Raw genomic sequence first — 56206 nt, 5'->3', positions numbered from 1 at the left:
GGGGCGGGTGGACCGGAAGGCGCGGTGCCGTCCGCCCACGCGATCCAGTCCCAGGTGTCCCGGCTGCGTTCGGCCCTGGGCGACACGGCGGCGATCGAACGGACGGGAGCCGGCTATCGGATCGCCGTCGCCGCCGAGGACGTGGACGCCGGCCGGTTCGAACGGCTGGCGCGGGAGGGCCGTTCGGCACTGGGGGAGGGTGATGCCGGCACGGCCCTGCCGCTGCTGCGTCAGGCGCTCCAGCTGTGGCGGGGCCCGGCGCTCGCCGACGTCGCCGACAGCGCGTCGGCCCGCGCGGCCGCCGTACGGCTGGAGGAACTGCGGCTGGCGGCACTGGAGGACCGGCTCGAAGCCCAGCTGTGCCTCGGCGAACACCGCGCGGCCGTACCTGAGTTGCGTGAACTCCTCGACCGCCATCCACTGCGCGAGCGCCTCGCCGGGCTGCTGATGCGGGCGCTGCACGCGGACGGCGCCCAGGCCGAGGCCCTGGTCGTCTTCGAGAAGGTCAGGCGGCACCTCGCCGACGAGCTGGGCGCAGATCCGTCCGCGGAGCTCGCCGCACTCCACGGCGAGCTGCTGCGCGCCGACGCGTCCCCCGCTCCCGCCGCCCCGCCGGCCCCGCTCACCCCATTCGTCGGCCGTGCCGAGGAGGTGACCGAGGTCCGGCAACTCCTGCGTGAGGGCCGGCTGGTGACCCTGACCGGTCCAGGCGGCGTCGGCAAGACGCGGCTGTCCGCACAGGTGGCGGAGAAGACCGACGACGAGGTGTGTTTCGTGGAACTGGCCGCGCTGCGCGACGCCGCCGTCCTGCCGCAGGCCCTCCTGGGCGCCCTTGGCCTGCGGGAGAGCGCGCTGCACACGGCGGCCGGGACCCAGGGCCCGCTGGACCGCCTGGTCACGGCCCTGTCCGGCCGGCGGCTGCTGCTCGTCCTGGACAACTGCGAGCACCTGGTGGAGGAGATCGCCGTACTGGCGGCCCGTCTGCTGGCGATGTGCCCGCGCCTGCGCGTGCTGGCGACGAGCCGCGAACCGCTGGGTGTCATCGGCGAACACCTCCATCCCGTACGGCCGCTCGACGACGCCGCCGCGGCGGAACTCTTCACCGACCGGGCCCGGGCCGCGCGCCGGGCGTTCGTCCCCGACCCCGGGACCTTACGGCGCGTCTGCACCGCTCTCGACAACCTGCCGCTGGCCATCGAGCTGGCGGCGGCCCGGCTGCGCACCCTGACGCTGGCGGAGCTCTCGGCCCGGCTGCACGACCGGCTCGGTGTGACCGAGCGCGGCAGCCGCAGTCCCGAGACCCGGCACCGCACACTGCGCTCGGTGGTCGGCTGGAGCTGGGACCTGCTGCCGGAGCCGGAGCAGCGGGCCGCCCGGCGCTTCTCGGTGTTCGCCGGCGGGGCGAGTGTCGCCTCCGCGCTGCGGGTCTGCGACACGGACGAGGAGACCCTGCAGTCCCTCGCCGACAAGTCCCTGCTGGAGTGGACGGGCGGCCGCTGCCGCATGCTGGAGACGATCCGTGCCTACGGCGCCGAGCGACTGGACGCCGCGGGTGAGACGGAGCCGGTACGGCGCGTCCACGCCGGCACACTGCTGGACCTGCTGCGCGCCGCAGACCCCGGGCTGCGGCGCCGTGAGCAACTGGAGCTGCTGCCGGCGCTCGCGGCGGAGCAGCCCGACCTGCAGGCGGCCGTGCACTGGGCGGTCGGGGCGCGCGAGACCGGAACGGCCCTGGAACTGATCGCCGCGGCCTCGACGTACCTGTGGATACGCGGCGCTTCCGGCACGCTGGCCCCACCGGCACGCACCCTTCTCGATGCCGTCGGCGACACGCCCCCGGACGGCCTGGGCGAGGAGTACGCGATCTCGGTGCTGATCGCCGCGGCCGGCGCGGCCGGACGGGAAGTGTGGCGTCGGCACCGGGCATCGGCGGGCAAGGCGCTGACCGCGGTGTGGTCGGACGGCCGGTCGGGTCGTCACCCGGCGGCCCTGCTGCTGTGGATGACGCACAACGCGACGAGCGAGGGGGACCCGCAGGGTGCGTTCGCTCTCGTCTCGGCCCAGCGTGACAGCCGTGAACCGTGGGCCAGGGCCGTCGCGCGGTATGTGACCGGGTTCGGCGCGCTCGGCGACGGCGACCTCGCCGAGGCCGAACGGGCCTTCCAGGCGGCGGCCAGGGAGTTCCGTGCGCAGGGCGACCGCTGGGGCGCCGCGCTGACGCTGGACGCGCTCGCCGGCGCCGCGCGCACACGGGGTGACCGGCGCACGGCGGTCGCCCTCACCGACGAGGCACTCACCCTGGCCGAAGAGCTGGACGCGCTGGAGGACTGCGCCGACCTTCTGGCCAACCGGGGGGACCTGCGCGCCGACGTCGACCCGGCGGCGGCAAGGGCGGACTACACGCGGTCAGCCGAGTTCGCCCGCCGCGCCGGCAGCACCGCGGCCCTGGCGGCGCCGTTGCGCGGCCTCGGCGACATCGCCCTGGCGGAGCGGGACCGGGCCACGGCGGAGAGCCGCTACACCCAGGCACTGGAGCACCTCGACCCGCATGGGGTGAAAGGGGCCGCCAACCGCGTCCGTACGCTGGCCGGCCTGGGCAGGACGGCCGAGGTACGCGGAGACCACTCCGGAGCCCGGGCACGGTACGCGCAGGCCGCGCAGGCCGCGGTGTCCACGGTCGTCGGGGCGGCCACGCTGCCCGACGCACTGCGCCTCCTGGGCCTCCCCGAGGCGCTCGTCGAGGCGGTGAGCGCTGAGTGGCCGCCCCTGGCGCCGGACCTGCGCCGAACCCCGCGGTAGGGCACCGCTCGCAGGCGCGTGTCGTCGACCGGCCCCACCTCGTGGCCCGAGAGGTGATGTTCACGCGACCGCGATCCGCACCCCCCGTCTCCTCCTCGGTAGCGGGCCGTCCCCCCGGGCCGTACGCTCACCGACGACGACATCGGTCTGATCAGTACGGTCGGGTCGTTCGCTCCAGGCGGACGACGACGAGGGCGATGTCGTCGTTGGCGCCGCTGGCGAGGCCCAGGCGGGCGAGGAGGGCGTCGGCGAGGTGTTCCGCGCCGAACTCGGTGCAGGTGGCGAGCGTGGAGGTGAGGCGGGTCAGGCCGACGTCGATGTCCTCACCGCGGCGTTCGATCAGGCCGTCGGTGTAGAGGATGAGGGTGTCGCCGGGGGCGTAGGTCGCGTTGGCCTGGGGGCGGGGGACGTGTTCGGGGCGGGCGCCCAGCGGTGGGTCGGTGGCCTGGTCGAGCAGCTCGCAGGAGCGGTCCGGGTGCAGCAGGACGGGCGGGGGGTGGCCCGCGCTGCTGTAGATGAGGAGTTGGCTGTGGCAGTCGACGAGGACCTGGACGGCGGTGGTGGCCAGGGCTCCCTCCACCGAGCGGGCGTACAGCCCCAGCACCTCCAGTGCCTGGGCAGGACCGTGGACGGCGCGGGTGGCGGCGCTCAGTGCGCTGCGGAGCCTGCCCATGACGGTGGCGGCCGGCAGCCCGTGGCCGACCACGTCGCCGACCGCCACGGTGAAGCGGTCCGCGGGCAGGTCGACCGCGTCGTACCAGTCGCCGCACACGTTCAGCGATCCGGTCGCGGGCAGGTAGCGCACGGCGATATTCGGGTGCCGGGCCAGGTCCGGGGAGTGGAGCATGGTTTCCTGCAGAGCGACGGCGATGTGCCGTTCACGGGCGTGAGCCTGGCGCAGTTCCTCGTTCAGCTGCTGCAGTTGCCGCGCCCGGGCGTACAGCTCGGCTTCCATGGCCGCTTCGCGGCCGGGGCGGACCGACGGCAGGTGCGCGGTGCGGCGGGCGCGGACCACGTCGGTCATGTCCTCGGACCGGTGGATGATCCAGGCGACCTTTCCGTCGGGGCCGAGGACGGGCACGTTGATCGCCGTCCACCACCGTTCCTTGAACGCCTCGGGGTTGCCGGCGATCGGGATGTCGTACTTCTGCAACGCCATGTGGTCCGTCTGGCCGGAGGACAGGACACGGTGCAGTGAGGCTTTCAGCGTCGTCACCCCGGCGGCCCCCGGATCGGCGGGGTTGTCCGGAAAGGAATCGAAGAGGTACTGCCCGACCAGCTCGGCCCTACTCCGTCCGGTCACCTCGCAGAAGGCCGGGTTGGCATCGGCGATCACCAGGTCCGTGCCGAGCACCAGGCACGGGCTCGGAAGGGCGGCGAACACCCCGGTGTAGTCGATCTTCGGTGTCACACGCATTCCCAGCCAGTCGCTCGCTTTCAATCTACGAAAGGTCCAGCTCCCGCGCCTGCCGAGCTCGCCCGCGGGCAGCGGGGCGCCCCTGCTCCGCGGCGGCGTCGTCGGGCCGTGGGTGACGGCGTCGCGGCAGGAGGCACACGCATGGCCGGGCGGACGGGCTGTTGTGGGCCGGACTGCCGCGCAGCGCACCGAGGGCGGATCGACAGGGACATCGCCCGGCGTCTGGGCCAGGCGCCGGGCCACGGACGCCGTCGGCGGCGGACACGGCCGTGCGTGTCTGCTGGGTCGGCCGTTAGCCTGCGGTCATGACAGAGATCCAGGCCTCAAGCCCCCGTGAAGCCTTCGAGCTGCTGTTGGCCGGCAACCAACGGTTCACCGAGGGTGCCCCGGAGCACCCGAACCAGGACGCCACCCGCCGCACCGAGGTCGCTCCGTCTCAGCGCCCGTTCGCGGTCCTGTTCGGATGCTCCGACTCCCGCCTGGCCGCTGAGATCATCTTCGACCGCGGTCTGGGCGATCTCTTCGTGGTGCGCACCGCCGGCCACGTCATGGGACCGGAAGTGATCGGCAGCATCGAGTTCGGCGTCGACGTGCTGGACTGCCCCCTGGTCGTGGTCCTCGGCCACGACTCGTGCGGGGCGGTCGGCGCGGCGTGCGCCGCCCTGGAGGACGGCATGGCGCCGGCCGGCTACATCCGGGACGTCGTCGAGCGTGTCACTCCCAGCGTGCTGGCGGCGCGGGCCGCCGGACGCGTGAGCGCGGAAGAGATCCTCGCGGAGCACATAGGGCACACCGTCGACCTGCTGCTGGACCGCTCCCGCCTCCTGGCCGAGCGGGTCGCCGCTGGGCAGGCCGCTGTGGTGGGCCTGTGCTACAGCCTGGCCGACGGGACCGCACGTCTCGTCGCGGCCCGTGGCCTGGACATGCCCGTCGGCTCCGCTCGGTAAGGACCAAAGGCAGGGTCCCGCGGCTCGGGCACGAGGTCATGGGCAGCCTGGCCTACCCGGCCGCGCACCACCGAGCCGCTGCCCGCCCGCACGCCCTCGCGCGGGTTCCTGCCTTCGCTCGCTCTCGAACGAGCTGTTCGCCGTGCAGGCCGCCTACGCCTACCTCCGCGCCGGCGGCCTCCAGGACAAGGTCGGCAGCCAGGAGGCGATCGCGCTGGTCATCGACGCCGTCGAGGGACGCCGCGACGTGCGCGAGGTCGCCGATGCCCTGAAGAACGGGGGGTTGATCAGCCAGACGGCCCAAAGGAGCGGCCCTCAGGCAGCTGATCCAAAGCTCCCGCAGGTGGAGACCATCATGATCACCACGGCCGCTGTGCTGTGGGGGCGAGCGGACCGGCTTCAGCAACAGTGGTTCGACCGCCCGCTGCCCGCGCGCCGGCCGACTCGGCACTCCGGCCGAAACGGTCGGTCTCCGCGCCCGAACCGCCCACCGCGCTTGAGGGGGAGCTGCTCGAAGGGGCTGTCTTCCACGGGCGGCCGGGCGGCCGGGTGGCCGACGCTGGCACGGATGCCGCCGCTGCTCACGCACGTGCTGTCGACTCCGACCGGAACGGGTGCGGAAGGGGTGATCCCCCCAAGCGGTGGGCCGGGCTGCTCCCCGTGCTGCTGGTGGTCCTCCTCGACGAGGGGGAGTACGTGGCCTTCACCGATTCGGGCTGCTACCTGGGCATCATGTCCGGCGCTGCTGGCGCTTGTCCCAGCCGACGCGCGGGCGTGAGGGGCACCCGGGTCTGGTGGCACAAGAGAACAACGTGGTCCAGCTCGCCGGGCCGGTCGCCCTCTCCGCCCGTACGCCCCTGCGCTGGCCGGGGTAGCCAGCGGAAGCCCGCTTGCCAGGACGGCACCCACCAAACCGGTGATTGCCGCAGGACGCTCGGCCCTTCGGTGACCACCGTGCGATTACGCCTTGGTTCGACGCCGGCCCTCCGCCGACGGAGTAGTCCGTGATCCCCTCGTTCGCGCGCTGCGGCGGTCCCGTGCGTTCCAGCACGCCGTGTGCCAGTGCAGCCGATCCTCCTGGTGCGTGGGCCATGCCACCAGATGCGGGACGCCCGGGGAGATCACCTGGTCGCAGCCGGGGCAGCGGTACGTCTTCTTGGCCTCGGCGCCCGCCACTTTCCGCACGGTCCAGTTCCCGTCCTGCCAGCCGATCCCCGACTCCTCGGCGCCAGGCTCGGGGCCCGGCTCGGCGGCCCGTCTGCCGCGGAGCCAGCTCATCATCCGCAAGTACTGCGGGTACAGCGATGTACAGGCCAGCCACGTCAGCGATCCACCGACCAGGACGGCCACGATGGTCTGCGGCCACCCCCAGCGCACCACCCAACGTTCCATCCGCGCCGTCAGATGACCGGCCGTGGCGGGGTCGATGGGCAGCGTGCCGGCCCGTGCCCACGCCGCGGTGAAGGCGGCGAGGACCACCCCAAGAAGAGTCCCGAGAGTCACCCTCAGCGCTTTGACCCCGCGGGAGACGTGGGTGGCAACGCTGCCCGGCGCCGCGCCCATGACCTTGGCCGTCTCTGCCTGGGTCAGCCCCAGCGCCTTGTTGCACCATACTGACCTGCGCTGCTGGGGCGGCAGGGCAGTGAGCGCCGCGTCGAGGTCCAGGCGCAGGTCGGCTGCGGCGCACGGGTCGGCGGCCCCAGTGGCCGTCTCCAGCTGTACGTCCGCGTCCAGAGACGCATACCCCTGTCCGCCGCGGTAGCGCCGCGCCGCGTGCCGGACCTCGTACTTGATGACCTTGAAGACGTACGGGCGCAGCCGCTCGATCGGCTCGGTACAGGCCAGCACGCTCGTGAGGGCGTTGTGCACGACGTCTTCGGGATCCGCCCACGAGGGCGGAACTCCCAAGTCGCGCAGTCGCTTGCGGGCGTGGCCGACCATCTGGCCGCGCCGCTCGGCAGCCAGGGCCGCGAGTGCCTCGGCACGCTGGGCCCTTCGCTGTTCATCCACGCCGCCCCCGCTTCCCCCTGCGTCCGCGGGGCGTGCGGTCACCCGACTCGCGCCCTGCGCGCACGAGCTCGGCCTTCCCTGCGGCCCGGATGCGGAACGCGATGCTCTGCAGCACGCTGCTCAGCCCCGGCGCGCACACGATCACCAAGAACACGACGACGGCGCCAACATCCGTACCCTCCACGAAACTCCCTCCAGTCTGCGGCCCGAGCGCCTCACCGTGAAGCAGCGGCCGTACACCTTCCCGACAGTCAACGGGCCGCCGGATTCTTGACACGACAGGCGAGACTTTTCGGGGGCGGAGCCGGCTCGGCCTCGGGAGCCGCCGAAGACCGCCCTGCCATGTCCGGCTGCTCGCGCATCGGAAGCGGGCCTACGAGGACGCCCTGCACAAGGCCCGGACCTCGTACGACGAGCTGTGGAAACTGCAGTTCACCGAAGGCGACGGCTTCGAGCACTGGCCAGCCGTCGACGACGTATCCGGGCATGTCGCCCAGTGGGAGACGCTGTACCGCGGGACGTTCGAGATACTGCCGCTGACGTTCGAGGCCGCCCGGGAAGGGCTGTGGCGCGAGGCTCAGCGTCGGCTGCCCGCCAAGTCGACCGGCAAGGAAGGCAGCCGGGACTCGGCGATCTGGGTGACCGTTCTCGACGAAGCGAAGCGGGACCCGAGCGGGAGGACCTGCTTCGTGACCAGGAACAGCAAGAATTTCGGGCCCGACGGGAGACTCCACCCCGAACTCGCCGCCGAAGTCACCGAAGCGGGTGTCACCCTGGAGTACCTCAGCGACCTCAAGAAGGTTCTTGCCCGGTTCGCCGAACGCCGTCCCGTCCCTCACGACGATGCCCGCCTGCAGGCACGTCTCTCGGCGCGGTCCACCACAGCCTGGCTTCACCAGTTCATCGTGGCCGAAGTGGCCTCCGGGCCGTTCGAGGCATGCGTCGTCGACTTGAAGGACGAGGCCCTCTTCCTGGAATGGACCCACTTCGACGGCTGGCTCAGCACGCCCGTGGTGGAGATCATCGGCTGGAGCGACGAAGCCGACTACGTCGCCGCGGACGTCTCCCGGCTGGCGGCTACGGTGAAGGTGCTCGCGACCGGCTTCGCACGCACTCTCGGGTTCGGATTCACTCCGACGGCCAAACTGGTCGCGTTCACCGTGGACGTCCGCGTGATCTTTGGCGAGGACTCGCTCACAGCGTTGTCAGTGAGCGGCTTGCATCCCGTCGAGGATGAACACAAGCCCGCTGCGGCTTCCGCCGCACGCAGGGCCAGCACCGCTATTCAGGAAGACCTATGGTGAATCGGAAGCAGGCGCAGGCCGATTGAGCGAGTCGGTCGCTCCGCTGCCGCGTGCCGTGAGCGGTCCCGAGTGGCCCATCAGTCGTTCGAGTCACCCTCGGCGGTGGTCGCCGGGACGCCGACGGCGGGGAGGACCGTGTCCGCGAGGACACCGGTTCGGTCCTCACCCGCCGAGCAGTGGAACAGCACCGGACCAGTCGCGTTCGCGACATCCCGGATCGCAGCACCGAGCGCCGCGCGGTTCGCCGGGTCGGTGACGAAGCCCTGGTACAGGCTCCGCATACGTTCCTCAGCCTTTCCGTCATCCAGCTGATCCTTGGAGCCGATGACCTGGCGCAGGAAGAAGTACAGACCGGAAATCGTGAGGCGGGCCGGCCGTTCGGGGGCGGTTGTCGTGGCGCGCGCGACGGCCGGGGGAGCGGCGGCAAGGCGGCGGCCCGGTTCGCGCGGTGCGTCGGGCCGACTTTGCTGTCGGCCCGTCGGTGTCCGTGCAAGGGCATGCTGGGACCACCCACGCCACGGGGAACGATTCCCCGCCATGGTGACGAGCGTTCGGTGCGCTCTCTCAGGCGCTCAACTGACCTGCGACGGCCGATTTTTCATCGAAGCGTGGGCATGGGTGCGCCGCCAGCTGGTGGCCGAAGGTGGCCTCCGTGAAGCCGCGGCTTCTCAGCGGCGTGTTTGGATGTGTTGGTGATCGTTAACGCACACGAAACATCCGAGCCGCGGACGTACGTGGACCGCATTCTGGAGCACTGGTACAGGGACGAGGACACGGAGGCGCTCGTCCAGGGGACGCAGCGGCTGACCAGGGGAGAGGCTCGGCGGCGGCTGTTCAGGTTGGGGCATGCGCTGCGCGGGCAGGGGCTCACGCCCGGCGACGGAGTGGGGCTGTTCCTGGCCAACCGCGTGGACTCCGTCCTGGTGCAGCTCGCCGTCCATCTCATCGGCTGCCGCGTCGTGTTCCTGCCGCCCGAGCCAGGGCCCGGCGAGCTCGCCGCGCTGGTCGAGCAGTCCCGGGCGCGCGCCGTGGTCACCGACCCGCTCTTCGCGCAACGGGCCGCCGACGCGGCCGGCCGCAGCGTTCACGCCCCCGCGCTCCTCAGCCTCGGACCCTGTGAGCAGCCGTGCACGGACCTGCTGGCCCTGGCGGCCGAGTGCCCGGCCGTGCGCCCCGACGGCGTGCCCGCCCCGGGAGCGGACGAGGCCGTCACCGTCCTCTACACCGGTGGAACTCTGGGCCGACCCAAGCTCGCCGCGCACAGCCACCGGCTTTACGACGCGCTGGTGGGCCTGGCGGAAAACGCCCCGCAGAACTCCCGCCCCGCGATCTTCCCGACCATGAACCAGGGCACGGACAGGGTGCTCGCCTCCACGCTGCTCACGCACGGCAGCGGCCACCTCACCTCGATCCAGGCTCTGGTGACAGGGTCCGTCCTCGTCGTGCTGCCCGAGTTCGAAGCGGGCGCGGCGCTGACGGTACTGCGCGAAGAGCGGATCACCGCCACCATGTTCGTACCGCCCATGCTGTACGCGGTTCTCGACCACCCGGAGTGCGAGCCCGACGCGCTGCCCGCGCTGCGGCGGATCGTCGTCGGCGGCGCGGCCACGTCGCCCAGCCGGCTGCAGCAGGCGGTCAAGGTGTTCGGGCCCGTGCTCAGCCAGGGCTACGGGCAGTCGGAGGCGCTCGGTATCACCGCGTTCAGCGCGGAGGATCTCGCCTCGGAGGGAGCCCGCTGCCCCGAGCTGTGGCGCAGCTGCGGGCGCGCGATCTCCGACGTCGAGATCGAGATCCGTGGTGAAGACAGCGCGGCGGCACTGCCCGTCGGGCAGGTCGGCGAGGTGTGCGTCCGCGGCGAGACGGTGATGCTCGGCTACTACGAGGACCCGGAGCGCACCGCGGCGGCGCTGCACGACGGCTGGCTGCGCACCGGGGACATGGGCTATCTCGACGCCGAGGGGTACCTCTATCTCGTCGACAGGGCCAAGGACATCATCGTCACCGGTAGCACCAGCGACAACGTCTACTCCAGGGTCCTGGAGGACTTCCTGCTCACGCTCCCCGGTGTGCGCAACGCGGCGGCGCTGGGTGTGCCGGACGAGGAGTACGGGGAGGCCGTCCAGATCTTCCTGGCCACGGCCGAGGGCGCTGACATCGACCCGGAGGCGGTCGGCGCGGCGGTGACCGCCGAGTTGGGGGAGTTGTACACGCCCCGGAAGACGGTGCTGCTGGACCACCTGCCGACGACCAAGGTGGGCAAGGTGGACAAGAAGGCGCTGCGCGCCGCGTGGACGAGCGGGGCCTTGGACACGCCGTAGGCTCCGTTGTGGTGTGGAGGCACCCCGGCGGGTGCAGGGTCAACTGATGCCGACGTCGAGCCCGGGAGCAGCCGGATGAGTACGCCGCGCTCCTGCACGCCTCCGAACAGGGTCCGGATACCCGGCAGTTGCGCCCGGTCCGCTCAGCTCAGATCCCGGACAGGGCCGCGCCCAGTGCCAGCGCGAACAGCATCGGAAGGAGTACGCACCCGAGCCCGGCGCCGGCGGCCAGCACGCGCGGTGTGCGGAGGGAGCGGCGGTGCGGGAGCACCCAGGAGAGGGCGAGCAGGCCGACCGACCAGTAGAACGCTCCTCCGAAGGCGCCGATGCCGTCCTCGGACCGAAACCATCGGTACTCCAGTACGAGGAACGGCAGGCCGACCAGCGACGCCACGAGGGGCGCCCTCCACCACGTCCGGTGGAGGCGCGGCTGCACGTTGTTCGGCCGTATGTCGTCGGGAAGCATGCGCCCATCCAATCACCGCACCCGGCCCGCGACATCGGATCACATACTCATCTGCGCACGCGCGCGTACTCAAGGAGCGACTCGACACCGCCTACGCGAACTCGCGAGCCGCTCTTCCGGCCGGTCAGGTCCGAGACCGGGGGGCGCGTTGTCCACGGAAAGCGCGCCGCCGCCCGCATCATCGAACTCCGGTAAGGGGACGGAAGGTTCGCGGACGTTCCTTTCACCGCTTCCCTCGCACCGGGGGTCTGGCGGCCCACCCCGCCCGCGTTCCAGCCCTTCATCGCCGATCTCCGCCCCCTCTTGCTCGCCTCCCCGCAGCAGTTCCGCCCAGGCGGACCGCCCGCCATCTCCTCGGCCGCTTATGCCGAGGATGTCCAGGAGCTGAAGGCGATGGGCGCGAAGACCGGCTCGGGCCGGAGTGTGCAGCAGACCGAGACCGCCCTCTTCTTCAGCGGCAACCTCGTCGAACACGTCCAGACGGCTGTACGAGACCACGCCGCCCGGCACCGGCTCGGCATCGCCGAGACGGCCCGGCTGTTCGCCGCGGTCAACGCGTCGGCGACCGACGCCGTCGTCACGGCATGGGACGCCAAGCTCCAATACGGTTCCTGGCGGCCGGTCACCGCCATCCGCCTCGCCGACACCGACGGCAATACCGGGACGACGGCGGACCCGGCCTGGGAACCGCTGCTCCTCACCCCACCACACCCGGACTACATGGCCGTCGTCGACGCCCGTGTGTGGGGCGGCGTCCACTCCCGCTTGGCGGACGCAGCCGGCTGCCGGGCCGGCACCCACGTGGCCGCCTGGGCGCTGGACCACTACTTCCAGCCGGTCGTCAAGGATCCTCTCATCTGACAGCTCGTTCGGGGATCGTCGGCAGAACCTTCTCGGCGATGTCGAGGAGGACGCCGTCGTCCGGGAGGGCTCCGGACGTGCTCCAGACGGTGATGTCGTAGTGGCCGCCCCGGTCCTTCCTGTCGAGGGCCACGGACAGCGTCCTGGCCAGGGGACCTTCTTCGACCGGTCCGCCGGAGCCGCCACTGCCGAGATCGATCTTGAGCTTCATGGTGTGGTCCGAGGAGAAGACCGCGGGCCGACCGAGAACGGTGAGCGTCTTGACGTCTCTCTCACCGCCCATCTTCATCAGCTTCACGTACTGAGCAGTCGACAGCTTGTTGTAGGTGGCCGAGACATTCACCGTGTACGTGTCGAAACTGACCTCGGCCTGCGGCTGGGCGATCTTCCCGTCGGTCAGGGGAGCGGTCTCGGAGGTACCGGAAGCCGTGGTCGCGGTCTCTTCAGGCGTTCCGAGAAGCCGGGCCAGGTCGGGCCGGTTGAGCGCCCTGCACAACTCGTCACCGGTCACGGCCCGGGGCGTCCTTTCGTAGGCCTTCGACAGCTTCTCGTGCTCCGCACCGGAGCAGGAGGCGGGCTGCGGTGTGCTGTCGTCGGAAGGCAGCACGTGCGGGGCCAGCCACAGCGCGGCCCCGAGTGCCCCGAACACGGCCACGGCCGCGACGGCCTGGCCCCACGCACTGGGCTCCTTCTCCGCGGTGGCCGCACCAGCACGCGGCCCGGCTCCGGCCTGCGCCGGGACCTGTGCCTGGGCCTGCGCCGGTGCCTGCGCTTGGGCCTGTGCCTGGGGCTGTGCCTGGGCGGCAGCATTGGCCGCCGCCGGGTTCACCGGGGCCACCGGACCGGGGTTGCGGCGTGCGCGCAGCGCACCGACCACCGCGTAGACGCGTACCGCGGTGAACACGAGGAACACCACGCCGAAACCGGCCGCGCCCAGGTCGTGGTCGCGGCCGGCGAGATACACGAGGCGTACGCCGAGAACGGACCCGATCGCGATGAACAGGGGCTCGCGCACCCAGAACGGCAGGAGACGGAGGAGGAAACCGAACATCCGGCGATCTCACCAGGACACGAGCGCGATCGCCGTGGTGGAAGCCACAGTTCCGGCAGCGAGCGGCGCCCTGCCGAAGCCGATGCCCCGGCAGGCCGGGCCCGGGGGCGATTCTCCCGTTCGGCCGCGCTGCCTCGCGCGTACCGCCGTACCGCCGTACCGCTGTGTCGTGGACACGGACGCGTGTCGAGGTCCGGCGTCCTCGGCGGCCTCGGGCCCAGCCAAGGAGAAGGACGGACGGAACACGCCCATGCCCCTCATACGCGGATCCGCAGACGACCCCGCCACTCCCCACTCGAACGCGGGGGATGGCCGGCGAACTGGCCGACGCCCGGCTGCTCACCTACGACGGGTACGGGCACACCGCCGTGCTCCATCCCAGCGGCTGCGTCAAGGCCCACGAGAGCCGCTACCTCGTCGACGGCACCCTCCCGCCGGCCGGCACGACGTGCCGACCGGACGCGCCACCCTTACCCGTCCCGGCGCCCAGACCCATCGGCGGCAGCGCCACTGGCGGCGGGACGGCCGGCACGAAGGCAGCGGGGTCGGTCCTTGTGCGCCCCGGTGTGGCCGCTCCGGCGCCGTGAACACCCGCTCCCGTGTGCCGCCGACCGCCATGCCCACGGCGGGCGGCGCCACGGCCCATGCCCTCGGCCGGGTTCGGCGCCGGCGCGGAACGGGTGCCGTTGCCGTCGATGTGGGCGGTGCCGGGGCGACCGCCGCTGGACCGGTCGCTCATCGGCGGTAGGCGGTGGCGGCGATGGCGGGCAGCAGGGCGACGGACAGGACGCCGCCGGCGAGCGCGAGAGCGGGATAGCTGGTGGCGGCGACGATGATGCCGGAGGCCATGCCACCGGTGGCACCGGCGATCGCGATGGAGACGTCGACCATGCCCTGGGTCCTCGCGCGGGTGGCCAGCGGCACGGTGTCCGTGATGATCGCTGTGCCGGACACGAGGCCGAGGTTCCAGCCCAGCCCCAGGAGGGCCAGCGCGAGCGCGAGGAGAGCGACGGAGTCACCAGGTGCTGCGGCGGCGAGGACGCCGGCGACCAGCAGGGCGATACCGGAAGCAGCGGCGATCTTCATGCGGCCGAAACGGTCGGCGAACCAGCCGGTCAGTGGGGAGGGCAGGTACATGGCGCCGATGTGCAGGGCGATGACGAGTCCGGACGCGGCGGTGCCGTGGCCATGGTCGTGCATGTGGACCGGCGTCATGGTCATGATCGCGACCATGACGAGCTGGGTGAGGACCATGACCAGCGCGCCGAGGACGACACCTCCGCGGCCCTCGCTCGCGTCGACGACCGTGGTGGCTGCGGCCGGGTGCGCAGGGGCGTCGGCTTCCTCGGCCCGGGCGACGGCGCGGGCCACGAGCAGCGGGTCGGGACGCAGCCAGAGGGCGAGGACCAGCGCGGCCAGCGCATAGGCGGCGCCGGACAGCATGAAGGGTCCGGCGAGGTCCGGTATGCCGAAGCGTTCCGCGAAGCGGCCGGTCGGTGCGGCGAGGTTGGGGCCCGTGACACCGCCGAGGGTGGTGGCCACGAGGACGGTGGAGACGGCCCGGGCCCGGTGACCGGGCTGAGCGAGATCGGCTCCGGCGTAGCGGGCCTGGAGGTTGGTGGCGGTGCCCGCGCCGTAGACGAACAAGGCGATGAACAGCAGCACCGGGTTGTCCAGCACGGCGGCGGTGATGACGCCGGCCGAGCCGATGGCGCCGGTGAGGTATCCGGTGGCGAGACCGGGACGACGGCCTCGGGCCTGGGAGATACGGCCGACGGCGACGGCGGTCAGCGCGGAGCCGGCGGTGAACAGGGCGCTGGGCAACCCGGCGAGGCTGGTCGAACCGAGCATGTCCTGGGCGAGGAGGGCGCCGACGGTGACGCCGGCGGCGAGCCCCGCGCCGCTGAGCATCTGGGAGGCGACCAGGACGCGCAGGATGCGGCGCTGTGCCTGTGCCGGGTCGGATATGTGGGCCGTCGTGCCGACGGGCGTGGTGCTGCTGGTCATGTCACTTCCGAGGCGGTGGTGGCGGAGGGGGCTGTGACGCCGATGCGGGGGTCGTTCGCGCCGGACGGCGCCGCGAGGACGGCCAGCGCTGCGCGCTCCCCGGCGGCGAGGGCACCTTCGATGTGCCCGGCGTACTGCGTCGCCGTTTCGGTCGACGCGCAGTGCAGGCGGTCATGGAGCGTCGGGCGCTGAGAGAGGGTGACCGAAGAGGACGTGGTCGGCAAGGCGCTGGGCGGTGGAGGGGGTTGCCAGCACGGCGATGGGCGCCGGTGCGGTCCTGGAGGATGGCGTCCCCGGCGAGATGCTGTGCGAGGGTTTCGACGCCGCTGCGTGCGGCCAGGTTGCGCCCGCGCTCCTGTCCGCCCCAGGACCAGGTGGCGCCCGGGTCGAGGCCCCGGCCCAGGTCCGAGGTGGCGGCCGACAGCAGGCGTCCGCCGATGCGGTCGCGGGCCTCCACGCCGACGGTGTCGCGGCCGGCGGGCGTGCAGAGCCGTGGTGGTGGCCAGCCTGGCGGCGCCGGCGCCGACCACCACCACGTCGTGGCTGTCCCGGTGGGGCATGTGCGGTTCCCTTCCCTTCGGGCCGACTTGAAGCGCGCGGGTTCGCGCCTTGATGGGGTTGAACATTGGTTTGACGGCGGACTCTGAGCCGTCGGTCGCCCGGCAGGGGGCGTCGGGGACCCTCTGGCGGATGAAGGACGGCTTGGACAGAATGCAGCAGTGTCCGTGCTTCAGTTCGCTTCGTCCATCGCGTGGCCGCTCGTCGCACTGTGCGCCCTCGGCCTGATCGGCTTTGCCATCCGAAACCTCAGCCCGGACACGGTGCGCACGGCGTTCCTCACCAGAGATCTGAACCTGAAGGTGCCGGGCGGCTTGGAGGTCGGCTGGTCGGTTTCGCCGGAAGCCTTGCGGGCGGCGACGGCGACGGACGAGTCCCTGGCGCTTGCGCAGAGCGGGCAACCCCTCGTCCCGACAAGCGAGGTCCGCCGAGAAGCTGTTGAGCAGATCGTGGCGGGGGCTTTGCGAGCCGGCTGGGGTTGGGGGCGTGGCGCGCTCGGAGCGGCTGCCGCTCCGCCAGAGGTGCGAGTGGACTGGGCAAGTGATGCGCCCCTGGTCACGGTCGACTTCGCATTTCCTGAGTCGTACGACGGCGAGGATCCACAGGTGACTGCGTCTCGGACCGCTCTTGCCCGAGCGCTCGCCGGCAGGGAGATCAGCATCACCGTGACTCCGCCGAGCAGCAACGGATGACCCACCCCAGCCGGGCGTCGGCCGCGGACCTGCGCTGCTGCGCCCGTACGGCACCGTGGAGGCCTGCGGTCGCCACGTCACACCCGGCGGCAGTCGACTGACCGTCAGGGAGGACGGCAAGCACCTCCAGGTCACGGTGGACCACCTAGGCTGCCCGGCCCAGCTCGCCGAGGAGAAGACCGCCCTCTTCAGGCGCCTCGGTCTGGCCACCGAGGGGCACTGCCCGCACGCCGGGTGCCGCCACCGCGTCGCCGACGCCGGGGCGGTGCTGCGCTCACGATCAGCGCCGATCCCCTTGCCTACCTGGCACTAGGACGAATCTAGGACGGCCGGCGGACCCGTGTCCATAACGTCACCACAGCCGGACTCACCGAAGGCCACGGGGCGGGCGATGCGTGCGGAATCACCAGGAAACAAGAGATCGGCTCTCTCGCAGCCACGAAGGCGATGTCCTGGAACCGTCGTCATCAGGGCAGCGCGATCGAGGCCGAAAACGGGCTCCCTGGCGCGCGCTCGTCGCGAGGATCTCGCCGTTTCGCGCGTGGCTGACCAGAACCGGCTGCTCGTGACCCCCTTCGGGACCCTCCGCCAAACGCCAGACACGATCATTCCGTCCACGGTCACACCGAGGCCCGGCCCCGACCGCGGCCAGGCCGTTCAAGGCAGGAGACAGCACCCATGCTCAAGCTCCCCAAGACCCGACGCGCTATCGCCCTCACCGCCGCCACCCTCGCACTCGGTGGCGGTGCCGCCATCGGCGTCGGCGGCACAGCGCAGGCCGCCCCCACCAGTTGCACCACCATCAACATCGGCAACCCCGGCAACATCAACGTCGGTGGTGTGTACGCGGGCCAGGTGGAGCAACAGTACGACGGCTGCGGCTATGTCCGAGCCCACTTCCAGTACTCCCACAACTACTGGCTCGGCCACAGCGGCACTGCCTGGTCGGCGTACCCGTGTGTGCAGACGCTGAACTACGTGGGGCAGGCGTGCGCCAGCGGCGACACGGTCGACGGCCCGCAGGACGTGTATTCCGGGTGGGTGCCCATCCACTCGGCGAACCCTGACACTTGGCAGGCGATCGTCACCATTCCCAACGGCTGTTCCGAGGCCGGCGGTTCCTGGCACGCCTACGCCAATGGCGCCAACTGGGGCGAGTACTCGTCGTGCTGACCCGTACGACCAGTGGGGCCGAAGGGCTGACCGTGAGGGTTTGCCCAACCTCACCGGCGTGCGTCGCCGTCTGACTGACCGATCACCGTGACGGCCTGCCCCGGACCGCTCCTGGGCAGGCCGTCACGCACGGGAGAGCGACGCCACCTGGGCAGCTTCGCGGTGCGCTCGGGGTACGTGGCGACGACGTGGCGCAGGGCGGTCGCCTCGGTGATGCCGAAGAGCCTCATGAGCTTGAGCGGGTCGCCGGTGGCGAAGGCTTCGCCGAGGAGCCGGTCCTGTCGGAGCCTGTCGCGGGTCTGCCCCTTGGACCGGCAGGAATGCCGCCACCCCTTGCGCCCCCCGCTCGCCGAGCTGGTGCGGCTGCCGGCCGTGGAGCTGCGGCCGCCGCCGGACGGCGAGTCGCGCGGCTGGTGCGGGCCCTGGAGGACCGCCTTGCACGCCTGCCTTGGGTGGTGTCCGCGGGACCTCGTCGGCCACTCGCCGGGATGGCCGTGCACCGCTTGCCGCGCCCGAGTGAATGTGAAGCACTGGGACATGGATTCCTTTCCATCGGCATATGCATAAGGCATATCGGTGCTCAACGCGCTGCCCGGTCGCGGCCTCGACTGCCGCGGCGAAGCACGCCTCGCCGTGGGCAGGGCTCGCGGAACTTCCCAGGCACGAAGGAGCCGAGCATGACCCCTCCCGCGACGCGCCGGGACAACTGCAACGCGGCTGACCCGGAACTGACGGGCATCCGAACCCTCGGCCACGCCAACCGCTTCGCGACATGGGACTCCGAGTTCCGCTACGACGGGCGGATCCGCGTCCCGGTGGGCGTGAAGATCAAGCAGATCAAGTACTCCTGCTATGGCAACGGCAGTGCCGACACGGCCGTCGGTGAGGTCAAGCGTGGTCGTGGCGGCATCGACCAGGAATACGAGGTCATCGACCTCACGTTCCTCGACGACTCCGATGTCATCACCTTCACGCTCCGCGGTGACCTCGACGTCGATGCCGACCCCCGCCCCGCGTACAGCCGTACGTACCAGATCCGGGTCGACGTCACCCTCGACGACGGAACCGTCCGCACGGCCAACCCGCGGGTGGAGGTCCTTGCCGGGGCGTGGGACAGGAGCAACCCCGAAAAGGTGGGCCGTCCGTTCGTGCGCCTGCCCTACGACACCGGCTGGGGCGGAACCCCCAACAGCCAGGCCGGGTTCGGCTACGTCTGCGACGACGGCCTTATCCCCGGGGACAAGTTCATCATCGACCTGGTCAACCTCCGCGAGGGCGTGGCGGACGTCGACAGCAACCACAGTGACTCCGTCTACTACCAGCTGGTGCATGAGGACGGCACACCGTCCGCGTACACGCCCACTCCCCAGGTGCAGAAGGCCACAGGCCACCCGGGCGGCGGTGTCGAGCACAAGGTGACCCTGCCGCCCATCGATCTGCGGAGGCTGGGCGACAGGCCCGGCTACTACCGCTTCCTGGTCTGGCCCCAGTCCTCCAACGCCGACGGCGGGGTCAGCGGCATCTGCTGGAACCCCAAAGTGATCGAGGACGCCTTCCAGGTCGGCAGCGTCTACTACCGCTACACCGCACCCCAGAGCGCAGCGCTCTCGGTGTTTCCGGGAGAGCCTCCGGATGTGAGGCTGACCCACGCCGGTGACATCGGCTACCCGGGCGTGCGGCTGGTCGCCGACGGAGACGGAACGGTCCCCGCGCAGACGGTGCGGGTCAGCTTGCCGCAGGGCAAGGGACTGCAGTTCGCCGCCGAGGGCAACCCCGGCTACCTGCTGACGGTTCAGGGGGCCCGTGGAAGCCGGAGATTCTTTCCAGGGGCCGTGTCCGCGGACGGGCAGCGCATCACCTTCAGGAACGTCGACCTGGGCCTGCTCGGGAAGGGATCCGAGTCCCGGGCCTGGGTCGCGGCGAAGGCGTCCCGCAACGCCCCGCCGGGGGACACGCATCTGAATTTCCAGGTAGGGGACCGGACGATGTCCTCCACCACCATCAACGTCGTGGGCTGAAAGCCAGGGCGCGCCCGGTTCGCAGCGGTTCCCCCACGTCGACACGGCAGCGCCCCGGTCGCTCCGGCCCCCGCTGACCGCGTCCCACACAGCCGATTCCGGCCAGACGTCCAGCAGTCGAGAGCCGCTCGGGTGTCTTCGGCAAGGGGAAAGGGCGAGGGGAAAGGCAGACTCCGCCGGTGTAGGTGGGTTCGGCCCAGGCCGGTGGGAGCGCCGCCCGGCGCGCTCCGTCGGGGGGGGGCGACGCCAGGCGGCGGGGGAGCGGGGTCAGGGAAGGAGGACGGCCTTGCCGTGGTTGCGGCGGGCCTCCAGGTCGGTGTGTGCCTGTGCCGCCTCCGCCAGGGGATACGTGCGCCAGATCGGTACGGTCAGCTTGCCCTTGGCGGCCAGCTGCACCAGCTCCGGCAGGGCTTCCTCGGACTCGTCCGCGCTGCCGGCGCTGAAGCGCACACCGTGCCGCGCGGCGGACATGTCGGCGATGGTGATGACCCGGGCGCTGTCACCGGTCAGGGCCACGGAGTCGGCGAGCACGCCCGCGCCGGCGGCGTCGAAGACGAAGTCGGCCCCGTGGGGCGCCGCGGTCTTCACCCGCTCCAGCCAGCCGTCGCCGTAGCGGACCGCGGTGGCTCCGAGTGCGGAAACGCGCTCGATGTCGTGCTCGCCGACCGTTCCGATGACGGTGACGCCCCGGGCGACCGCCAGCTGCACCGCGAGGAAGCCCACGCTGCCGGCGGCCCCGTGGACGAGCAGCGTCTGACCCGACTGCACACCCAGTTGACCGAGGACACGGAACGCGGTCCGGCCGACCGTGACGAGCGAGGCCGCGACCTTCCACGACAGGACTCCGGGCTTGGCCACCGGCCGGTCGAGCAGGGCGTACTCGCTGTAGCCGCCGCCGACGGTCGGACCGAGGACCTCGTCGCCCACGGCCGCGTCGGCTCCCTCGCCGACGGCGTCGACGACCCCGGCCGCGTCCAGGCCCGGGGTCACGGGGAAGTCGGCAGGGGCGACACCGGCCATCAGGCCGGACCGGATCTTCATGTCGAGGGGGTTCACGGAGGCGGCCCGCACCCGGATCCGGACCTGGCCCGGACCCGGCTCCGGCGGGGCGACCTCGGACAGTCGCAGCACTTCGGGCGTGCCGTACTCGGCGAAGGTGATCGCTTTGGACATGGGGGACTCCAAGGTGGAAGTGGGGGACGAGGAAGGCCGCCGCGCGTTCGTCCGACTCACTGTGCGGCTGCCTCGGCGGCCTCGCCGCTCAGGGGGTGAGGGTGGGGTAGTCGGTGTAGCCGCGGTGGTCGCCGCCGTAGAAGGTGGCCGGGTCCGGGGTGTTGAAGGGACCGCCGGCGGCGAGGCGGCGCGGCAGGTCGGGGTTGGCCAGGAACAGCGCCCCGTAGGCCACCATGTCCACACTGCCGTCCTCGACCAGCTTCAGGGCGTCCGGGCCGGTGGCGTCCGGGTAGGTGAACGGGTTGAGGACGAACGTGCCGGGCCAAGCCCTGCGCAGCGCCGCGGTCAGGTCGCGGTCCGGCCCCTCCAGCAGGTGCAGGTAGGCGAGCTCAAGACCGGCGAGTCGGTCCAGCAGGGTGGTGTAGACCTCGCCCGGGTCGTCCTCGGACATGTCGTTGTACGGGTTTCCGGGCGAGATCCGCAGACCGACCCGGTGGCCGCCGATCGCCTCGGCCACGGCCGTGACGACCTCGACGGCGAACCGGATCCGGCCCTCGGTGCCGGCCCCCCAGGCGTCGGTGCGCCGGTTGGTGTGGGGCGCGAGGAACTGGTGGATCAGATAGCCGTTGGCGCCGTGGATCTCCACGCCGTCGAACCCGGCCTCGACCGCGTTGCGGGCCGCGGTGGCGAAGTCGGCGATCGTCTCCCGGATCTCCGCCTCGCTCAGCTCCCTCGGCGTCACGAAGTCCTTCGGCCCCTCGTGGGTGTAGACCTGGCCCTTGGCGGCCACCGCGGACGGCGCCACCGGTACGAGACCGTCGGGCAGCAGGCTCGGGTGGCCGACACGGCCGGTGTGCATCAGCTGGGCGAAGATCACGCCGCCCTCGCGGTGCACGGCGTCCGTCACCGTCCGCCACGCCCGCACCTGCCCGTGCGTGTGCAGACCAGGGGTGTCGGGGTAGCCCTGGCCGACGGCCGAGGGCTGGATGCCCTCCGTGACGATCAGCCCGGCGCCGGCACGCTGCGCGTAGTACGTCGCCATCAGTTCCGTCGGCTCGGCGCCGGGGCCGTAGGCACGGCTGCGGGTCATCGGCGCCATCACGACGCGGCTGGCCAGGCGCTTGCCGCCCAGGACGATCGGATCGAAAGCAGTGGTCATGGTCTCTCCCTCGGGGTGGGTGTACTGCGAAGGCGCTGCAGAGGCGGCCTGCGCAGTGAATGCCTGTTCGGACAAGTAAATCACCTGTCCGAACAGGTAAATCCCGCGGCTTCATTCCTGAGGTTCGGAGTGAATCAGGTCACACACCCAACGCTCTGCTGTCATACGTGGGCATTCGGGTGCCCGGGCGGGGGTGCTGGCCCCGCGGTAGGATGAAGTTGCTCAGGCAGGAAAGCGAGGGAGAGATGACACAGCCCGGACCCGAGGCCGAGCGGGGTCACGTGGAGGCGGAGCAGACGGCCACGGTCCCGGTGCCTGGTACGGCGAGCGGGGGACCGGTCAGTCACGCGATCTTCCGCCTGGCCCGCCTGCACCGCATGCTGGCGGGGCAGCTGCTCCGCCGAATCGGTCTGCATCCGGGCCAGGAGCTGGTCATGATGCACCTGTGGGAGCTCGGCCCCCAGCGGCAGGCCGACCTGGTGCGGCTGATGGATTCCGACGCCGCCACCATGACACGGACCGTCCGGCGGCTGGAGCAGGCCGGCTTCGTCCGCCGCCGCCCCTCGCCCACCGACCGACGCGCGTCACTCATCGAACCCACGGTTGCCAGCCACGCCCTGCGCCGCGAGGTCGAGCGCGTCTGGAGCCAGCTCGAGGACATTTCGACGGCGGGTCTCTCGGACGAGGAGCGCACCGCGACCCTGCTCACCCTGGAACGCCTGGAGCAGAACCTCGTCCAGGCCGCCGCCGAGACGCCGGGGGCAGACGCGGATCGCTAGCACCTAGTCGGCGGAAGGAATGCGTGCCTCCCGTTGCCGGTCCCGGCTGTCAGGCAGGCTCGCGGACCGGAGCGTCGGAGACCTTGCCGCGGGAAACCACGAAACCTGGGCGGGCGGCGGCGAGTCCGGCCGCTGTCTCGGGCACGACGAGGAGCAGCAGGAGAAGGAGCGGGATGTTCCATCCGCCGGTGAGGGTGTGGAGCAGGCCGACACCGAGGGGGCCGGTGGCCGCGAGGAGATATCCGCAGGTCTGGGCCATGCCGGACAGTCGCGCAGCTGTGGCGGGGTCCGGGGTGCGCAGGGAGATCAGCGTCATGGCGAGGGGGAAGGCACTGCCGGTGGCGAAACCGAGGATGACCATCCACAGCCAGCCGGCCTCGGGGATGAGGAAGATCCCGGCCAGGCCGGCGACTTTCGCGCCCACCACGGCGGCGACGAGGACCCGTTGATCAGACCGCCGCGCAGCGGTCGTGGGAACGGCGAGCCCGAAGGGGATACCGAGAGTCAGCAGGACGGAGAGCATCGTCCCGGATTCCGTCGCTGAAAACCCTTGGCCTTGCATGATCTCGGGCAGCCATGCCGTGAGTGTGTAGAACAGCAGCGACACGATCCCGAGGAACGCCGCCACCGCCCAGGCCAGCGGCGAACGTGACAGCCGGGCCTCCTGGGCAGGCCGTACGGCTGCCGCGGGGGACGGCAGGGGCCGTCGAGTGTTCGTGTGAGCGAGAGATCCCCACACGGCGGTGGCGAGGGCGGCGGGGACGGCCCAGACGGCAAGGACGGCGCCCAGCCCGCCGGCGTGGTCCAGGGGGAGGGCGGAGGCGGCGGCCACCGCGCCGGAGACGGCCATCAGCATCATCACCAGTCCGGTCAGAGACCCGATCCGGCCGGGGAAGCGCTGTTTGATGACAGCGGGGACGAGGACGTTTCCGGTGGCGATTCCGGCGCCGGTCAGGATCGTCCCGGCGAACAGCGCGGCCGGGGCGGCCACGGAGCGCACCAGGACACCGAGGAAGACGAGGAGCAGCGCGGCGGTGATGGTCTTCTCCGACCCGAGACGTGCGCCGAGCGGTGGGGCGACGGCGGCGAAGACGCCGAGGCAGACGATGGGCAACGCGGTCAGCACGCTGGTGGCGGCCGACGAGAGGTGGTAACTGCTGCGCAGTGGTTCGAGAACGGGCCCGACGCAGGTGATCGCGGCCCGCAGATTCACCGCGAGCAGCATGAGCCCGATGAGGTACCGCGCCTGAAGCCGGCGGGTACGCGTGGTGTGCATGAAGTGAATTCCCCCGTGGAAAAGGTGAAGCGGCTCCCCCTGGTGTGCGAAGGAGAGCCGCTCGTGGCGTCAGCCGTGGGTAGCAGTGGTCGATGTGGTGCGGGTCAGTGCTGGACCGGGCAGGTCAGGGCCACTCCAGGCGTACCGAATGTGGACGCGTCGTCCCCGAGAAGGCCGAGGAGTTCCTGCGACAGCAGGTCTTCGCGGCCCTTGAGCGCGTTGGCCACCTTCTGGTCGGCGGAGAAGACCATCTCCGCCGCGATGTTGTCCTGGACGATCCGGGCGAGGTTCTCCAGCCCGACCCCGATCGGGTCGGTGACGGGGAGCTGGTCGCAGACGATGTCGATCAGGTGGGTGCCGACGCGGTCGGCGTCCATGAAGTGACGGATGATGATGGTGTTCTGGTTCAGGACCGACGTCGTCCACATCGAGTACACCAAGGTGTACAGGTCATGCCACTTCGCGGCGCCCAGCTGGTTCTTCCAGCGGGTGAGAAGGGCGGTGACGCCGTCGATCTGGGCTTTGGCGGCGAAGTACATGTTGGTGCGGATGTCGCCGTACACGGCGCCGGTGAAGTCCTCGAAGTTCTTCATCGAGAACGACCGCGTCCGCACTGCCTCCGCTATGAACTCCGAGGCGCCGTCGAGGATGTGCGCGCTCGATTTCACGAGCTTGTCCGGAAGGTCGGCGTCCTCCAACACGGCACGGCCCGCGGCGATTACGTCACCCCACTGGCGCAGGGGTTCCACCCAGTCCTCGGAGCCGGGGCCGTTGAAGGACACCATCTCGAGGTCGTGGGCGTCCATGTCCCCGGCTTTCTGGTGCCAGTCCGGGACGCGCTTGTTGAGGTAGGGGGCGAGGACGGAGAACGTGCCCAGCGGGACGTGGGCGATGGACTTGGCGAGCTGGAAGATCTGATCGACCGGGTAGACCTGCTCGATGACCTGGCCGTTTTCCACGAGCCAGTAGGTACCGCCCTCGGGGCCGTTGGCGACGACGATGACCGGCGCGAGGTGCTTTTGCAGTTCGTCCTTGAGGGCTTTGTACCGCGTCCGCATACCCGCGTTGACGGCGAGGATCTTCGCCCGCGCGTCAGTGACGGAAACCGCACCTGCGACCGGTGCGGCGGAAGCCGGGGACGAGGAGAGATCGGTCAGGAGTGCTGTCGCCCCGACGGCGGTCGCGCCGCCGACGAAGGATCTTCGAGATGTCACAGTGTGCCTTTCCCCCGGAAGGGTGCCTTTTCTTGTGAATCGCGCCCAACGCAAAGGACGCTACTGCCCCAACTGGCAAGAAAACAACGGAAGATGGCACAGTGCTCTCACATACGTGCTGTGCGAACAAATAAACCGGAACGGAGAGTTTCGGAATTAGGCATGAAAAAAGGGCGCCCGGGCCGAAGCCCGAGCGCCCTTGAGCAGCGCGGCCGTAAGGCCGGCGCCTTACTTCAGGTCAGAAACGGAGGGTGCCACTACGCCGTAGAGTTCCGTGATCGTCGCCAGGGCGCCGTCGTGGATCTGCTGGGCGCTCAGCGTCGTGCCGGCCGCCTTCGCCGTGGGAAGGGAGCGGGTCGCGCAGGCGCTGGCGACGACGGTCGGACGGTCGCCCCGCAGGAACGCGCCCTGGGCGGTGAACAGCACGCACATGTTGGTCATGAACCCGGCGAGGATGACGTCCTTGCGCCCGGTGTTCTCGACCAGCTCCCCGAGGTCGGTGTTGTGGTAGGCGTTGGGCACGCTCTTGACGACAACCGCCTCACCCTCGATCGGGGCGACGTCCGGGTGGATCCGGCCGCCCTCGGAGTTGGTGTCGTAGCCCGCCTCCTGGACGTGGATGACCGGGGCGCCCGCCTCGCGGGCGGCGGCGAGGAGCTTCTTGCCCTCGGCGATGGCTTCGGCGTAGCCGTCCAACTCCATGACGCCGCCGGTGTAGGTGTTCTGGTAGTCGATCAGGATCACCGTGGCGTCGGCCAGTGAAGCGGGCGTCTCGTCGAAGCCGTTCAGCTCGCGCAGGGTCGTCGTACCCATGGGGAACCACCTTAGAGATTCGGACTGGTTGTCGCGCCATGCAGTGAGGAGTGCACGCCCCGGCAGACCGGCGGGTGCTGCCCCCAGACGTTTACGACGCTAACACAGTTCGTAAGCGAAGCTATCAAGGTTCCTTGTTTCCTCAGCCCTCGCGCGAGATGTTCCCAGCTCAGATGCTGTAAGCGATGATTGCCTCAGCTGTTAGCATGAACGCATGACCACGGCACGCGAGCGCATCCTGGAAGCGACCATGGAACTCCTCGCCGGCAAGGACGCGCTGGCGATCTCGACCCGTGCCATCTGCGAACGGGCCAAGGTCGGCGTCCCCGAGATCTACCGCCAGTTCGGGGACAAGCAAGGGCTGCTCGTCGCGGTGGCCGACATCGGCTTCGAACGCTTCCTGGCCCACAAGAGGCGCAATCCGCGCACCGCTGACCCGGTGGCGGACCTGCGTACGGCCTGGGACAGCCATGTCACGTTCGCCCTGGCCAACCCGCACCTGTACCGGCTGATGTTCACGCCGGCGGGGGAGCCCAAGCCGCAGGCGATCAAGGAAGCGCAAGCATTGCTCCTTGCGGCGCTGCAGCGCTGTGGCGATGCCGGGCGACTGCGCATGCCCCCTGAACTGGCAGGCCAGTCGATCCTGGCCGCCAACGTCGGGGTGTGCCTGATGATGCTGTCCTTCCCCGAACAGTTCGGCGGGCTGGACATCTCCACGTCCGTGCGCGACGCCGTGATCGGAAAGGTCACCGGCGACGAGCAGGAAGACACCCGGATCAGCGCCGCGACGGTCCTGGCCCGCGCGCTGGCCGGCACCCTCACCGGAACGGCGCCCATGGACAGCGCCGTCATCGACAGCGTGGCCCGCGCACTCCGGTCATAGCCGACCGGCGGCGGGTTCGCGGGACCGTGACTCGACCGTGGTCGTCGCCGCAGTGCGGGCTCAAGCCGTAGCGGTCAGCGGGACGGCGGCCTCCCAGACGAAATCGTCCGGATCGCTGCAGGGGCCGGCAGTGCCGGAGAGCACGAGCCGGTGCGATCCGGTGCCGTCGGCGGGGACGCCCACGTCCTTCGCCAGAGCGCGGCGCTTGTACAGAGCGAGCTTGACGTGGCCCGAGCCCGTGGCGAACTCGACGTACTTGCCGCCGAAACTCTTACCCACGCTCAGACCCCGACCGGCGTAGAACCGCTTGCTGGCCTTCACGTCCTCGACACCCAGCAGGAGCACGAACTCGTCGAATTCCCGGGTGACCGGGCCGGTGTCCTTCTTGGCGGACGTCGCTATCTTCACGATGGTGCCGTCCGGGGCCTGGACGACCCCTCCGTAGCCCCACAGTGACTTCGAGGCGGCCTTGAGGGGGGTGGCACCCGCGTCGACGGCGGCATCGATGAGGGCGTCGACGTTGCCCGGCTGGGACACCACCAGTGACAGCGTGAATCCGCGGAAGCCGGTCGTCGGGTCCCCGGACGGGCGCAGGCGCACGTGCGGGGAGTCCGGCCCGAGGACGGTGGAGTAGAAGCGGGTGGCAGCCGTGAGGTCGGCCACCTCCAGGATGATGGCATCGATGGAGTTCATGCCTTCGACGGTAGGGGCGGCCTGGTGGCCGGCGCTTCTCGAAAACTGACCGGTTCTGGCCGACAGCCGGACTCCGCATCCCTGCTGCACGGCCGCCGGGGAGCAGGGATGCCGCTCCGGAAGGCGCGGGTGGAGCAGAGGCGCTCGAAGGTGCCGTCGGCGGCCCGGCGAGCGAACCGTCCGCGGCCGGTCTGCCACGGTCGAACCGGGGTGTGCCCCTCCGCGCCTAGGCGCCGCCGGCCAGGGCGGACGTCCGGGCCGTGCGGCGGAAGGCGGTCCGGTAGGCGCTCGGCCGATGGCCGGTGTGGCGGGCGAAGAGGGCGGCGAAGGTGCCGGGGTCCTGGTAGCCGACGGCCGCGGCGACGGAGGCGACCGTGCGGTCGGTGGTCTCCAGAGGATGGCGGGCGCGGCGGACCCGCGAGTCCTGCAGATGGGCCAGCGGGCTGCGTCCGGTCTCATCGGCGAACCGGCGCAGCAGGGTGCGGGTGCTGACCCGGAAGGCGTCCGCGAGCGCTGCGAGGTCGTACCGCTCGGCGAGGTTCTGGTCGAGCCGTCGCATGACCCGTTGGGAGAACTCGTGGCCGGGCTGGGGGAGCAGTCGTGGGTCGACGTACGGGGCCTGAGAGGTCCGCGCGTCGTCGACGAGCGTCAGCCGGGCGGTGGTGCGGGCCACCCGGGCGCCGTTGTGCCGGCGGATCAGGTCCAGCGCGAAGTCGTACATGGCGCTGAAGGCGGCTGTGGTCGTCACCCCCGTGTCGGTGACGACCAGGTGTTCGGGCCGCACGTCGGCATCCGGGCAGGGCCTGGCCAGCTCGCCGGCGTGCAGCCAGGAGGTGGTGGCCCGACGCCGGTCGAGGAGCCCGGCCTCGGCGAGCAGGAACGCGCCGACGCAGAGGGAGACGATGGCGGTGCCGGCGGCGGCCTGCGCGCGGATCGCCGCGATCTCGGGGGCGAGCCGGGCGAGCCGCGGGTCGAGGTCCGTGTCCGGGCGCAGTTCGAAGCCGGGGACCACCAGGACGTCGACCTCGCGCAAGGGACGCACGTCCAGGCTCGCCCCGCCCGAGGCGGTGACCCGGCGGCGGGGCGAGACGACCGACACCCGGTAGCCGGGCGCGTCCGGTCCGGCGACATGCCCGGCCATCGTCAACAGGTCGGGGACCCCGAACACTTCGGACGCGAAGCAGCCCGGGTACGCCAGGACCCCGACCCGCAGCGCACCCGGTCCGCCGCCCGTACCCGCACCGTCCTCCGCCTGCCGCGCCGCCTCCGCCATGGCTTGCGTACCCCCTGTCCCCGGTCCCGGTCCCCGACCACGTTCCGCTCGCCGCGCGCGCGTGTGGCGAGATTACCCCTGGCCTTGGCGATCCCGCCCCTCACCGGGCGGCCGGCCCCGGGACCAGGCTGGCCCCATGAACGACAGCGATCCGATCACCGACTTCACCCGCCGGAGCGTGACAGTTGAGGGGGTGGCGAAGACGGTGTACGTGGCCGGGACGGGGCCCGCGGTCGTGGTGCTGCCCGAGATGCCGGGCATCAGCCCCGACGTCCTGCGGCTCGCGCGCTGGGTGCGGGACGCGGGTTTCACCGTCCATGTGCCCTCCCTGTTCGGGACGGACGGCGCCTTCCCCACGGTCGAGGGCGGCCGGGAGGTCGTCCGACGCGCCTGTGTCAGCGCGGAGTTCCGCGCCTTCGCCGGAGGCGGCACCAGCCCGGTGACGGTCTGGCTGCGCGGCCTGGCGCGCCAGGCCCACACCGCGTGCGGTGGTCCAGGGGTGGGGGCGATCGGTTTGTGCTTCACCGGCAACTTCGCCCTCACCATGGCCCTGGAGGGGCATCAAGCGCGTCGCGGTGACTGGCAGGCACGGCGAGAGCGAGGCAACGCTGCGGCGGGTACGGCACCTGTTCGTCAATCGACCCAACGTGCGTGCCGCGCTGGTGAAGTTGGTCAACGCCACCTTGGCCGCCCGGGACGAGATGTGGTGGGGCACCGGCACCGCCTGCGCCTCTGACAGCCGAAAGTTCGGCTCCTGGTCCTCGAACCTGATGACCGAGTGGCACTAGCGCTACCGCGGCCCCGGCGTGATGATCTACTGGCACGTCGAACGCAAGTCGGTGTGCATCTACTCCCAACTCAAGTCCTGTTCGGCCTCTGAGGTCGCCTCGATGATCGAGGGTGTGCTACGGCACTGCACCGACATGGAGGTCGACCGGCAGTACACCGACACCCATGGCGCGTCCATCGTCGGCTTCGCCTTCGCCCACATGCTCGACTTCAAGCTGATGCCCAGGCTGAAGAACATCGGCTCCGCCCGGCTGTACCGGCCGGCAGCCGGCGAGGACGACAACTGGCCGAACCTCGTGCCAGTACGGTCCACCAAGACGATCAACTGGGACCTGATCCGCCAGCAGTATGACCAGATCGTCAAGTACACCACCGCCCTGCGCCTGGGCACCGCCGAGGCCGAGCAGGTCCTACGGCGTTTCACCCGCGGCGGGCCGAAGCACCCCACCTACCAGGCAATCGAGGAACTCGGGCGGGCGGTGCGTACGGCGTTCGTCTGTGACTACCTCGCCGACGTGGAGCTGAGGCAGGAGATCCACGAGGGGTTGCAGGTCGTGGAGAACGGGAACAGCGCGAACAGGGACCTCTTCTACGGCAAGGACGGCGACCTGGCAGGTGCGGACAAGGAGTCCCAGGAGGTATCCATGCTCGCCCTCCACCTGCTCCAGTCCGCCCTGGTCCACGTCAACACGCCGCTGATACAGCAGGTCCTCGCTGACCCGAAGTGGTCCGCAACGCTCACCGATGCGGACCGACGGGCGCTGTCCCCGCTGTTCTGGACGCACGTGAACCCTTATGGCCGGTTCGAGCTGGCCATGAACAGCCGCCTCGACCTGGACCTCACCCGCCCGGCCACGCCGGTGCCCGGACCGCGCGGGCCGCAGGACGAGGCCACCCCGGCACCCGCGTGACCGGCCGGGCGTACGGTGCCTGCATGGCTGAGCCCGGGCGTACCGCTGCGCAACCAACGACCCTCGAGGACGCGAACCAGGTCGAGCCCGGCATACGCGTTGGCCGCTGCCGGTCGGCCAAGCAGTGAGGCTGACGCGGGCGATTCCCCTCTCTCATGCCCCTCAGAAATCGCCGTGATTGTCTTGGGTGAAATCACGTTGCGAGCCCGCAATGAATCCGTGCGAATCACGAATGTTGATGACGGTCGCCGGGTTGCCGCGCAGGCGCGCCTCGTATCGAGCCTGCTGTCTCTGCCTGAGATATTCACGATAGACGCGTTGTCCGCTTTCGGTGAGTCGAACAGCCCGGTCAGCTCGGATTGTGGTCATGGCGGCGAGATTCTTCGCTGCCAGCGGCTCTACGCTCTCCACAAGCTCCCCGGGAATCCGCTCCAAAGGCACGGGGTTCCCTTCAGGTGGGGCGGGGGTTTGGGCTCTGACCTTGGCTTCGAGTTGACAGTGAAAGCAGTCATGTTTGACGGGATGCTCGGGTCCGAGAGGGCGTTGAGATTCCTCGTAGAGGAACTCAAGAAGATCCAATTCGCCGTCAGGCAACATGCTGGGGTCCAACGTGGCCTCTCCATATCTGCTGGTCCTGCGTTCGACATGACTACCTGCTAGCCGCCCAGGGCTGAACCGATCCCCTGGTTGAAGGCCGAGAGAAGCATCTGCTGGACCATGGAATCCGTAGGGGCCGACGTGAGGATTTCCCTGATCCTCCGGGCGATTTTCCGCATCCTTCCCTCGTCGGGGTGAGAACTTGTTGCCTCGTCCTCAAGGACCTCTGCATCCTGGATGAGTTCTTCCCGCTGGGCATCTGGAAGTTCCAGAAGGTCACCGTTCCTTCTGATCATTTCGACCAAGGTGGTTACATCTTCGACCCGGAATCCAGTGCTGTGATTGTTGTTCTGGGTGAAGTTGCTCTGTGAGCCAGCAATGAAGCCCTGCGAGCCCGTGATGTTCCAGGTGGTACCGGATTCATTGTCATCCATGGATTCGAGTTCCTTCCAACCTCTGCGAGGTTTACGCGTTCCGAAGCTGTTTGAGGTCTGGGATGTGGTTGTAGAGAGTGCCGACGGAAACACCGAGGATCTTGGCGATCGACTCGACACTGTTCTCCGGATTGGGCAGCATGTCCCGGGCCTTGCGGATTAGGTCGTCGTTGACGACGGTGGGCCGTCCGCCGACGCGTCCACGGGCCCGCGCGGCAGCCAGGCCTTCGTTCGTGCCCTGCACGATCAGCTCCCTGATGAACTCCGCAAGCGCCGCGAAGACGTGGAAGATCAATCTGCCGCCGGGGGTGAGGGTGTCGAGCCTCTCGTGAAGCGAGGAGAAGCCGATCCCCCGTTCACGCAGCTCGGCGACCATGTTCACCAGGTCCTGCAAAGAGCGGCCGTACCGGTCCAGGGAGGGGACGACCAGGGTGTCGCCGGCCTGTAGGAAGGCGTGGCACGCCTTCAGCTCCGGGCGCATGTCGTTCTTCCCGGACTTCTTGTCGGCGAAGATGCGTCGGCACCTTGCCTCGGTGAGTGCGTCGATCTGCCGGTCGAGCTTCTGCCCACCCGTGGATACCCGCGCGTAGCCGATGCGGATCTCTGTCGGGTGGAGCGGGAAGGCGACGAGGAGGTTGTCGTCGGCGTCGAGCATGTCGGTCAGGGCGGCCACGGAAGTCAGTGTGCCGTCAACTAACCATCGTTTTCTGAGGATCGGCCGAAGTGCCCCTCGAAGGGGTCCCAGGCCCTCAAGAACTCCCTCAAAAACCCTGGTGCTTCAAGAACCACCGACGGCCCTTTGATGAGGGAGCCCTGGACCGTGCGGCCCCATCTGGATCACATAAGCGGCCACCTGCCACCGATCGAGCAAGGCCGCTCGGTCGCGTGAAGGCAAGCACAAGAAGCGTCACCACGCCTACCCGCTGCCTCGTTGCCCCTGACCGCGACTCCGCCCTTGGGTGTTACGCAGCGCTACATGTCCGTTCGTCGTAGCTATACGAGAACAGGGCCGACTCGAACTCGACGCGGCGGACGCGCGCGCGGTGCGCGACCGGCTCGATCGCGACGGACTCACCGTCCTCGCCTACCGGTTCGAGGGTGACCGCTGGTGCACGGGGCAGCGCTTCGCCGCCTACCGCGCGCCGCTCGGCGACGCCTTCGACGGGCGTGTCCTCCCGGACAGCGCGGCCAACCCGGCTCCGCCGCCGTTCTTCGCCGACCTGGTCGGTACCCCGCACAGCGTCGTCACCGCCCATCTCGTCGACGAGGCCGGCCACCCCACGGTCCTGGCCCGCGACGAGATCCTCGCCTTCCTCACCGACCGCCTGCACCCGCACGGGAACCGACCTCTGCCCGCCACCTGGCGGCGGGCCGAGATGCTGCTGCTGTCCGCGCAGGACACGCCGGCGGCGAAGACCGCCGAGGTGACATGCACCAGCCCCGGCCCGGGCCCCGGGACGTGATCCACAAACTCAACGCCGACAGCTTCGACTCCCTCTGCCCGAAGTACGAGGGCGGCCGGCCGAGCGGGGTGGAGCCTGACCAGGCCCTCGGATCCCGCTCCGCCAGGAGGCCGGCATCACTGCCAGGAAATACCCGAAACGGGCTCCCAGTTCCAGGCGCGCAAGAACTGCGGAGGGGGTAACAGCACCACAGCCCCGCCACGACGGCGTTGGCGGTCACCGCGCACGTGGCTCGGCCGGTGACGGCAGGGCTGCCAGCCTGGTGACAGGGGACGCGAAGAGTCCGATCGCCACGGCGGCGGAGCCGACCGCCGCGACGGTCAGGGCGCCTCTGCCGCCGAGCGCGCCGGTCAGGAGTCCGGCGGTCAGGCCACCGAGTGCGCCGCCGCCGAACAGCAGTGTCCGGAAGGCCGCGGTCATCCGCCCCATCATGGACGCGGGAGTGCTCGTCTGGCGGAGGCTGACGATGATGACGTTGGCGACGCCGAGTCCCAGGTACGTGACGAAGAAGGACGTCACGCACATCGCGATCACCAGCCAGCTCGGTCCGGCGGCGACGGCGAGGAGGCTCGGGCCGAGCAGCAGGGCCGACTGGGCCAGCAGGTAGACGCGTCCGAGGCGGAACCGATCGATCACCCGCCCGGAGACCAACGCGCCGATGAGGCCGCCCACCGAGGCCGTGGCGAAGATGCCGCCGAGAACCGAAGGGGCGAGACGCAGGTCGTGTGTGCCGTGGATCAGGAACATCGTCCATACGGTGATCATGGAGAAGTTGCAGCAGAACCCGACGAGCGCCAAGGCGCGCAGGATCCTGTCCGTCATGACCCAGCGGAGGCCGTCCCGCAGCTCCGACCGGATGTGGCGGCGAGCGCCCTGCTTCGGACGCGGCTCGGGCGTGCGGATGAGCAGCAGGGAGAGCACGGAGACCAGGTACGAGAAGGCGTCCACGATCAGTGCCACCGGTGCCGTCAGCGCCGACACCAGGACGCCTGCCAGACCGGGTCCCGCCACATCCGCCGTGGAGGAGCTGACGCCCATCTTCGCGCTCGCCTCGACATACTGATCGGGGTCGCGGACCAGCGTGGGGACGTACGACATCCAGCTCACGTCGAACAGCACCGACGCGACACCGACGGCGCACGCGATGACCGTCAGGGTGACCATGCTGAGGGCGTCCGCCCAGTGCAGGACGGGGACCAGCGCCAGCAGGACCATCCGGACCAGGTTCGCCGCGAGCATGACCCTGCGCCTGCGGACCCGGTCCACCCACACCCCGAAGACCAGGGCGAGGCCGAGATAGGGGGCGAGCTGCAGGAACCGCAGCAGTCCCACCTGCTCGTCGCTCGCCCCGAACGCACGGATGGCGGTGAGGGGCAGCGCGAGGGTCGTCACCTGGGTGCCGAGCAGCGACACGGTCTCGCCCAGCCAGAACTTGAGGAAGTCGCCGTTGTGCCACAGGGTCCTGGGCGGTTTCCCGGCCGCCGCCTCCGGACCGGCCGCCGCCTCCGGGCCGGCCGCCGCCTCCGGGCCGGCCGCCGCCTCCGGGCCGGCCGCCGCCTCCGGGCCGGCCGCCGCCTCCGGGCCGGCCGCCGCCTCCGGGCCGGCCGCCGTTGCGTTCGCCGCCGCCATCAGCGGTTCCTCCGCCCGCGTTCGGCGAGTTCGGCGACGGCCGCGGCGACCGTGTCGACCTCGTCCTCGGTGTTGTAGTAGTGCGGTGACAGGCGCAGGCACCAGTCGACGTCCTTGTCGCCGAAGTCGTACTGCGCGAACTCGCGGAAGCTCAGAGCCGAGTTGACGCCCCGTTCGTCCAGGGCGGTCTTGAACGGCTGTGGCTGCCAGCCCTCGACCTCGAAGGTGACGAGCGCTGCCGGGGCCGGCCCGCGGTCGAGGAGCCGTACGCCGGGGATACCCGCCAGGTGGTCGCGAAGCCGGGCGGCCAGCGCGGGCGTCCGGCGGGAGATCGGCTCCAGGCCGACGCGGAGGGCGTAGCGCACCGCCGCCGCGCAGCCGAGCAGGGTGGCGTACGGGAACTCCCACTCCTCGAACCGTGCCGCGCTGTCCACCGGCCGGTATGCCTCGGGCTCGACCCAGCGGGCGCCGTACATGTCGATGAACAAGGGCTCGTAGCCCTCCCGCAGGACGCGGTCGGAGACGTAGAGGAAGCCCGAACCGCGCGGGCCGCGCAGGAACTTGCGGCAGGTCGCGGTGAGCAGGTCGCAGCCGATCCCGTCCACGTCGATCGGGTACTGCCCCACCGACTGGCAGGCGTCCACGAGGTAGAGCAGTCCCAGCTCCCGGCAGTGGCGGCCGATCTCGGCCACCGGCTGGACCAGGCCGGAGTTGGTGGGTACATGCGTCGCGGCGACGAGGCGGGGGCGGCGGTAGCGCATGAGCGCCGCCATGGCGTCGACGTCGACGCCCCTGCCGTCGGGGAGGTCGGGGGCGTGGACGACCTCGACGCCGAAGCGTTTGCGCAGGGCCAGGAACGCGATCTGGTTGGAGATGAAGTCGTTGCGCGTGGTGAGGATGACGTCGCCGGCCCGGAAGTCGATCGCCGACAGGGCCTTGGTGTACGCGTGCGTCGCGCTGCCGGCGAAGGCTATGTTGCCGGGTCCGGTGCCCAGGAGGTCGGCGATCGACGCGTAGAAGTCACGGACCTGGACGTCCCGTGCGGCGGAGGCCTCGTATCCGCCGATCTCCGCCTCCAGTTGGAGGTGGTCGGTCATCGCCGTGAGGACGGGGCGTGCCACCAGGCCGCAGCCCGCGTTGTTGAAGTGGATGACCGACTCGCAGCCCGGGGTGTCGGCGCGGAGCGCCTGGATCCCTGCCGCCGTTTCGAGAAGCGATTCTTCAGCAGGGAGAGAAGCGTTACTCTGTTGTCTCATGTCTGAGAGTAGCAGTACTGAGGCGCTGGTAGGGATACTGCGCACGGAGATCGCGCGTCTCACGCCCGGTGACCGGCTGCCCAGCAGCCGGGAGTTGACGATGCGTCACGGCGTCAGCCCGGTGACGGTGTCGAGGGCGTTCGCCCAACTGTCGGCCGAGGGCGAGGTGGTCACCCGGCCGGGCAGTGGCACGTACGTCGCCCCGCGCCGCGCTCGCTCGGCCGCCGATGCGCCGGACACCTCGTGGCAGGTGGTGGCCCTCGCCGGACGTGACTTCGATCCGGGCGCGGCGGACGGCCTGCCGGATGCGCCACCCGCGGGCGGGATCGCCATGGCAGGCGGCTATCTGCACCCGTCGCTGCGCCCCGAACGGGCGTTGAGCGCGGCGCTGGCCCGGGCGGCCCGCCGTCCCGGCGCCTGGGACCGGGCATCCGCCGCGGGCCTGGCACCGCTGCGCGCGGTCTTCGCCCAGGCGACCGGAAGCGCGGTCGGCCCTGAGGACGTACTGATCACCGGCGGCGGCCAGGGCGCGCTGTCGATGCTGTTCCGGGCGCTGGCCGCGCCGGGCAGCCCGGTGCTGGTGGAGTCGCCGACGTATCCGGGCGCGCTGGCCGCCGCCCGCGCGGCGGGGCTCCGCCCGGTCGCCGTACCGATGGACGACGACGGTGTCCGCCCCGACCTGCTGGCCGACGCCTTCGCCGTGACCGGGGCCCGGCTGCTGTACTGCCAGCCCACCTTCCACAATCCGACGGGCGCCGTGCTCGCGCCGGCGCGCCGCCGCCAGGTCGTGGACGTGGCCCGCGCCGCCGGGGCGTTCCTCGTCGAGGACGACTTCGCCCGCCACCTCGGCCACGGCGGCCCGGTGCCCCTCCCTCTGGTCGCGGACGACCGCGACGGCACCGTGATCCAGCTGACCTCGCTGACCAAGCCGGCCTCGCCAAGCCTGCGCATCGGGGCGGTGATCGCCCGTGGACCGGTGATGCGAAGACTGCAGGGGATGCGCCGGGTCGACGACTTCTTCGTCGCCAGGCCGCTGCAGGAGGCGGCCCTGGAGCTGGTGAGCACTCCCGCGTGGGACCGGCATCTGCGCGCCCTTGCCGCGCAGTTGAGGGAGCGTTGCGCGGTACTGACCGGAGCCCTGGCCCGCGAACTGCCCGAGTGGACGCCGACCCGGATCCCGGAAGGTGGCCTGCACCTGTGGGTCCAACTACCGCCCGGCCTTGAGGACTCCGCCGTCGCGGACGCGGCACGGGCCCACGGTGTGGCGGTCAACGCGGGCGCCCGCTACTTCCCGGCCGAACAACCAGGCGCCTGCCTGAGGCTCGGATTCGCAGCCTCCGAGAACCTCGCCGACCTCGCCGAGGGCGTCCGTCGTCTCGGCGCGGCGGCACAAGCCTGCGCTACGACGTGAAGCGCGGTACACCCGGTGTCCACTTGGCCCTACCACGCCCCCGCGCACCCGCACGGTGACCATCGGCGTGTGCCGGGGCGTGCCGCAGTCCGTGCGGTAGAGGCTCTGGTTCTGGCGCCGGGCGCTGCTGATGAGAAGAGCCAGATCACTCACGACCGCGTCATCGATCTCCGTGACGTGTCCGGCAGATCCCAGCGGCATGGGTGTCACAGGCGCGCGGGCGTGGCTCAGGCCGAGACAGGCGTACGGGACAGGGCGGTGCGGAGCGCGAAGATGCCGAGCAAGCCGCCTGACGCGAACCGCTGAGCATTCATCACGCGGGGCCGGGCGGCCAGGAATCCCGACACCCGTGCTGCGCCCAGCATGATCAGAGCGTTCACGGTGATCCCCACGGTGATCTGCACACTGCCGAGTTGGAGCAGTTGCGCCCAGTCCGGGCCCGCCTGCGGATCCATGAACTGGGGCAGAAGAGCGGCGTACATGAGAGCGATCTTGGGGTTGAGGAGATTGGTCAGGAGCCCCATCGAGAACAGGCGGGCGTCAGAGACCGGAGGCAGGTCCTGGACCGGGTCGAAGGGCGAGCGGCCACCGGGCTTGAGCATGCCCCAGGCCAGGTGGGCCAGGTAGGCGGCACCGGCGAGCTTGACCACCGTGAACGCCAGCGGCACGGCGGCGAACAACGCGGACAGGCCTGCGGCCGCGGCCAGCAGGTAGCACAGGAATCCCACGGCGGTCCCGCTCAGGCTGACCAGACCCGCCCTGCGGCCTTGGGTGATCGCGCGAGAGGCGAGGTGGATCATGTTCGGTCCCGGAGTCAGGGCCATACCCAGTTCGACCAGGGCCACTCCCCCCACTGCGGCCAGACTGATCACCGGTCGACTCCTGATCGTTCGCCGGGCACCTGGTACCCGGAGTGGGGGCGGCGCCCGGCTGCGGCGGGCGGCTGCGACGCATCGGCAGTGCCTGCATCGCCTGCCTCAGGATACGGCCCTGCCGCTCGGTGTCGCCGGGGGAGGGCCGCCCGGTACCGGGGCGGCGGCACGGCTGGTCCTGGCAGCAGCCGGCCCTGCGGGCCAACGAGCCTGGCGTTGCGCGTCATCGTCACCTCCCTCAACTGCTACCGCTGCTACCGCAACTGAGGCGACGGCTTATTGGTTTGTCCTCGGCCGGTCCGTCGGATAGGAAGCCTGCATGCTAAGAGGCGACAAGGTTGCGCTCAGGGCGCGGCACGAGGAAGACGTTCCGATCCTGCGGGCCGAGCTCTACGACGACGTGGTCAACTCCTCGCGGGCCGACAGCCGGCCGTGGCGGCCGATCACGCCCGGCTCGAAGGATCCGCGGCTTGTGGTGGACGACAGGGAGCAAGGGCACGTGCCGTTCTCCGTGGTGGAGCTGGACGGCGGCACGCTGGTCGGTACGGCGACGCTGTGGGGCATCGACAACCACAACCGGTCCGCGCACATCGGGCTGGGGCTGCTGCCGTCCTGCCGCGGCAAGGGCTACGGCACCGATGTGGTCGCCGTGCTGTGCCACTACGGTTTCGTCGTGCGCGGCCTGCAGCGGCTGCAGATCGAGACCCTGTCGGACAACGCCGCGATGCTGCGCTCCGCCGAGCGCAACGGCTTCGTCCGCGAGGGCGTGCTGCGCTCCTCGGCCTGGGTGATGGGCGAGTTCCTGGACGAGGTGTTGCTCGGGCTCCTCGTCCAGGACTGGAAGAAGGACTCGAAGGTCTAGGCTGCGTCGAGACGGCCAGACCCGATTCCGTCACCTTTCTCGACCGGCTCGCCGCGAGCGGTCTCGGGCCGCTCCTACAAGCGGCGCATGCTCGACGAACCGGAACTGGGTGCCGGGCACGGCGTGGTCGACCTCGGCTGAGGGCAGGTGGCCAGGACGATCGTGGCTGACCGGGACCGCGATCCCCGTGGCGAGGTGCGCGAAGCCTGAGGGGTCGAACAGATGGGTCCAGTCCTGCCCGTAGGGCATGGGCGCCTGTCCCGCGGCGGGCCGTCGGCCTGTTCCTCCACCACCAGGCCGGGCGGGGACAGCACTTCATCGGCGACGGGGGCGGGAGCGCCGGACCTCGCGGAGGTAGGCGAGAGCCTGCCGACGGGGGAGCTCGGACAGGAGGCGGCTTTCGTGGAGGCCGCGGCGGACCTCGTTGTGGGCGTTGACGAGGGCCTCGGCGCGCAGGACGAGGAGGGTCGTGAACGTCAGTGAGACGTGCACCCACCACGGTGCCTCGGCCGGCACCCCCAACCCGGTCAAAACGCCACTGAGAGAGGCGAGAAGACGTGAAGCTGCCATGTGAGGACTCCTCGGATACGTCAAGTCAGTCTCGGAAACGAGCAGTTGGCCGGACAAATCCCGCCACGCAGGCCAGGATGAGCACACCGGGGCCGTAGGGGGCGGTTGCGGCGGGATCGGTCAGCGCCGTCCGACGAGCACAGTTCTACGGCCTGCCGCACGCCGCCGACCAGGCACTTCCGGCAGCTGCGAACGCGTGAACAGGAATGCACGGCTCGTGAACAAGGAGAACGGGATGGCAGGAGGGTCCGGCTACCAGCGCAAGGGTCCGCAACGCCCGGACCCCGCTACGGCCACACCGGAGTTGCGACCCTGGGTGGCGCTGATGCGCCGGGTCTTCGACGAGCTCTACGAAGCACTCGACCCAGGCGACCGTCCCACGGTCATCGCACTGGCCAAGGCCGCTCATATCAGCCGGTCCTATGTCTCCGAGTCGTTCTCCGGCAAGCGGCGGCCGCAGCTGGTCCCGTTCCGGTCGATCGTCACAGCTCTGGGCGGGGACGCCGACGAGTGGGAGCCGCGCTGGCATGCGGCACGGATGCAGCACGAGGCGGGTGACGAGGAGCAGCAGCCTGCTCGTCTCCTGCTGCCCGGGGTGGAGGACGAGCGAGAGGCGGGCGACCCGGGCGGTGACGGCACGGGAGCCGGTGCCGCGCCGGATACGGGCTCGACCGCCCCCGGCGCGGGGGAGCGCCGCTATCCGGTTCGGCGACTCCTCCGGACGCTCGTCGCGTGGGTCGTCATGGCCGTCACCTGGCCGGCCCGGGCCCGCCGGGACAGCAACGCGATACGGATGCGTCGCCGGCTCGTCAAGCAAGTCAGGGACCGGACTGCCGTCGAGCTCGGCCGGGCCGAGGCCTACCACTACCTCACGCCCCATTTCGTGATCCTCACCGAGAAGCAGCCGGCCCGGGGGCCCCTCGGCCGCGAACGCCGCCGACGTCGCACGAGGAGAGCCCGGCGAAACGCGCCCGACCCCGTGCCGGTGCCGACCGGGGTGACGAACATCCGCGCGCTCTACGGGGACACCGACGAGTTGGTGGTGCTCGGCAGGCCGGGCATGGGCAAGACCACCCAGCTCGCCCGGCTCGCCCACCGGCTGGCCGTGGAGGCGCTGAGCAGCCCCGACACCGGCGAACCCCTCCACGTCCCGGTCTTCTTACGGCTGGACACCTACCGAGGCGAACCCATCGAGGAGTGGCTGGCCACCGCCATGAGAACCTACCGGGGCGTCTCGGGCGTGCTGGTGCGGACCTGGTTGAGCGAGCACCGGCTGCTGCCGGTGCTGGACGGCCTGGACGAGGTGCCGGAGCGGGACCGCCCCAAGTGCGTCGCCGAACTCCGGCGCCTGCGCCGGCTCTGCCCGGGCATCGCCGTGGGCTGCCGGACGGACGAGGCCGACCTGCGCCGGCTGGCCTTCGACCTCCGTGCGCTGCGTTACGTCGAGATACAGCCCCCCGACCAGCGCGACGTACAGGAGTTCCTCGAAGAGGACCGGGAAGCCCTCGCAGACGTCCACGCCGCGCTGAAGGAAGACCTGGACCTTTGGCCGCTGTTCCAGTCGCCGATGATGCTCAGCTTCATCAGGCTCACCTACCGCAACCGGCCGGCCAATGACCTGCGCGCCCCCGGCAGCCTCGCCGAGCGTCGCAACCGGATCTTCGACGCGTACACACGGGAGTGCCTGCGACGCGAGCGCCCGAGACCGGACGAGGCCCCCGAGCGGACCCTGACCTGGCTGACCTGGCTGGCCCGGACGCTCACCGCACGTGAGGAACGGGTGCTCTACCTGGACCGGCTGGACCTGAGCTGGTTGTCCCGCACCGAAGGGATCATCCCGCGGATCATCCCCAACGTGACCATGTCCTTCCTCGCCCTCGGGCTGCCCCTGGTGTGGCTGACGGTCGCCGTCCGGGCCGGCGTGCTGCACACCAGCCTCCGGGACGCCGACGCCCTCGCCCTGGCCATGGCCGTCAACATCGGCGCGCAGGCGTACCGGTCGGAGCGGCACTTCCTGAAGACCGACGAACGCGAGGACGGGGGCGAGGCCCGTACCGGCCGGGAGCGCGGGGCCCTGGTGATCCCCATGATGGCCAACGCGCCTCTGATGCTTCTCCTCCTGGCCTGGTTGGTCTTCATGGTGGGGGCCGACCTGAGCGCGCCCGGATGTGTCGTGGTGGGACTCGCCTACTTCTGGGTCGCGCTCACCCAAATGGAAGCCGGCTACACCGATGTGTTCCAGCCGGTGGAGCAACTGCGGTGGACCTGGCGCCGGCGGGAGTACGTGATCCACTCACCACTGGCGCGCGGCACACTGTCCGCGCTGCAGTGGATCGCCATCGACTGCCTGCTCGGGTACGTCGTCCACCTGCTCTGCCCGAAGCCCCCGTGGATCGGCCCGGCCTCCGCCCTGCTGATGGGCCTGATCTACCTCGCCGGCAATCAATTCGAGCCCTCGCTGCAGGACCGCCGCCCACGCCCCAACGACGGTGTACGCCGCACGGTCCGATTCTCGCTGGTCCACGGCCTCGCGGGGCTGGCGGTGGGCGGCATGAGCCTGCTCGTGCTGATCGGCTTCGCCGTGCCCGGCCACGACCTGCGCCGGGCCGGCTTCGTCGCCGCCCTGCTCGGCACGCTGTTCGCCGTGGTCCGGGGCTTCCGGTACGGAGGGCTGGCCGTCCTGCGGCACTGGACGATCAGGGCGATCCTGGCGTACCGGGGGCGCACCCCCTACCGGTACCGGCGGTTCCTGCACACGGCGGAGGAGCGCATCCTGCTCCACCGCACCGACAGCGGGTTCTTCTTCCCGCACCACCAGCTCCAACTCCACCTGAACACTGCCGTCGAGGATCTCCTGCCGCGGCTGATGGACCACCGGACGGGCGCAGACACGCGCACGTCTCCGACGGAGGAGGACAACGAGGATCTCGGTAGAGTCGGGCGATGCCCGAGCTGAAGCGTCTGCATGCTGGTCATGCCCCGGCGGTCCTGGCCTTCGAGCTGGCGAACCGCACCTACTTCGCGGCCGCGGTCTCCGACCGCGGCGACGACTACTTCGACCAGTTCACCGACCGGTACAACGCCTTGCTGGCTGAGCAGGAGGCCGGGATCTGCGCCTTCCACGTGCTCGTCGCCGAGGACGGCTCGGTACTGGGCAGGTTCAACCTGGTCGACATCGAGGATCACACCGCCGAACTCGGCTACCGGGTCGCGCAGCACGTGGCCGGTCGGGGCGTGGCGACCGCGACCGTCCGGGAGCTGTGCCGGCTGGCGGCGGCGCGGCACGGGCTGCGCACCCTGCGGGCGGCCACCGCACACGTGAATGTCGCGTCCCAGAAGGTGCTGACCAAAGCCGGGTTCGTCCCGGTCGGCCCAGCCGACCCGGCCGACCTCGGCGGCAAGCCAGGCACGTGGTACCAGCGGGACCTGGTACTCCAGCCTTAGCCCGCGACGTTCGCCGTCCACCCCTCCCCGGCGTCCCCCTCTTCGCCGTCCACCCCTCTACGCAGGCCGCTGCGGACCCCGTGCCGAGCCGCCGGACCGGTGGCCCGCGTCGGTGCCGGTTCAGCACTCGTACCAGCAGCCCTACCGGAGTGACCGGGCCGGCGGCCAGGCTCACATGCTCTCGTCGCCGGTGGTGAGGATGCTGCGGCTGGCCGCGAAGAGCCGCGCGCAGCGTTGCGCCATGGCTTCCGGTGACTGGTCGGGGTGGTTGACCCACCAGCGGACCAGGGCGGTACACAGGCCGCGCCAGGCGTATGTGAGGGCGTCGGCGTCGAGCGGGTCATTGGATCCGGCCGCGTGCAGCAGGTCGGCGGTGCCGAGCTTGGCGAGGTCGTCGATGGCGCCGCGGTAGCACGCCGCGCGTCGGGCGGCTTCGCTGTCGGGCGGCAGCGTGGCGTCGTAGAGGACGAACCACGCTTCGCGCTGCCCGTCCAGGGCGGTGAACAGGGCGTGCAGCACGCGCAGGGGAGTGGGCGGCGCACTGGGGTCGTGCTGGGCCATCGCGGCGCCGATCGCGTCCAGCAGCCGGTCGCCGACCAGATTCAGGCAGGCGACGTAGAGGTCCTGCTTGCCGCCGAAATAGTGGTGCAGCAGTGGCTTGGTGACGCCCACGCGGGCGGCGATGGCGGCAACGGTGGTGGCCTCGTAGCCGCGGCGGCCGAACTCCTCGGTTGCCGCGGCCAGCACCTGGCGCTCGCGTGCGGCCCTGGGCACGCCCTTGGTGCCGGCTCTGGAGGGGGGCGTTGTCATGGACTCAATATAACCCTAGGGTAATTTACCGCTCGGTCAATTACCTGGACACAGCCTGGGAGCCCCCATGCCTGCTCTCCCGTCCGACCCCGGCACCTGCCGCACCCGCTCCTGGTGGGGCTGGGGCTACGCCGACGCCCACCCCGACGACGCCGAATGCACCGCCATGGGCGCCCTGCTGCCCGGCACCCTGGCCCGCCCGCTGCCGATACCCCGGGTCACCGACCTGCCCATCACCCGCCCCGGCGCGACACCTCCGCCCGCACTGGCGCACCTGGTCACCAGCGATCCCGAAGCGCGGGCCGCCCACGCCATGGGCAAGGCCTACCGCGACGTCATCCGGGCCCTGCGCGGCCGGGCCGGCCGGATCCCCGACCTGGTCGCCCGACCGACCGACGACCAAGAGGTCGCCGACCTGCTGGACTGGGCCGGCGAGCATGGCGTGGCCGTCATCCCCTTCGGTGGCGGCTCCTCGGTGGTCGGCGGCGTCGAGTACCGAGGCGACGACCACCGCGCCGTGCTGTCGCTGGATCTGACCTCGATGGACCGGGTTCTCGAGATCGACACCACCAGCCGCTCAGCCCGCATCCAGGCCGGCGCGCTCGGTCCCGTGCTGGAGGAGCAGCTGCGGCCCCACGGCCTCACGCTGCGCCACTTCCCGCAGAGCTTCGAGTTCTCCACCCTCGGCGGCTGGCTGGCCACCCGGGCCGGCGGCCACTACGCCACCGTCCGCACCCACATCGATGACTTCGTGCAATCCCTGCGCGTGGTCACACCCGCCGGCGCCTGCACGTCCTGGCGGCTGCCCGCGTCCGGCGCGGGGCCATCGCCCGACCGCCTGTTCCTCGGTTCCGAGGGCGCGCTCGGGGTCATCACCGAGGCGTGGATGCGCCTGCAGGAGCGGCCGCGCCACAAGGCCTCGGCGTCTGTCGCCTTCACCGACTTCCACCGTGCGCTCGACGCGGTGCGTGCCATCGCCCAGTCCGACCTCACCCCGGCCAACTGCCGGCTGCTCGATTCCGGTGAAGCACTGCTGTCCGGCGCCTCGCACGACGGCTCCGCCGTCCTCGTCCTGGGTTTCGAATCCGCAACCACCCCCGTCGACGACCGCCTCACGTGCGCGCTGGACCTGGCCCGCGCCCACGGCGGCCGCGCCGGGACGCCGACGGCGGACCACGACGCCCCGGCCGACTCGGCCGTGAGTGCCTGGCGCTCGGCGTTCCTGCGTATGCCCTACCTGCGCGATGGCTTGGCCCGCATGGGCGCCGTCGTCGAGACCTTCGAGACCGCCGTCACCTGGGACAAGGTTCCCGCCCTGATCGACGCCGTCCGCACGGAGGTCGGCGCCGCCGCGTTGAAGGCCACCGGCCACCGTCAACTGCCGCCTGACCCACGTCTACCCAGACGGCGCCGCCCCCTACTTCACCGTGGCCGTCGCCGGCCGACCCGGCGACGAGGTCTCCCTCTGGGACGACATCAAGGCCGTCGCCAGTGACGTCCTGCACCGCTACCGCGCGACCATCACCCACCACCACGCAGTCGGCCGCGACCATCGCCCCGCCTACGACCTTCAGCGCCCCGAGCCCTTCGCACTGGCGCTGCGCGCCGCCAAGGACGCCCTCGACCCCCATCACATCCTCAATCCGGGCGTCCTCGTCGACTGACGCGACGACGGGCATGTGTGCCGTGTCGCCCGGTGCTCCGGGATTTCGCGTCGTACGCGTCGGTCCGGCACATGTGCCGTTCCCCGGCCGGGGGTTGTCAGGAACCGCCCGTGCCCTTGAGTGCACGACCGACGAAGTCCTTCGTCAGCGCGGCGGCCGAGGCGATCGGCACGTACTGGCCGTCCGGCGGGAAGAAGTCGACGGCGCCGACCGCTCTGTAGTTGGCCCAGAAGCATGTGGTCATGGGGAAGGTGTCAGTGACGTTCTGCTGACACTTCGCCACCATACTGCGGCTCGTGGAGATTTGGGGCTTGCCGGTGAGGTTGCGGCCGTAGCTCACGCTGAGCTTCATGGAGTGGTCGAAGATCTTGGCCAGAGAGGCCGTGGGATCGGGGACGTTCTCGTACAGGGTCGTCCTGGCGGTGAACGTGGGCGCCGACGCCGACCGCGTGCCCTTGCGGAGGACGATGCGTGGGCTGCCGAAGCAGGAGATCTCATCGGCGACGTCACCGCTGTCGTCGGCGATCTCCTTCAAGCCGTCATCGCCGTAGACGCCGATGTCGAGGTCGCTGCCGAAGCGGAAGCCTCCGTCGCCTTCGTCGCAGACCAGGCCTTCCATCGCCGGCGGGACAACCTTGGTGTAGCGGATACCTGGGTCGGCTGCGAGCTTCTCCGCCGTGGGCGAGGCGGCCTTGTCCGAAGCCTTGGGGTTCCCGTCCGCCTCCTTCCCGGACCCGCATCCCGCGACGGTCGCTGCCACCGCCAGGACGGCCACGGCAGCCCTCCATATGTTCATGTCCGCTGTGCCCCCGATGGTTGCCCGAAGTTGATCAAGACATGCGTGATCTTAAGGCAAGGAGCGGCGAGGCGCGCCGGCCGAGCGGAGCACCGCTTCCCCCCTCACGCACCTCACGGCGACGGTCGCACCCGTCCCCTGACTTGCTCCCGCCCACCAAGATCACGGTCTGCTTAGACTGATCTACGTTCTCCCTCGCCGCCTGACCTGGAGTGCCTTGTGCCTCAACCACTGACCGTCGCCGCGGCACAGCCCCGCTGCGTCGATCTGGACGTCGCCGCCAACGCCGCTCTGCACGCCGAGGCGGTGCTGACCGCGCAGGCACCCCTGGTCGTCTTCCCGGAGCTTTCACTCACGGGCTACGACCTCGCCGCCCCGGCCGTGGCCGTGGACGACCCCCGGCTCGCTCCACTCGTCGACGCATGCCGCACCACGGGGGCGATGGCGCTGGCCGGTGCTCCGGTGCGGGGCGAGGACGGGCGGGAGTACATAGCGACCCTGGCCGTGACGGGCGAGGGCGCTGCGCCGGCGTACGCGAAGATGCACCTGCACGGAGACGAAAGGATCCGCTTCACCCCGGGCGCGGAATCGGCGGTGCTGGAGATCGGCGGGTGGCGTCTGGGGCTGGCTGTGTGCCGCGATGCGGCGGTGCCGCAGCACGCCGCAGAAGCAGCGGCGTTGGGCATCGACGCCTATGTCGCCAGCACGCTCTACGGTGCCGGCCCTGAGCAGTCGGCGTGCCGGGACGGGCACATGCAGGAGCGGGCGACGGTGCACGGCGTATGGGTCGTGCTGTCGACCGTGGCGGGGCCGAGCGGCGAGTACCGGGAGACCTCCGGCGGCTCCGGGGTGTGGGCGCCCGACGGATCACGGGTGGCCCAGGCCGGCCCCGAGCCCGGCGCCGTGGTGACCGCGACGCTCAACTGACGGTTCGTCACCGTCCCCTGAGGGGGAGGCCGTCCGCGGGGACATGCGGCCCCGGCTTTCCGCAGACAGGCGGCACGGTGCTCGGCGTGGCCGGCGAGGGTCTCGTCAGCGGCCTCTGGCGCCGGGGCATGGTCATCGAAGCTCCGGAAGTCGCAGTGGCGGTGTGCGGTGGAGGACCACGGCCTGGCCAGGGGCCCTGTCCGGAGGACCTTTCCCGGTGCGCGGCGCCGGGCATCCCGCCGGCACGCGGCACGGCGTGTGGAAGAGTCAGACGCCGTCGTTGCCCACGCTGGCCATACGAGGTCGAACCGTGTGGCCGAGAGGATCAGGAGTCGTTCCATGCCCGATGAGATCGCGCTGCGCCCGGTGACCGCCGACGATCTCGACCTGTTCGAGCGCGAGTTCAACGGCCCGGAGGGGACCGGCCGGTACCAGTGGTTCGGCTTCGGTTCAGCGGCTGGCCTGCGCCGGCAGTTCGCGGAGACCGGCCTGCTCAGCCCCGACGGCGGCATGCTCTCCGTCGCGGAGGGAGGCCGGACGGTGGGCCGGGTCGAGTGGTTCGCCAGCGCCTGGGGGCGCCCCGCCACCTCCACCTGCTGGACCCTGGCGATCGGCCTGGTGCCCGCCGCGCACGGCCGCGGCATAGGCACACGGGCCCAGCGACTCCTGGCCGAGTACCTCTTCGACCACACCAGGGCCGAACGGCTCCAAGCCTGGACGGACTGCGCCAACCTCGCCGAGCAGCGTGCGCTGGAGAAGGCGGGCTTCGTCAGGGAGGGCGTGCTGCGCTCCGCGCAGTGGCGCGGCGGTCAGTGGCACGATCAGGTGATCTTCTCCATGCTCCGCGGGGAGAGGTCCGGCGGTGAACCAGGACAGTGACCGACCTGACGAGTCTTCAGTTCCCGCGCCGGAGCTTCGTCAGGCAGACAGACCATGGGCCTCCCATCAGGACGCCAGGACCGCACACCGCAGGAGCAGCTCACCGAGCTGCGGGGACTGGCCGACGTGGACTGGCCGGCCGTGTGGGCCGGTCCGCCCCTGCCGGGGCAGGGCCTGGACATGTGGTGCGCCCGGTACGGATGGGCGTCGTGGAGCTTCGAACGTGTCCCTCAGGCACGGACCGACACGGGCGGCGAGTTCGTCCTCAACGCCTCGGGCGGCCGCTGGGCTCCGGTGGACGCCGTCAGCCACTGGGTGCGGGGAGCCGGGGCCGAGACGGCCGAGGACAACCCGGCTGTCCTGGAGGCGGCGGCCCGCGGCTGGCCCGTGTACCTGACGGCCGCCTGCTCGCCGCTCGAATCGCTCGCGGCGGTGGGCCACACTGCCGCACTCGAACAGAGCGCGCCCGGTCGGTCATGAGCGAAGCCGGATGATGGCTGTCCGGTCGGAGGCCACGCCACTGAACACCGTCCTGACAACTACTTCGCGGGCGTCACAGGTGCCGTACCGGGCGATTCAGGGCAGGAACGTTGGACCCGGGGCGGCCGCTCTTCGCGTGCGGGGCGGCGACGGTGCATACGGCTGGTCACCGCCCCTGCTCCCGGCATTGGATACTCGACCTGTCACATGATCGGCTCGCAGCTCGGCGGTTGCCGTGCCGCGCCAACCCCAGAAGGCAGATCCCAACATGTTCCAGGAAACCCCGATCTTCAACCGCCTTGTCGCAGAGCGCGGTGATGTGCCGGCCCAGGCTCGTGGTGAAGCCGACCGTGTACGCCACCAGCTGGCGCAGGTCTTGCCCTCCGCTCCCTGGCCCGCCGCCCGCCCGCTGCGGCAGCAGCCTCAACTGCCCGGCGGCGCGATCTCTCCCACTGGCCTGTGACGTTCCGGGAAGGGCACGCTCAAGGGGGTGCTGGATCGTCGTCCACTGGGCCACCATGCTGAGCCGGTTCTCTTCGTCTGCTTTCCCTCAGGCGGTTCGCCCTGTTCGCCCTGGTGGCGGTGACCGGTTGGTGAACATGGCTTGGGGGAGTCGTCGTGGGTAGTCCATACGCGTAGCGCATCGAGGGGCGGCTGCGGTCCGCTGGTGTGCACCTCTCCAAATCAACCCCCCACACCTTTTTGGAGAGTTCATGCGCGGCGCTGCCCTCGGCCTGCCCGCCGCTACCCGGGCGCCCCGTCACCGTCACCACAGCCCGCTGACGCCGCTCAAGCCCACCCGCCCAGGCGCGATGGGTTGGCATGGTTTCTCGAAGGGGTGAGGCGCTTGGACCGCGCGGCCGGAGTCGAGGCCGGCAGGTAGCGGGTGAAGGGCTTCAAGGCGGCCGTCGTGCGCGAGTCGTCCGGCAACCCCCACCTCGGTGAACATCTACGACCCCGCGGCATGCATCGCCGCCGAACGGGCTCCCCGGTCCCCGTCGGCGTCACACTGCGCGCCGAACTCGGTGATGCCGAACCGGCGCATCAGACCGGGAGGATTCCAGCGCGCGGACGATCCGGCGTCTCGCGGTGGGCAGCCCGCACGGCGACGGAGGGTCAGCTCAGGTCCGTGTGAAGGCCACGCTGACGTTGTGTCCACCGAAGGCGAAGGAGTTGACCAGGGCGGCGTCCCAGCGGCCCGCACGGGGGGTGCCCGCGATGAGGTCCAGCTTGACAGCCGGGTCCGGGTGGTCGAGGTTGCGGATGGCGGGGGCGATGCCGTCGCGGAGACCGTACACGGCGGCCAGCGACGCCACCGCCCCGGAGGCGCCCAGCAGGTGGCCGGTCATCGACTTGATGGCGCTGATCGCCGAGTGGTGACCGATGGCCTCGTGAATGGCCTCGGCCTCCTCCAGGTCGCCGGTGGGCGTCGCCGTGGCGTGCGCTTGGACGAAGCCGATGTCCTGCGGGGAGAGGCCGCCTTCGCGCAGTGCCATCCGGATCGCGCGTACCTGGCCTTCCACGTCAGAGGCGGTGATATGGCCGGCGTTGGAGGAGATACCTGCTCCGGCGACGGCGGCGATCGGGCGGGCGCCCCGGGCGCGGGCGAACTCCGCGCGTTCCAGGACGAGGACCGCCCCGCCTTCACCCAGCACGAAACCGTCCCGGGCCGCATCGAACGGCCGGGAGGCGCCCGCTGGGTCGTCGTTACGCTTGGACAGGGCCGTCATCTGAGCGAAGGCGGCCAGCGGGAGCGGGAGGACGCCGGCTTCCGTACCGCCCGCCACAACGATGTCGGCTCGGTCGAGGCGGATGAGGTCGACGGCCATGGCGATGGCCTCCGCGGCGGAGGAGCAGGCGCTGACCGGAGTGCGCGCGCCGGCTCGCGCGCCGAGGTCGATGCTGACCCGGGCGGCGGCGCTGTTGGCCATCAGCATGGGAATGGCGAACGGGGAGACCCGCCGCGGGCCTTGCTGCTCAAGGGTGTGGTTCTGGGCGAGCAGCGAGCTGACACCACCGATGCCGGTGCCTATGACCACCGCCAGGCGCTCCGGATCCACGTCGGGCGTACCGGCGTCGGCCCACGCCTCTCGCGCGCTGAGCAGCGCGATCTGCTCGCAGCGGTCCATCCGTCGGGCCTCCACCCGAGGCAGGGCCTCGCCGGGGTCGGTGCGCAGCCGCGCGGCAATCCGCACGGGGAGAGGTTCGGCCCACTCCGCGGTCACCGATGTGACGCCGGACTCCCCGGCGAGCATCGCTGCCCACGTCGAAGGGGCGTCGCCACCGAGTGGGGTGGTCGCGCCCACCCCCGTCACGACGATGTCGTGTTGCGCTGCGTTGCCGGACATCTGGATGCCTCCCAAGCCGTGGTTATGGGGTTCCGACAGCGCTGTCGGAAGCCATGCGGGCGGAGAAGAGCCGCCATCAGTGACTCTGTCAGTGATCAAGGCTCCGAAAGAAGATCGTCATGACCTGAGATGGGAGCCCCGATTTGTGCACTTCCCACGGAACCTCGTCACGCGACGGACACTGAACGCGCCGATTCGGGCAGCGCGTACGGCTCCGGACCCGGCACCCAACGCAGGCCAGCCACTGGCGGCCGCCGGTCGAGCAGCACCAGGCCGTGGGCTGCGCCAGACCCCCGATGGGGATCAAGAGGTCAGTAGCGGTCTCGGCCGAAGGTAGCTCCTGGCTTGTGGGGCAAGGGACTTGCCGATTCTCTGACGGCGTGTCATCCCGCATCTGGCACCAGCGTGGTCTCCAAGGACCACACGGCACCCACGGCCCCCACCGGCCTGGCGGTCACCGTGAACCAGTCCCAGGATCTCGACTTCACCTGGAATCCATCGGTCGGCGCAGTGAGCTATGACGTCTACCGGGCCGAACGCGCCGACGGCCCCTTCAGCAAGGTCGCCGAAACCTCCAGCACCAGCACGGGCGGCCGGATTCTCTACGAGGACATGACCAGCCAGCGGGGCTACACCTACTGGTACCGGGTGACAGCGGTCGACGCGGCGGCGAACCAGTCCGCCCCCTCCACGGCCGTGCCCGGGATGAGGCCGAGTGTCAACCCTGCAGGGCGCCCTCAGGGGCTCACCGCGACCAACGACCGGCATGACGGCATCGCACTGGACTGGGCGGACAACAGCGAGCCCGATGTGAGGGAGTACCGCACCGACCACTTCGCGAACACCGGGACCGGATTCGGGCTGCTGGCGACCGTCCCCAAGGGCACCTCCGAGTACCTGGACACCGCGGTGAACCCGGGCTCGGGCGACTACTACTACGTCACCGCCCTGAACAGCTCCGGGACGGAGTCCGGTCCCAGCACCGTCGTCGAGGGCTTCCACCCCTCGTGAGACCCGGATCCGACGTAGATCGAGATCGGGTTGATGCGGCGACATGCACGCGTGGCCTCCGGCTCGTCCTTCCCGGCTGCCGCAGGCCGCGTTCCGCGACAAGGTCGAGCGCTGCGCGTTCGCGTGGCGCAAGCCGTCCGCGGGTAGCAGCCGGCGCCGGACCTCTTCCGCGTAGCACCCGGCACAGGACCTCTTCCGCGTAGCACCCGGCGCCGGGCCGCTCCCGCCAAGCACCCAGCGGTCCAACGCCGCCACTTCTCCGACGGCCCCTTCGCCCTCATAGACCTCGGCCCGGAGCAGGCACTAGCGGTCGCTGCCGGGACAGTTGGAGCCCGGGCCGATGTCCGTGTCACCCGCGTACACGTCGCGCAGCGCGGCGACGAGGGCGTCGGGATCGCCCAGGCGCTCCTTGAGTGTGCAGCCGATGCGGCCCGAAGGACTCAGGCCGAGCAACCGGTGGACGAATCCGGCCTCGGCGCGGGACGACAGGACCAGCAGCCCGACTTCCGGGTGCCTGGCACGGATCGCCTGGACGGTCCTCAGCCCCTCGTCCAGGTGATCGGGTGGCAGGTGGATGTCGACCACGACGACGTCCGGCGACAGGCGGGCGACCTCGCACAGACCCTCGTCATGACCGACAGCCGTGCCCACCACTTCGATCCCCCGCTCGGTGAGCAGTTGGACGAGTGCGTCCCGCAGGGACGGGGTGCCTTCGACGATGACGACGCGCATGCCCCCTCCAACCCTGCTCTCGGACGGATCCTCCTCGCACGAGGCCCGGACTTCAGCGAGGTTTCCCCTAGCGCTCCTGCGGGTTTTCCGCGCGTAAGTACATCAGGGTGGCCACGACCCGTCGGTTCAGACGGCGTTGCTCGGCCTCGGAGGCCAGGCCCAGTTTGCCGAAGATCGTCGACAGGTTCCGTTCCACGTTCCCCAGCGTGCATTCCAGCTTCTGCGCGATGGCCAGATTGGTCAGCCCGCTGGCGACGAGAGAAAGGATCTGCCGTTCGCGGGGGGTGAGGCGCGCCAGGGAGTCGGCGGACGCGTCGGTGGGGCGGGGCTTCGGTACCAGGAGCTCACGGATCCAGCCGGGATCGATGACCACCTGTCCCTTGACGACGCGGTGCATGGCGTCGGTGATCAGCCCCATGTCACCCAGATTGCCCTTGGCCATGAGGCCGACCGAGAGGGGCGGCTCCAGCGCCATGAGTCGTTTGACGTGCTCGACTTTGGGATCGGTCGCCACGACCAGCAACGCGACCTCGGGGTAGAGAAGCCGGACGCGTTCGGCGATGCGCAGTCCCGCATCGGCGGGCTGGGCCTCCTTGACCAGCCGCAGGTCGAGGGTGACGACGTCCGGGGCGTGTGCGTCGACCAGGGCGATGGCTTCGTCGGCCGTTTCGGCGCTCCCGGCGACCTCGATGCCGTGATGGGTCAGTGCCGTGACGAAGGCGGCGCGTAGCATCGGGTCGTCCTCGACGACGACAACTTTCACCGTTCGTCTCCTTCCGTGGGGCTGGGTGAGTGGGTGGGAAGCCCGCCGGGCAGGCGGGCCACCAGGCGAGTGCCCCCGCCTCGGGGGCTGTGGACACGCAGCTCGCCTCCGGCGGCCGCGACCCGTTCGGTCAGACCGCGCAGGCCACTGCCCAGGACGTCGGCGCCGCCCTGCCCGTCATCGGTGACGGCCACGAGCAGGCCGTCGCCGTCCGGTGTGACCACGACACGGATCGCCGTGCCCGGGGTGGCGTGCTTGACGGCGTTGGTGACGCCCTCCGCGATGACGAAGTACGCGGTGGACTCCGCGTCGGGGGGCCAACGCCGGTCGGGCACCTCGTACTCGACGCGTCCCCCGTGGTCTCTGGCCAGGCCGGCGACCGTGTCCCGGAGGCCGTACTGGACGAGCGAGCGTGGATGCAGCCCCTGGGAGAGCTCACGCAGGGTCTTGATGGACTCGGTGAGTTGGTTCTTCGCCGTGCCCAGGAGGGCGGTGAGCTGGTCACTGCCCTCAGCGCCGGCTCGGCTGTGGGCCATGCCGAGCAAGGTGAGTACGGCGAAGAACCCCTGTTGGGCGCCGTCGTGCAGAGCGCGTTCGATCCGTCTGCGCTCGGCCAGTTCCGCTTCGAGCAGCCGTCGCCGCGACTCGTTGACCTGTGTGTACAGCCGGACGTTCTCCATCACCAGTCCGGCGAGAGCGAAGGCGATCGCGGTCGTACGGCTGGTCTCACTCAGCGCGGCGTCGTGTTCGACGACGCACAGCAGGCCGTCGCCGCGACTGACCGGGGTGAGAGCGCGGGCAGGGTCCCGTCCCTCGTTGGCCCGGCGGCCGGTGAGGTCGGTGAGCACTCCGCCCTGCCGGGGCAGCAGCAGGCGCAGCGTCGGGTCGCCCACCGCCTCGGCGAGGGACCTCTGCAGCGTGTCGAGCGGCTCGGCGTCCAGTTGTCCGAGCACGGCGGGCAGTTCGGCTATGTGCATCTCCCGGCGCCACTGGAGACCGGCCGAGACGAGGTAGGCCATGACGAGGCCGGCCGCCCCGCCGCCGAGCATGAGTACCTCGACCACCAGGCGGAACCGGAGCGGCAGTCCCGTCGCGCTGGTCAGCGCGGAGGCGATGAGCAGCACCCCTGCGATGATCATGACCGCCCAGACCGGCCCGGTGCGTCGGCGGCGCACCGCCAGCGCGGCCAGCAGGCGGCGTGACACGATCACGATGCCCGTCACGCCCAGGACGGCCAGGATGAGGCTGCCGGCGATCGCCCATCCGGTGTTGACCTGCCCGATGTTGTAGTTCCATGTCCCGCTGGGGCGGTCGGCGAGATAGCGGCCCACTTGTGTCCCGACGCAGGCGAGGTAGCAGATCGCGACATACGCGCGGTCGCCGGACCCGCGCAGCCGTCCGGACGGCAGACTCAGGGCCAGATGGCCGAAGACTCCGACGTACAGAAACGCCAGACAGAACCCGACGGCGAACAGGGCCTGGTGGCCGCTGACCCGGAGGTACTGAAGGTAGTAGGTGGTACCGAGCGCGATCAGCAGCACGCCCACCCGTGCTCGTGACCCGCGGGTCCACAACACGCCGCCCGCGACGATCAACGGCATCCCGAACCCTCGATAGGCCAGGTCGGTCCAGAGGGCGGTCGGCGGCCCGACACCCCAGGAGGCGATGGCGGCCCACCCTGCTGCGGCGAGTGCGACCACTGTGACCGGGACGGCGACGATGCCGGGCATCAATCCGCCGAGAACCGTGATCCTCACCAGGCTTCGCCACCCCCTGGCCTGTGGTTAACCAGGCCTCGCCCCCCGGGTTTTCCCCGCCAGGCGGTCCAGGATGCCATTCAGGAAGAGCGGGTTTGCGGGGATTGCCGAGAAGGTCGAAGCCCAAACACTTTCGAGTGATGTCACCGGCGCTGGAGGGCTTCCGGCATGTCAGAGACCTACGTATTGCCCACGTTGGTGAAGGGCCCCTTCCCGCTTCCGGCACGGGAGCTTGTGGTGAACGTCGGCTGGCTCGCCGTGGTCTTCCGCAACGGCGTGCCCTGCCGGGTCTGCCGTCCCGGACGGCACAGCTCGCTGGTGGGCCTGTTCACCGGCCGCAGGTTGCCCGTGACCGGCGAACTGTCCGTGGTGCTGTTCGACAACGCGCCGCAGACCGTGCAGATGGCCGCCGACGCCGTACGGTTGGCGGACGCCCGCAAGATCGGCGTCACCGCGGTCGCGGTGGTGCGGCCTCGCTGGAGCGCAGATCCCGAGTCGTTGCTGGACGTCGCGGCCCGCTACGGCGTGCTCAGTCACCGGTACGGGGAGGCTGCCGGTTTCCAGCTCGACGCCGACTTCCGCGCGTGGGCGCGGAGGCTGCTTCGCGAGCGTGGCCACGACGACGTCCATCTCGCCGCCGACAGCCGCAGCGCTCTGACCGGGCCGCACGGCGCGGCCGGCCCGGCCACCGGTCCCGGCGAGGGGTTGCTGGTCGTGGAGCGGTTCGTGCACGTCGTCGTCACACCCGACCCGGTGGTCGTCGCCATCGAGCGTGAACACGACAAGGTTGACATCAAGGCTGCCGCCCTGGAGGCCAAGGTCGCCCTTGAGCCCCTCGCCGCAGCACTGCGCGAACTCAGGGGTCGGAACGAGGACCACCTCGCCCGCGCTCGCGGTCTGCGGCGGGCCGAGCTGGA

At 70.7% G+C, this 56206-nt stretch carries 49 protein-coding genes and 4 pseudogenes (2 of these 53 cut by a window edge); 25 read left to right on the top strand and 28 right to left on the bottom strand.

Going from position 1 to position 56206, the window contains the following annotated elements:
- Nucleotides 1-2799: the 3' portion of an ATP-binding protein gene (locus IE244_RS29785; protein WP_191876642.1), read on the top strand. It extends 159 nt beyond the left edge of the window; 2799 of the gene's 2958 nt are visible here — the last part of the coding sequence; its start codon lies beyond the left edge, outside the window; the stop codon is at nt 2797-2799.
- A gap of 151 nt (nt 2800-2950) precedes the next feature.
- On the opposite strand, the gene IE244_RS29780 is transcribed toward IE244_RS29785, so the two are convergent.
- Nucleotides 2951-4210: a SpoIIE family protein phosphatase gene (locus IE244_RS29780; protein ID WP_191876641.1), complete on the bottom strand. Its 1260-nt coding sequence runs from the start codon at nt 4208-4210 to the stop codon at nt 2951-2953.
- Nucleotides 4211-4521: 311 nt separating this feature from the next.
- Here IE244_RS29780 and IE244_RS29775 point away from each other — a divergent pair, with 311 nt between their 5' ends.
- Nucleotides 4522-5163 (top strand): carbonic anhydrase, encoded by a 642-nt coding sequence (locus tag IE244_RS29775; protein WP_191876640.1) that lies wholly within the window; start codon nt 4522-4524, stop codon nt 5161-5163.
- A 960-nt stretch (nt 5164-6123) separates the two neighbouring features.
- Here IE244_RS29775 and IE244_RS42350 read toward each other — a convergent pair.
- The gene (locus IE244_RS42350; protein ID WP_373305789.1) at nt 6124-6444 is read right to left on the bottom strand and encodes an Rv1322 family protein; all 321 of its coding nucleotides are present in this window, start codon (nt 6442-6444) and stop codon (nt 6124-6126) included.
- A 285-nt stretch (nt 6445-6729) separates the two neighbouring features.
- Nucleotides 6730-7104, bottom strand: a pseudogene (locus IE244_RS29770) (sigma-70 family RNA polymerase sigma factor); the annotation flags it as partial.
- Between the two features lie 758 nt (nt 7105-7862).
- Here IE244_RS29770 and IE244_RS29765 point away from each other — a divergent pair.
- Nucleotides 7863-8477, top strand: a complete 615-nt coding sequence (locus tag IE244_RS29765) for a hypothetical protein (RefSeq protein ID WP_191876639.1) — start codon at nt 7863-7865, stop codon at nt 8475-8477.
- 77 nt (nt 8478-8554) lie between these two features.
- Here IE244_RS29765 and IE244_RS29760 read toward each other — a convergent pair whose 3' ends face one another.
- The gene (locus IE244_RS29760) at nt 8555-9016 is read right to left on the bottom strand and encodes a tyrosine-protein phosphatase (protein WP_191876638.1); all 462 of its coding nucleotides are present in this window, start codon (nt 9014-9016) and stop codon (nt 8555-8557) included.
- A 195-nt stretch (nt 9017-9211) separates the two neighbouring features.
- On the opposite strand from IE244_RS29760, the gene IE244_RS29755 reads away from it, so the two are divergent.
- Nucleotides 9212-10795 (top strand): class I adenylate-forming enzyme family protein, encoded by a 1584-nt coding sequence (locus IE244_RS29755; protein ID WP_229854406.1) that lies wholly within the window; start codon nt 9212-9214, stop codon nt 10793-10795.
- Between the two features lie 148 nt (nt 10796-10943).
- On the opposite strand, the gene IE244_RS29750 is transcribed toward IE244_RS29755, so the two are convergent.
- Entirely contained in the window at nt 10944-11261 is a 318-nt protein-coding gene (locus IE244_RS29750; RefSeq protein WP_191876636.1) for a hypothetical protein, read from the bottom strand.
- 393 nt (nt 11262-11654) lie between these two features.
- On the opposite strand from IE244_RS29750, the gene IE244_RS29745 reads away from it, so the two are divergent.
- Nucleotides 11655-12122, top strand: a complete 468-nt coding sequence (locus IE244_RS29745; protein WP_191876635.1) for a vanadium-dependent haloperoxidase — start codon at nt 11655-11657, stop codon at nt 12120-12122.
- Here the strand turns inward: IE244_RS29745 and IE244_RS29740 are convergent.
- Entirely contained in the window at nt 12115-13173 is a 1059-nt protein-coding gene (locus IE244_RS29740; protein ID WP_191876634.1) for a DUF6215 domain-containing protein, read from the bottom strand. The two genes, IE244_RS29745 and IE244_RS29740, sit on opposite strands and share 8 nt — an antisense overlap.
- Nucleotides 13174-13481: 308 nt before the next feature.
- On the opposite strand from IE244_RS29740, the gene IE244_RS42345 reads away from it, so the two are divergent.
- Nucleotides 13482-13760 carry an alpha/beta hydrolase gene (locus tag IE244_RS42345; RefSeq protein ID WP_229854405.1) on the top strand — a complete coding sequence of 93 codons (279 nt, stop codon included), beginning with the start codon at nt 13482-13484 and terminating at the stop codon, nt 13758-13760.
- Nucleotides 13761-13908: 148 nt separating this feature from the next.
- Here IE244_RS42345 and IE244_RS29730 read toward each other — a convergent pair whose 3' ends face one another.
- Nucleotides 13909-15180 (bottom strand): MFS transporter, encoded by a 1272-nt coding sequence (locus IE244_RS29730; protein WP_191876633.1) that lies wholly within the window; start codon nt 15178-15180, stop codon nt 13909-13911.
- 719 nt (nt 15181-15899) lie between these two features.
- On the opposite strand from IE244_RS29730, the gene IE244_RS29725 reads away from it, so the two are divergent.
- From IE244_RS29725 to IE244_RS29715, 3 genes are all read left to right on the top strand, one after another.
- Complete coding sequence (locus tag IE244_RS29725) at nt 15900-16430, top strand: hypothetical protein (protein ID WP_191876632.1); 531 nt, start codon at nt 15900-15902, stop codon at nt 16428-16430.
- Nucleotides 16431-16464: 34 nt separating this feature from the next.
- Nucleotides 16465-16743: a DUF6420 family protein gene (locus tag IE244_RS29720; protein WP_308436300.1), complete on the top strand. Its 279-nt coding sequence runs from the start codon at nt 16465-16467 to the stop codon at nt 16741-16743.
- A gap of 365 nt (nt 16744-17108) precedes the next feature.
- Nucleotides 17109-17603, top strand: coding sequence for a hypothetical protein (locus IE244_RS29715; protein ID WP_191876630.1), 495 nt, complete (start codon nt 17109-17111; stop codon nt 17601-17603).
- Between the two features lie 50 nt (nt 17604-17653).
- Here IE244_RS29715 and IE244_RS29710 read toward each other — a convergent pair whose 3' ends face one another.
- Nucleotides 17654-17833, bottom strand: a complete 180-nt coding sequence (locus IE244_RS29710) for a hypothetical protein (protein ID WP_191876668.1) — start codon at nt 17831-17833, stop codon at nt 17654-17656.
- Between the two features lie 447 nt (nt 17834-18280).
- Between IE244_RS29710 and IE244_RS29705 the strand changes: the two genes are divergently transcribed.
- Nucleotides 18281-19621 carry a hypothetical protein gene (locus IE244_RS29705; protein ID WP_191876629.1) on the top strand — a complete coding sequence of 447 codons (1341 nt, stop codon included), beginning with the start codon at nt 18281-18283 and terminating at the stop codon, nt 19619-19621.
- 267 nt (nt 19622-19888) lie between these two features.
- Here IE244_RS29705 and IE244_RS29700 read toward each other — a convergent pair whose 3' ends face one another.
- Nucleotides 19889-20794, bottom strand: coding sequence for an NADP-dependent oxidoreductase (locus IE244_RS29700; RefSeq protein ID WP_191876628.1), 906 nt, complete (start codon nt 20792-20794; stop codon nt 19889-19891).
- An 88-nt stretch (nt 20795-20882) separates the two neighbouring features.
- On the bottom strand, nt 20883-21953 hold the full coding sequence (locus tag IE244_RS29695) for an alkene reductase (protein ID WP_191876627.1): 1071 nt from the start codon (nt 21951-21953) through the stop codon (nt 20883-20885).
- Between the two features lie 245 nt (nt 21954-22198).
- Between IE244_RS29695 and IE244_RS29690 the strand changes: the two genes are divergently transcribed.
- Nucleotides 22199-22732, top strand: coding sequence for a MarR family winged helix-turn-helix transcriptional regulator (locus IE244_RS29690; RefSeq protein ID WP_191876626.1), 534 nt, complete (start codon nt 22199-22201; stop codon nt 22730-22732).
- Between the two features lie 49 nt (nt 22733-22781).
- On the opposite strand, the gene IE244_RS29685 is transcribed toward IE244_RS29690, so the two are convergent.
- The 3 genes from IE244_RS29685 to IE244_RS29675 all read right to left on the bottom strand — a co-directional run bounded on the left by IE244_RS29685 (nt 22782) and on the right by IE244_RS29675 (nt 26035).
- Nucleotides 22782-24008 carry a CynX/NimT family MFS transporter gene (locus IE244_RS29685; protein WP_191876625.1) on the bottom strand — a complete coding sequence of 409 codons (1227 nt, stop codon included), beginning with the start codon at nt 24006-24008 and terminating at the stop codon, nt 22782-22784.
- 104 nt (nt 24009-24112) lie between these two features.
- A complete protein-coding gene (locus tag IE244_RS29680) occupies nt 24113-25222 on the bottom strand; it encodes a hypothetical protein (RefSeq protein ID WP_229854404.1) in 1110 nt (369 codons plus the stop codon).
- Between the two features lie 228 nt (nt 25223-25450).
- The gene (locus tag IE244_RS29675) at nt 25451-26035 is read right to left on the bottom strand and encodes a cysteine hydrolase family protein (protein WP_191876624.1); all 585 of its coding nucleotides are present in this window, start codon (nt 26033-26035) and stop codon (nt 25451-25453) included.
- 214 nt (nt 26036-26249) lie between these two features.
- Between IE244_RS29675 and IE244_RS29670 the strand changes: the two genes are divergently transcribed.
- The gene (locus IE244_RS29670) at nt 26250-26918 is read left to right on the top strand and encodes a TetR/AcrR family transcriptional regulator (RefSeq protein WP_191876623.1); all 669 of its coding nucleotides are present in this window, start codon (nt 26250-26252) and stop codon (nt 26916-26918) included.
- Nucleotides 26919-26978: 60 nt separating this feature from the next.
- On the opposite strand, the gene IE244_RS29665 is transcribed toward IE244_RS29670, so the two are convergent.
- Together IE244_RS29665 and IE244_RS29660 are read right to left on the bottom strand one after the other, a co-directional pair.
- Nucleotides 26979-27611, bottom strand: a complete 633-nt coding sequence (locus IE244_RS29665) for a VOC family protein (RefSeq protein ID WP_191876622.1) — start codon at nt 27609-27611, stop codon at nt 26979-26981.
- Between the two features lie 226 nt (nt 27612-27837).
- Nucleotides 27838-28884, bottom strand: coding sequence for a GlxA family transcriptional regulator (locus tag IE244_RS29660; protein ID WP_191876621.1), 1047 nt, complete (start codon nt 28882-28884; stop codon nt 27838-27840).
- On the opposite strand from IE244_RS29660, the gene IE244_RS42340 reads away from it, so the two are divergent.
- Both IE244_RS42340 and IE244_RS29650 read left to right on the top strand, forming a co-directional pair.
- Nucleotides 28883-29620 carry a dienelactone hydrolase family protein gene (locus IE244_RS42340; protein WP_308436298.1) on the top strand — a complete coding sequence of 246 codons (738 nt, stop codon included), beginning with the start codon at nt 28883-28885 and terminating at the stop codon, nt 29618-29620. The genes IE244_RS29660 and IE244_RS42340 overlap by 2 nt on opposite strands.
- A pseudogene (locus IE244_RS29650) lies at nt 29502-30584 on the top strand (Tn3 family transposase); the annotation flags it as partial. The gene IE244_RS42340 and the pseudogene IE244_RS29650, both read left to right, overlap by 119 nt.
- Nucleotides 30585-30746: 162 nt before the next feature.
- Here IE244_RS29650 and IE244_RS29645 read toward each other — a convergent pair.
- Genes IE244_RS29645 through IE244_RS29635 form a run of 3 tightly spaced genes read right to left on the bottom strand, consistent with a single transcriptional unit; the run spans nt 30747 to nt 32270 of the window.
- A complete protein-coding gene (locus IE244_RS29645; RefSeq protein ID WP_191876620.1) occupies nt 30747-31193 on the bottom strand; it encodes a hypothetical protein in 447 nt (148 codons plus the stop codon).
- Nucleotides 31194-31240: 47 nt separating this feature from the next.
- Complete coding sequence (locus tag IE244_RS29640; RefSeq protein WP_191876619.1) at nt 31241-31615, bottom strand: hypothetical protein; 375 nt, start codon at nt 31613-31615, stop codon at nt 31241-31243.
- Nucleotides 31616-31646: 31 nt separating this feature from the next.
- On the bottom strand, nt 31647-32270 hold the full coding sequence (locus tag IE244_RS29635; RefSeq protein ID WP_308436299.1) for a recombinase family protein: 624 nt from the start codon (nt 32268-32270) through the stop codon (nt 31647-31649).
- A 703-nt stretch (nt 32271-32973) separates the two neighbouring features.
- Between IE244_RS29635 and IE244_RS43410 the strand changes: the two are divergent.
- Nucleotides 32974-33140: pseudogene (locus tag IE244_RS43410) on the top strand (IS630 family transposase); the annotation flags it as partial.
- 154 nt (nt 33141-33294) lie between these two features.
- Here the strand turns inward: IE244_RS43410 and IE244_RS29625 are convergent.
- Both IE244_RS29625 and IE244_RS29620 read right to left on the bottom strand, forming a co-directional pair.
- Entirely contained in the window at nt 33295-34707 is a 1413-nt protein-coding gene (locus tag IE244_RS29625; RefSeq protein WP_229854402.1) for an MFS transporter, read from the bottom strand.
- Nucleotides 34707-35963, bottom strand: coding sequence for an aminotransferase class V-fold PLP-dependent enzyme (locus IE244_RS29620; RefSeq protein WP_191876618.1), 1257 nt, complete (start codon nt 35961-35963; stop codon nt 34707-34709). The genes IE244_RS29625 and IE244_RS29620 overlap by 1 nt, the downstream gene beginning before the upstream one ends.
- Between IE244_RS29620 and IE244_RS29615 the strand changes: the two genes are divergently transcribed.
- Nucleotides 35962-37374: an aminotransferase-like domain-containing protein gene (locus IE244_RS29615; RefSeq protein WP_191876617.1), complete on the top strand. Its 1413-nt coding sequence runs from the start codon at nt 35962-35964 to the stop codon at nt 37372-37374. The genes IE244_RS29620 and IE244_RS29615 overlap by 2 nt on opposite strands.
- A gap of 227 nt (nt 37375-37601) precedes the next feature.
- On the opposite strand, the gene IE244_RS29610 is transcribed toward IE244_RS29615, so the two are convergent.
- On the bottom strand, nt 37602-38246 hold the full coding sequence (locus IE244_RS29610; protein ID WP_191876616.1) for a LysE family translocator: 645 nt from the start codon (nt 38244-38246) through the stop codon (nt 37602-37604).
- Nucleotides 38247-38565: 319 nt separating this feature from the next.
- Here IE244_RS29610 and IE244_RS29605 point away from each other — a divergent pair, with 319 nt between their 5' ends.
- Nucleotides 38566-39108 (top strand): GNAT family N-acetyltransferase, encoded by a 543-nt coding sequence (locus IE244_RS29605; protein ID WP_191876615.1) that lies wholly within the window; start codon nt 38566-38568, stop codon nt 39106-39108.
- A gap of 315 nt (nt 39109-39423) precedes the next feature.
- On the opposite strand, the gene IE244_RS29600 is transcribed toward IE244_RS29605, so the two are convergent.
- Entirely contained in the window at nt 39424-39678 is a 255-nt protein-coding gene (locus IE244_RS29600) for a hypothetical protein (protein WP_191876614.1), read from the bottom strand.
- A gap of 235 nt (nt 39679-39913) precedes the next feature.
- Between IE244_RS29600 and IE244_RS29595 the strand changes: the two genes are divergently transcribed.
- Both IE244_RS29595 and IE244_RS29590 read left to right on the top strand, forming a co-directional pair.
- A complete protein-coding gene (locus tag IE244_RS29595; protein WP_191876613.1) occupies nt 39914-42634 on the top strand; it encodes an NACHT domain-containing protein in 2721 nt (906 codons plus the stop codon).
- Nucleotides 42622-43122 (top strand): GNAT family N-acetyltransferase, encoded by a 501-nt coding sequence (locus IE244_RS29590; protein ID WP_191876612.1) that lies wholly within the window; start codon nt 42622-42624, stop codon nt 43120-43122. The genes IE244_RS29595 and IE244_RS29590 overlap by 13 nt, the downstream gene beginning before the upstream one ends.
- A gap of 171 nt (nt 43123-43293) precedes the next feature.
- Here IE244_RS29590 and IE244_RS29585 read toward each other — a convergent pair whose 3' ends face one another.
- Nucleotides 43294-43932 carry a TetR/AcrR family transcriptional regulator gene (locus IE244_RS29585; RefSeq protein ID WP_191876611.1) on the bottom strand — a complete coding sequence of 213 codons (639 nt, stop codon included), beginning with the start codon at nt 43930-43932 and terminating at the stop codon, nt 43294-43296.
- 67 nt (nt 43933-43999) lie between these two features.
- On the opposite strand from IE244_RS29585, the pseudogene IE244_RS29580 reads away from it, so the two are divergent.
- A pseudogene (locus IE244_RS29580) lies at nt 44000-45596 on the top strand (FAD-binding oxidoreductase).
- A 97-nt stretch (nt 45597-45693) separates the two neighbouring features.
- Here IE244_RS29580 and IE244_RS29575 read toward each other — a convergent pair.
- Entirely contained in the window at nt 45694-46371 is a 678-nt protein-coding gene (locus IE244_RS29575; RefSeq protein ID WP_191876610.1) for a hypothetical protein, read from the bottom strand.
- A gap of 240 nt (nt 46372-46611) precedes the next feature.
- On the opposite strand from IE244_RS29575, the gene IE244_RS29570 reads away from it, so the two are divergent.
- The 3 genes from IE244_RS29570 (at nt 46612) to IE244_RS29560 (ending at nt 48678) form a co-directional block, all read left to right on the top strand.
- Entirely contained in the window at nt 46612-47319 is a 708-nt protein-coding gene (locus IE244_RS29570; RefSeq protein WP_191876609.1) for a carbon-nitrogen hydrolase family protein, read from the top strand.
- 339 nt (nt 47320-47658) lie between these two features.
- Nucleotides 47659-48198 carry a GNAT family N-acetyltransferase gene (locus tag IE244_RS29565; protein ID WP_191876608.1) on the top strand — a complete coding sequence of 180 codons (540 nt, stop codon included), beginning with the start codon at nt 47659-47661 and terminating at the stop codon, nt 48196-48198.
- A gap of 54 nt (nt 48199-48252) precedes the next feature.
- A complete protein-coding gene (locus tag IE244_RS29560; protein ID WP_191876607.1) occupies nt 48253-48678 on the top strand; it encodes a hypothetical protein in 426 nt (141 codons plus the stop codon).
- A gap of 1121 nt (nt 48679-49799) precedes the next feature.
- Here IE244_RS29560 and IE244_RS29555 read toward each other — a convergent pair.
- A complete protein-coding gene (locus IE244_RS29555) occupies nt 49800-51026 on the bottom strand; it encodes a beta-ketoacyl-[acyl-carrier-protein] synthase family protein (protein WP_191876606.1) in 1227 nt (408 codons plus the stop codon).
- A gap of 405 nt (nt 51027-51431) precedes the next feature.
- Between IE244_RS29555 and IE244_RS29550 the strand changes: the two genes are divergently transcribed.
- Complete coding sequence (locus IE244_RS29550) at nt 51432-52037, top strand: fibronectin type III domain-containing protein (protein ID WP_191876605.1); 606 nt, start codon at nt 51432-51434, stop codon at nt 52035-52037.
- 303 nt (nt 52038-52340) lie between these two features.
- On the opposite strand, the gene IE244_RS29545 is transcribed toward IE244_RS29550, so the two are convergent.
- The 3 genes from IE244_RS29545 to IE244_RS29535 all read right to left on the bottom strand — a co-directional run bounded on the left by IE244_RS29545 (nt 52341) and on the right by IE244_RS29535 (nt 55289).
- A complete protein-coding gene (locus IE244_RS29545; RefSeq protein ID WP_191876604.1) occupies nt 52341-52769 on the bottom strand; it encodes a response regulator in 429 nt (142 codons plus the stop codon).
- A 67-nt stretch (nt 52770-52836) separates the two neighbouring features.
- On the bottom strand, nt 52837-53532 hold the full coding sequence (locus IE244_RS29540; RefSeq protein WP_191876603.1) for a response regulator transcription factor: 696 nt from the start codon (nt 53530-53532) through the stop codon (nt 52837-52839).
- Nucleotides 53529-55289 (bottom strand): sensor histidine kinase, encoded by a 1761-nt coding sequence (locus IE244_RS29535; protein WP_191876602.1) that lies wholly within the window; start codon nt 55287-55289, stop codon nt 53529-53531. Before IE244_RS29535 ends, IE244_RS29540 begins: the two co-directional genes overlap by 4 nt.
- A gap of 168 nt (nt 55290-55457) precedes the next feature.
- On the opposite strand from IE244_RS29535, the gene IE244_RS29530 reads away from it, so the two are divergent.
- Nucleotides 55458-56206, top strand: partial view of a hypothetical protein gene (locus IE244_RS29530; RefSeq protein ID WP_191876601.1) — the 5' portion only. 274 nt of this gene lie beyond the right edge of the window; 749 of the gene's 1023 nt are visible here — the first part of the coding sequence; its start codon is at nt 55458-55460; its stop codon lies beyond the right edge, outside the window.

The sequence above is a fragment of the Streptomyces filipinensis genome (assembly GCF_014649495.1).
GTDB classification, from domain to species: domain Bacteria; phylum Actinomycetota; class Actinomycetes; order Streptomycetales; family Streptomycetaceae; genus Streptomyces; species Streptomyces filipinensis.
The sequence above is the reverse complement of the archived record's forward strand: the minus strand, read 5'-3'. Positions and strand labels throughout refer to the sequence as shown.

What these genes read in the sequence shown, in the direction of transcription:
- IE244_RS29775 (WP_191876640.1), top strand. Translation starts at nt 4,522, where the DNA reads ATGACAGAGATCCAGGCCTCAAGCCCCCGTGAAGCCTTCGAGCTGCTG.
- IE244_RS42350 (WP_373305789.1), bottom strand. Translation starts at nt 6,444, where the DNA reads ATGATGAGCTGGCTCCGCGGCAGACGGGCCGCCGAGCCGGGCCCCGAG.
- IE244_RS29760 (WP_191876638.1), bottom strand. Translation starts at nt 9,016, where the DNA reads ATGGCGGGGAATCGTTCCCCGTGGCGTGGGTGGTCCCAGCATGCCCTT.
- IE244_RS29750 (WP_191876636.1), bottom strand. Translation starts at nt 11,261, where the DNA reads ATGCTTCCCGACGACATACGGCCGAACAACGTGCAGCCGCGCCTCCAC.
- IE244_RS29745 (WP_191876635.1), top strand. Translation starts at nt 11,655, where the DNA reads ATGGGCGCGAAGACCGGCTCGGGCCGGAGTGTGCAGCAGACCGAGACC.
- IE244_RS29740 (WP_191876634.1), bottom strand. Translation starts at nt 13,173, where the DNA reads ATGTTCGGTTTCCTCCTCCGTCTCCTGCCGTTCTGGGTGCGCGAGCCC.
- IE244_RS42345 (WP_229854405.1), top strand. Translation starts at nt 13,482, where the DNA reads ATGGCCGGCGAACTGGCCGACGCCCGGCTGCTCACCTACGACGGGTAC.
- IE244_RS29730 (WP_191876633.1), bottom strand. Translation starts at nt 15,180, where the DNA reads ATGACCAGCAGCACCACGCCCGTCGGCACGACGGCCCACATATCCGAC.
- IE244_RS29715 (WP_191876630.1), top strand. Translation starts at nt 17,109, where the DNA reads ATGCTCAAGCTCCCCAAGACCCGACGCGCTATCGCCCTCACCGCCGCC.
- IE244_RS29710 (WP_191876668.1), bottom strand. Translation starts at nt 17,833, where the DNA reads ATGAGGCTCTTCGGCATCACCGAGGCGACCGCCCTGCGCCACGTCGTC.
- IE244_RS29705 (WP_191876629.1), top strand. Translation starts at nt 18,281, where the DNA reads ATGACCCCTCCCGCGACGCGCCGGGACAACTGCAACGCGGCTGACCCG.
- IE244_RS29700 (WP_191876628.1), bottom strand. Translation starts at nt 20,794, where the DNA reads ATGTCCAAAGCGATCACCTTCGCCGAGTACGGCACGCCCGAAGTGCTG.
- IE244_RS29695 (WP_191876627.1), bottom strand. Translation starts at nt 21,953, where the DNA reads ATGACCACTGCTTTCGATCCGATCGTCCTGGGCGGCAAGCGCCTGGCC.
- IE244_RS29690 (WP_191876626.1), top strand. Translation starts at nt 22,199, where the DNA reads ATGACACAGCCCGGACCCGAGGCCGAGCGGGGTCACGTGGAGGCGGAG.
- IE244_RS29685 (WP_191876625.1), bottom strand. Translation starts at nt 24,008, where the DNA reads ATGCACACCACGCGTACCCGCCGGCTTCAGGCGCGGTACCTCATCGGG.
- IE244_RS29675 (WP_191876624.1), bottom strand. Translation starts at nt 26,035, where the DNA reads ATGGGTACGACGACCCTGCGCGAGCTGAACGGCTTCGACGAGACGCCC.
- IE244_RS29670 (WP_191876623.1), top strand. Translation starts at nt 26,250, where the DNA reads ATGACCACGGCACGCGAGCGCATCCTGGAAGCGACCATGGAACTCCTC.
- IE244_RS29665 (WP_191876622.1), bottom strand. Translation starts at nt 27,611, where the DNA reads ATGAACTCCATCGATGCCATCATCCTGGAGGTGGCCGACCTCACGGCT.
- IE244_RS42340 (WP_308436298.1), top strand. Translation starts at nt 28,883, where the DNA reads ATGGCTTGCGTACCCCCTGTCCCCGGTCCCGGTCCCCGACCACGTTCC.
- IE244_RS29660 (WP_191876621.1), bottom strand. Translation starts at nt 28,884, where the DNA reads ATGGCGGAGGCGGCGCGGCAGGCGGAGGACGGTGCGGGTACGGGCGGC.
- IE244_RS29640 (WP_191876619.1), bottom strand. Translation starts at nt 31,615, where the DNA reads ATGGATGACAATGAATCCGGTACCACCTGGAACATCACGGGCTCGCAG.
- IE244_RS29635 (WP_308436299.1), bottom strand. Translation starts at nt 32,270, where the DNA reads ATGCTCGACGCCGACGACAACCTCCTCGTCGCCTTCCCGCTCCACCCG.
- IE244_RS29625 (WP_229854402.1), bottom strand. Translation starts at nt 34,707, where the DNA reads ATGGCGGCGGCGAACGCAACGGCGGCCGGCCCGGAGGCGGCGGCCGGC.
- IE244_RS29615 (WP_191876617.1), top strand. Translation starts at nt 35,962, where the DNA reads ATGTCTGAGAGTAGCAGTACTGAGGCGCTGGTAGGGATACTGCGCACG.
- IE244_RS29620 (WP_191876618.1), bottom strand. Translation starts at nt 35,963, where the DNA reads ATGAGACAACAGAGTAACGCTTCTCTCCCTGCTGAAGAATCGCTTCTC.
- IE244_RS29605 (WP_191876615.1), top strand. Translation starts at nt 38,566, where the DNA reads ATGCTAAGAGGCGACAAGGTTGCGCTCAGGGCGCGGCACGAGGAAGAC.
- IE244_RS29600 (WP_191876614.1), bottom strand. Translation starts at nt 39,678, where the DNA reads ATGGCAGCTTCACGTCTTCTCGCCTCTCTCAGTGGCGTTTTGACCGGG.
- IE244_RS29595 (WP_191876613.1), top strand. Translation starts at nt 39,914, where the DNA reads ATGGCAGGAGGGTCCGGCTACCAGCGCAAGGGTCCGCAACGCCCGGAC.
- IE244_RS29590 (WP_191876612.1), top strand. Translation starts at nt 42,622, where the DNA reads ATGCCCGAGCTGAAGCGTCTGCATGCTGGTCATGCCCCGGCGGTCCTG.
- IE244_RS29585 (WP_191876611.1), bottom strand. Translation starts at nt 43,932, where the DNA reads ATGACAACGCCCCCCTCCAGAGCCGGCACCAAGGGCGTGCCCAGGGCC.
- IE244_RS29565 (WP_191876608.1), top strand. Translation starts at nt 47,659, where the DNA reads ATGCCCGATGAGATCGCGCTGCGCCCGGTGACCGCCGACGATCTCGAC.
- IE244_RS29560 (WP_191876607.1), top strand. Translation starts at nt 48,253, where the DNA reads ATGGGCCTCCCATCAGGACGCCAGGACCGCACACCGCAGGAGCAGCTC.
- IE244_RS29555 (WP_191876606.1), bottom strand. Translation starts at nt 51,026, where the DNA reads ATGTCCGGCAACGCAGCGCAACACGACATCGTCGTGACGGGGGTGGGC.
- IE244_RS29545 (WP_191876604.1), bottom strand. Translation starts at nt 52,769, where the DNA reads ATGCGCGTCGTCATCGTCGAAGGCACCCCGTCCCTGCGGGACGCACTC.